This is a genomic window from Clostridium perfringens (assembly GCF_016027375.1).
GTDB lineage: Bacteria > Bacillota > Clostridia > Clostridiales > Clostridiaceae > Sarcina > Sarcina perfringens.
This window is the reverse complement of the sequence record NZ_CP065681.1, coordinates 1,700,933-1,758,603: the sequence shown is the minus strand read 5'-3', so window position 1 is coordinate 1,758,603 and position 57,671 is coordinate 1,700,933. Positions and strand designations below refer to the sequence as shown.

The window sequence follows — 57,671 nt, the reverse complement described above, 5'->3', positions numbered from 1 at the left end:
GTAAAATAAATGTTCCTACCTTACCACCATTACTCTTATTTATAGTTTCTATAAATTCTCCATTTACATAAAGACTTGTTTTATTTAATTCTCCAATGAAGGTTAACTCAACCCATTCATCTTCTGGTAATTTATAATTAAATGAATAGTCATATCCTTCTCTTGAGAAACCAACATTACCAGTTTCTTTTTGACAAGCCTTTAATACCCCTGTGTTAGATTCTGATAATATTTGCTCACTATAATCTCCATTTGCATCTTTCTTCACCCACATAGAAACTGTATAGTCTAAACCTTTGTTATCAATTGGAGTATCAATATAACTTTCTCCTCCACTTAATTTAATTCCTTTTCCTTCTTTACCTTCTACAGATTCTACATTTACTCCTGTAGCATTATATTCATTTCCAGAACTATCTTTAATATTTTCTGTAGCCTCGTCTTCAAAGTCATAATCAATTACAGTTTCAGTTTTAGATTCCACATCATAAGTTAAGTTAGAATCTGGAACATCACTTACTTTGTCTACTCTTTCTTTAAACTCTTCAAAGCTTGTTTCACTATCAGGTGCCGCCCACATTTTTTCTGATAAAACTTGAGCTGCCTGGAATGATCTATCATAAATATCTCTTTCAGATATTCCATTGGCTTTTTCATCTATCATATCATTCCATACAGCAAACATTCCTCCCTTTAATTGAGGATGTCCTGCTGGAAGTTTGTAATCTGAAGCAAATCTTCTTGGTTCCCACTCATTATATAAAAATCTTGTGTTAAGATAGTTATTATAGTAACCTGCTTCTGGAACTATATAAAGATCTGCATCCTGTGTATTTAAAATATCATATCCTTGATTTATCATATTTCTAGCATCAGCATATCCCCTATACCATATATTCATAAGGACTCCATCGCTAGTTACAGGAGTTTGTCCTGGGAAAACATCTAAACTTCCCCATAGTCTTGGATTTCTACCATAATCATCTCTTACTCTTTTAAGATATCTATCTGTAAATGCTCTAAATTCTTCTTTTTTCTCAGGTGCTCCCTTATACTCATCTGTTCCAATATGGAAATCTTGATCTCCAAAGACTGGATTTTCTCCTCCTAAATATTCATCAAATAATCCATCTACAAAATCATAAACCTTTGGATTACCTACATCTAAATAAGTTGCATCTCCTCCTGTACCTAAGGCTAAAGATTGATCATAGCGAGTAAATGCTAAGGAGTGAGCAGGAACATCTATTTCTGGAATAATTTCTACTCCATGATCCCCAGACTTTTCTATAAATTCTCTAAATTCTTCTTTAGTATAACTTCCATCTGTTGCTGTTAAACCTGGATATGTTTCAGATTCTAATCTAAAAGCAGCATAAGCAGTTTCCCAATTCTCATTATTAGTCCAAATATAGTTATCACTTAAATGAACTTGGAAGTTATTTAATTTGTACCAAGACATAGCTTCCATAAACTGCTCTAAATAATCCATTGTAAAGAATTTTCTTCCAACATCAAGCATAAATCCTCTATTTTCATATCTTGGGAAGTCTCTAACTATTCCTTTTTGAATAGTTTCTCCATTTTGCTTTAATATTTGAAGTATTGATCTAGTTGAGTAGAAAGCTCCTGTATTGTGAGTAGCTTCAACTTTCACGTACTCATCTACATACATATAATATCCTTCTTCTCCAATACTCGTATCTTCACAATTTAAAGTAAAATAAAAATCTCCTTCTACAGGTGAACTTGAGTAAACTATTTCAATTGGTTTACCAACTATCTCCTCATAATCAGATTTAAATTCACTTGCAGTTTTGCTTAGTTCATTTTCATAGGTAGGATCAATAACTATTCTTGAAGAATCTCTTATAGTAAAGTTTCCATCTTTTCCAACCCATTCTCTTAAACTTGGAACTACTTCTGGCTTAGTATTACTTCCTAAAGAACCAGAATATTTACCAGGTACAGTTATTTCAATACCAGTAGTTTCTCTTTTTAGACTGCCTTTTTTTATTTCAAAATCCACAACTACCTTTGTATCTACTAAAGGTTCATTTATGGTCATATCATCATTTATTATTTGATTATAATCTGCCCCAATAAATTTTATCTCAAACCCTTTTGGAACCTCTGGCATTTGAAGTTTAGAGTCCCCCTTATTTATAGTAGGAACTTCTAATGAGTTTAAAACTTCATCTAAATCACCAGATGAAGGAATCTCTCCATTATATATCTCTACTTCATATAAAGATACTGCATTCCATACTGATGGATTATTTTTTTCACAATAAACTCTTACATACCTTGCATTTTCTTTTTCACTTAATTCTATAACCTCAGTGCCACCTTTTCCAGCTTCGTTTCTATGAACTGTTTTCCAATTTTCATTATCATTAGAAGTTTGAATTTCATAGACCTTAGCGTTGGCAGCTTCCCAGAATAATCTAACCTTGTCAAAAGTGCTTTCCTTTTCTAGGTCAATAGTTATCCACTGTTTAGCACCATTAGAAAATCCTCCACTTGACCATCTTGAATTTCTTGAAGATGTATCTCCATCTACAACTTTATCTGGAGTAAGTGTATTAGTTTCTGATGCTGATGCCGTAGCAGTTTTATTTAAAGCAATATTAACTCCTATCTCTGTTTCTGGAGGAGTTACATTTTCCTCATTTTCGTTATCATAAACCTCAACTTCATATATTGATACATTTCCCCATTCATGAGTTGTATCTTCACAACTAACTCTTAAATAATTAGCAGTTATATCTTCTCCAAGATTTATAGACTCTTGATTTCCTTTCCCCTCACTAGTTGCGTAAACTTCTTCCCAAGTTTCCCCATCATTAGAAACCTCTAATTTATAATTTCTTGAATATGCACCATCCCAAAGTATATCAACTTGATCAAAGGTTGTTGCTTCTTCAAAATCAATGTATATCCATTGTGGTACACTTCTTGAACTAGCCCACCTAGAATTTCCTGGCTTAGCATTTGGATCACTTGGCTTATCCTTAATACCATCAGTTATTAATTCTGCACCCCATTTGTCATTAACTTCTCTTGAAGAGGCAACAGTTTTTTTGTTTAAAGCTAAATTAACTTTATCTGACTTATTTAACTCAGAAGCAAGAACAGATAATCCATTAACTGAAACTATACTTGCTGCTATTCCACAAGCTATTAACCTTTTCATCCTCTCTCTATTCTTTAACAAAATTCCACCCCCAAATTTTCACACTATTCTAAGTACCATATTTATTCAATACATTAAATATATATGAATAATTTTTAATATATATGTTGATTAAATTTTATTTTCTACTCTTATTTTTTACTAAAAACATCCTTTATAATTTACAAAGCCATTATCTAAGTGATAAAATCAATTTAGTGCAATATATTAATCCTATGGAGCGTGATATTATAATGGCTAAACGTACAAAAACGCCAAACTACATAAAAATAGCTATTGATATAGCTAATAGAGTTTTAAATAATGATTTTAAAGAAGGAAGTAAAATTACAGGTCGTACAACCCTAGTTAGCATATATAAAGTTTCACCAGAAACTATAAGACGCTCAGTGGCCTTACTTAAGGATATGAACGTAGTATCTGTTAATGAAAAAAGTGGAATAATCATAAATAGTAAAGAAAATGCCAAGGACTTTTTAAGCAAGTTTAAAGCTCAATCTGACTTTACAACCCTAAGTAATGATACTTATAAAATATTAAAAGCTAAGAACGAATTAGACAAGCAACTTGAAAAAAACATAGAAAATATAATTGAATTTGCTACGCAACTTAGGAATGTAGGGACTGTTATACCCTTTGAAAGCATTGTTGAAAGTGAAAGCTTTGCTGTTGGAAAAAGCATTGGAGATCTAGACTTTTGGCAAAATACAAAGGCAACTATAATAGGAGTTAAAAGAAAAGGAGAAATGTTCCTTTCTCCAGGACCTTATTTCAAAATAATGGCTGATGATATAATAATGTATGTTGGTGAAGATGAAGTTTTAAAAAATGTAAAAAACTACATATCAAATAATGAATAACTAAAAAAGAAGTATGATATGACCTTAAGAGGATATATCATACTTCTTTTTTTATAAATAACTACATTCTTTTTCCTTTAATGATCTTTTATCAAAAGGATTTGTAATTAAGGCTTTTAAGAATAATTGTGGATAATTAGCTTTTAATTGTTTCATGTACTGAATCCATTCAAAGGTTAAATACTTATAAGCAACATTTATATCTTTTGCTAAATGTTTTATTTCATACTCTTCTAATTCATGAGAACATCTACTACTTAGTTCTTCTCTTAGATGTAATATTGACATAAGCATGTCTGAAAACTCTTCATGCTCTATTAACATGGGATTAGTTATTAAGTTTATAACTAAATCCTTTTGAGCATTTAATTTCTTTTCTAAAGCTATTAAGTCCACCTTTTTAATATCTATATCATACTCATATTCATCTACTAATTTTTCTAAATTCTTAAATTCATTTTTGTTCCATTCCTTAGTTACTAAGGCCTCTTTAGCAATTATTTCTGTATTATCATCTGCATAAACAAATGTATTTAAAATATCTGTTCCTAATTCACTAAAAAATACTCCTATAAGCATACTTAGCTTATCCCTTAAATGCTCTTTCTCCCTCTTTTCAAGTAATTTATCAATTACTAAAGTAGTAAAGAATACTTCCATAGGTATAAAGGCTATATCTGCAAAAAGAAATATTAGTGTATGATGTAAATCTTGAAATATAAGATAATGCACGTAATGTAAAACTAGTGATAACCCTATTAATCCAATTCCAATCATAAGAAACTCTTTCTTTTGTTTGCTCATTCTTGTCCTCCTCATTTAGTCTTAAATATTCTCAATTAATAATGTCTAGATTTTTATACTATCATATTATATCCCTGATTTAAAAGACCTTTTACACTTTTTTTAAATTCAACTTACAAAAATAACTTGCTATAAAAGCTGTTATTGGCACTGTAAGTATAATTCCTATACTGCCTGCAAGGCCTTGTATAACTTCTATACAAAGCACATCTAAATTTAATATTTGATTTTTACTCATATTAGAAGCATATAACATTATTATTGTATTTAAGGACCCTCCAGCAAAAGCTAATATTAATGTATTAGCCATTGTTCCTATTATATCCTTTCCTATATTCATTCCACTTTTAAATAATCCCATTTTATTTAAAGTATCATTAATATCATTTATTTCAAAAATTGATGAGGAAATAGACATAGCAACATCCATAACTGCTCCTAAAGATGCTATTAATATAGCTGCAAACATTATTCCATGAATATTTAAGGAGGTATTTTCAGCTATATACATCATACTTTCAGCTTCTTCCATACTAATACCTGATAAATTTGCAAGTTTTCCAAAACTTATTGCTATTACCCCTGATATAATTATTCCACTTAAGGTTCCTAAAATAGCAGTAAAAGTTTTTTTATTTATTCCAGAAACTAAAACCAATGTAACAATAGTACTTATAAGCGCTGAAAAAATTGCTGCTAATATTGGATTTACCCCTCTTAACATTAGTGGAATCATTAAAAATATTATACAAACACAAGTAAAAAACAGTGAAACTAATGATTTTATTCCCTTTACTCCACCTACTCCAATTATAACTATTACAAATAATAGTACTAGCAAAAATATTATGTTACTTCTTTTATAACTATAAACAGCTATATCTTTTATTTCATCCTTCTCATAAAAGAAACCTAGAATTACTTTAGTATCTTCCTCAACTGGCATATTGTATATTCTGCTAATATTATTTACGATTTCATATTCCTTACCCTTTTCTGGTCCCTCTAAAATTTCTATGACTATATTTTGATATCCTAGCTCTATACCCTCTATGTATTTATCTCCTTCTAACATCTCTTTAGTTATTCTCTTTACTTTTCCTTCATAATATTGCACATTTTTATTTAGTCTATCCTTCATAAATCCATTATCAAATATAAATCTTGAAAATCCTATAATTAAAAAAGATATTAAAACTGTACTTATAATAAAAATAATACTCTTTTTACTATTTTTCATAATATTTCTCCTACTACCCTAACTTACTTATTATTGAGGCTGACCTAAAGAAGGCCAGCCCTAAAAACTTAATAAATTATTTATCTTACTTTTTTTCTTTTAGAAACCATATAAAATCCTAAAGCTAAGTATAAAGCTCCAAAGCCCATAAGCATGTTAGCATTCATTCTATTACCAGTGTTAGGTAATTCTTCTGGTTTCTCTGTATTAGGTTTATCTATGCCTGGTTTATTTTCTTCACCTGAATCATTTCCTAATCCATTATTTGAATCTCCACCATTATTGGCATCCCCATTATTATCAGAATCTCCACCATTAATTTCTTTTAAAACAACTAGTGAAAACTCTTTATTCTTACTTTTTATTTCATTTCCTTCAGAATCAAAAAGCCTTATTCCTATACTATATCTACCCTCTGATTCAAAAGCATGTTCAAAAGTTAATTCCTTAGATTCATTAACACCTAAAGAATCTATTTTTTCTTCTTTTAGTAAAACTTCATTTTCACCATTGTTAGCAAAGATTTTTAAAGTTACATTTTCTAAAGCTTCCTTATTGCTATTTTCTACTTTAGCTAATAAGCTTATTTTTTCATTTTCTTTTATTTCATTTTTATCACTTGTAATTTCAGTGTTTATAACTCCAAGATTTTCTTCTTCCTGAAGAACAATTTCTCCAGTATTTCTTACCCTTAATCTATTGCCCTCTGGGTCTTCTGAGCTAAGTCCTATTGCTGAAACAGTATCACCAACTTTTATTCTTGGATCCCATTTACCTTTCATATTTTCATTTATTCCATCCCATATATATCCTTCAACATATATTCTTGAAACTCCTGAACCATCATCTAAGTAAAGATTGCTATCATCCATGTTAACAACTTTGCCTGTTACCTTTGTTAACCATCCTTCATTTTCATGAAGCATACTATCCCCAGTGCTCATTTCTTTAGGACTCACTTCATTTATATTTTCATCAATTATCTCTAAATCTGCACTTTCATCACTTATTTGTATTTCAAATTCACCTTGGTATGCCTCTACTCTTCCCTTAACTCTTACTTTTTGTCCAACTTTTACAGGAGTATTAGAAACACCAAAAACATTTATTCCACCAGTTTCATCTTGAATGTATATAACTTCAAAGAAAGCATTTTTAGGTTCTACAGCCTCTGACTGAGCTGTTACTATTCCCTCTAAAACATACTCTTCTCCTAATCTATCTGGTTCTCCATCATTATTTTTATCTTCTCTAAATTCTTTAATAGTAAGCTTTTCTAATTCTTTTTCAGGCAACATCCAATTTATTATATTTTTTGTTACCTTACTATTACTTTTACTTTCAGCATTAGTTCCATCTATTTCAAAGTTTGAGAAGAAAGTACTTCCAGCTACGGCTACCTTTCCTCCATTAGATAATTCTTCTACTGCTAAAACATTAACTTGTCCTTTTTCTAATGGAACATTATCCCCTTGATTATCTGAATCATCTGTTCCTGTAGATTCATGACCACTTACTAAGAAGTCAACCTTTTCCCCCTTAGCTCCATCCTTTAATACTACTGATGATCCACTATAGAAGCTAAATTTATCCTCTTCACCTAATCCTTCAACAAGATTAAAGTTAGGAGAAGAATACTTATTTAACATAAGTCTAAATTGTTGTCCTTCATTAACTTCATAATCTGCAACTTGGTCATCATTTACTCTTAATTCTGAATTTATTTTCTCTAAAATAGGATTTAATTGAGCACCATTACTATACTCTCCAACTCCATCTTTATAATCTGCCCTTGATGTAATGATTATATTTCCACCCTTATCCATGTATTTTCCTATTGCGTCAATTTCTGAATCTGTAAAATTACTTTTGTAAACTTCATACTTAGGCTCATCAATTCCTTGAGGGTCAGTTATAACTAATAGGTCAACATTTTCTAAAGATTTCTCTGTTATTTCTTCTTTGTTTATTATAGGAATACAATCATTTTCTGTTAATAACTTTTCAAAAGCATCTATTTTTCCTGCATAGTTTCCTGTTACATATTGATTATCATGAGCCCCATCTATCATTACCTTATAAACATCACCTTCATTTACAACTTCTATCTTAGAACTCTTAGTAAATGTCTTGTCTGTTCCATTTATTGAAATTGTAGCTTTTGCATAAATAGTAAATTCTCCTGCTCTTTCAGGTTGCCATGTTATAGAACTTTCCTTTAAGCTATTTCCTTCTAAGCTTTCTATAATTTCTTCTCCAATTTTCTTCTCATCTGAAATTTCTCCATTGAAGAATTCAACCTTTATATTGTTTAATCTTTCAGAACTATTATTATAAACTTCTATTGAGAATTTAGCCTCGTCACCTACTAAAAGCATATCTTTATCAGTTTTTAATTCATTTAATCCTACATTTACATTTTCCCCAATCCATACTGGAGCTGTAACTGCAATATCTTGATCTCCTTGTACTACTTTCACATAATAGTAGCTATATTCAGGTTTAAGCTTAAAATTCCAAGAAACTTTATTGCTATTAAATTCCTTTGAAATGACCTCTACTCCACCATTAGCTATTATTGAAACTTTCTTTATAGTATCCTCTTTATCCTCATCATTTATTTCTATATTAAAATCTAAGTCTTCTACTTCACCTAAATTGCTTCCCATTATTTGATTATTAACAGTATAATCAATAGTCGTATTCTTATCCTCTGAAGAATACACTTGCTTTTTGTTCATAGCTTTATATAAAGCATCCCTTGAATTTTCTTCTGATAATATTATTGTTCTAGCATCATTTGCTGTAAGCCATTTTCCCTTATGATTATCTTGGTTATTAGTAGGAGCAACATGCCATCCCTTATCTAAAGCTCTTGTATAATATTCATAGCTTGGGAAATATCCACTACCTCTTACAGGTCCTTCTCCATTTCCAACCTCTATTAAATTAACTACCTTGTCTGCCCCTTCACTATAAAAACCAAAGTCTGCAAAATCGCCAAAAGTTTTTCCTGGATGATTTAATTGAGAAACTGACTCTGGTAATTGAGAAATAGTATTATAATAATTTTTTAAATTCATATCACTATTTTTTCTTGTTTCAAATCCTGGAGTATTAAATGTATTTATATGTCCCCAGCCTCCAGTAGATCCTGACCAAGTCATTTCATAACCATACATAGCAACAAAGTTACCATCATCATTATATTTATCAGATATATTTTGAGCATTAGTCCAAGCTTTACTCATTGATCCATCATTTATATTAGCTTCAGTATCATTATCAAACCAGTTTGAATGGTCTGTTACGGCAAAATAATCAGCCTTACCTTCATCTCTTGCCCATTTATAAGCATCCTCTAAGCTTCCAGTTCCATCTGAAATATTAGTATGTGAATGTAGTTGTCCATAATAATGATTTATCTTTCCTACTCTAAACTTCCATTCTTTCACCCTATTATTTCCTAAAGAATCACTTACACTAACTTCCACTCTATGTTCTCCATCCTCTAAGTCTTCCTTAATCTCATATGAAAAACCAGTTTCTGTTATTTCAGCTACTTTAGTTATGTCTTCATTATCTAATTTAATTTTTACACTTTCTACATTTACTCCAGAATTATCTATAAATTCTCCACTTATAATAGGTTTTCTGTTTTCTCCTACACTTGAGTTTTCCTTAGGTAAAACATTCTTAACCTCTGGTCCACTTAAGTCTTCGTCTACTACCTGAAAAGCATATACTCCACTTTCTGGTACTCTTGAAATATTTTTACCATCACTAGCTTTAATATAATATTCCATTCCAGAAGCTTTTAAATCTTCCTTAGGTATTAAAGTTTTAAATATTCCATCTTCCTCTTTTAATACTACTTTTTTAAATTCAGTATCCTCTTTTCCCTTAAAGCTAATAGATACCTCTTCTAATTTATTATTATCACTTACTTTAGCTTCAATGTTTAAATCTTCGTTTATATTGGCCTTTTCAATTTTTTTATGAGTTATTACAGGACTTTCATTATCTTCAACTATTTTTGTAAACTCTGCTGAAGAACCATAAAGTTGAACTTTATCATTGAATCTTCCAATAACGCCTTTTACATCTACTAAATCTCCTGTTTTAACCTCTAAACCTGAAGGTATAAAGTAAATATCTAAAACATCCTCTCCTTGTGTTAATGTTTTAGCTTCTAAATCAACTACTGTATTTTTCAACTCAATATAATGAGAATCAAAATTTGACTCTTTTAATTCCTTAATAGTAACTAACTTAGGATCAGGCATTCCTAAATCTCCTAAGACTTTTATATCAGTAGCTTGTACTTGAAGTAATCCATTAAAATTATCTAATGTGCCACTTATTTCAATCTTATTCCCCTTAGTTATTGCTCCAAAATCCACTCCTGATTTAAAGTTTGAAATTGCAATAGCTCCTGTTTCATCCTGTATATGAAGAGTTTTATTTCTATCATTAAAAGTTACAACACCTCTTGTAGTAACTTCCTCTCCTAAGTTTTTATTTCTTGCTTCCTTTACCTTAAGAACTTTTCCTGAAGGATTTTCTCCTTCACTCCATGAAATATCATGCTTTCCTAAATCATCATATAAATTTTCTGTATCTACATCCCATTGAATAGAAACATCAAATGGTGTTTTATCTATGTTATTTTCACCATCTTTTATTTCAGATTTTCTTCTAGCACTTATGAATTTACTATCATAAAACTTTTTATCTTTTTCTGTCTTAGCTCCAAAGGAGTCTATTATTTCGTATCCATTTCCAGTATTTTTTCTAAGTAATATAACATCATCACCATTGAAACCTACTGTTTGGCTTCCTACCCCTAATTTATTTTCTAAATCATTTATAACCTCAGTAAATTTTTCATCTTTTCCTTGGTTATTGTAAATTACATAAGTCTCTCCACTTTCTATAATCTTATCTTCTAAACTTTGAGAAACTGGACTCCCCTCATATTTTCCATTTGAATATACAGCCAAATCATAATTAGAAAGATTTATTCCTTCCCCTGTTCCATTAAATATTTCAATAGCCTTTGAATTAGATGGTCCATGTAAATATTCAGATATTATTAAGTCTCCCTCTTGTGCTTTAAATTCCTTAGCAAAAGTAGGATAAGATGTAAATAAACTTCCTACCATGCTTAAGGATAATGCTTTAGTTATTAAAATCTTATAATCCTTTTTCATATGAATCCCCCTTGAAACAAATTTTTAAATGCTAATTTTCCCTCCCCTCTTTTCAACATATATAGAGTAATAACTACATTTTTTAATCTTTTACCCTATTTTTTTCATAGCATTCATTATATGTTTATTCATAAAAAAAACTCATTATTCTCACTTTACATAACCTTAATGCAAATTTAACAATAAAAAAACCAATTCATAGTCTATTTAAAACTATAAATTGGTTCATATCATAATCACATTATTGATTTTTCAAGACATAAGAAAGGTTCTACTATATCTCTCATAGACATCATTTCTCCTACATGTACATATCCTAAGTTTTTATATAAATTAACTGCATTTTCATTTTTATGATAAGCACTAATTCTTATGGAATTGCACTTTTTTTCCTTTGCCATTTCTTCTACAAAATCTATCATTTTTCTTCCATATCCTTTTCCCCTGTGAGATGGTGAAACAGCTATTCTATGAAATGACAAAAATGGTCCATCAACTTGCCATGCAATATCATTATAAACATCATAAGCATAATCATTAATAGTTGCAACAGCTACTATTTCTCCAGAAGCTTCTATTCCATAAAGATGTTTATTAGAGATATCCTTAAAAATTATTTCAGTATTGGGATAACTTTCGTTCCAATTATAAAGTCCTCTTAAATTCATTTCTTTTACAACATTATCATAAATACTTTTAACCTTGTTTAATTCATGTTCTTCTATTAATCTTATTTTCATTCCTCTTTTTACCTCTTCTAATAAATTAATTTAAAATAATGTTTTATTCAAAAAATCAAATCAAAATTTTACCCCATGTTCATATCTCCTTTAAATATTAATAATAAAATAACTTTAATTAGATAAAGTTTCCTTTGTAAACTATCTGCTTTAAATATGGTTCATTACTTATCGTGGAATAATTTTATTTTATTCAAAAGAAAAAGTCAAAGAATTTTCTGTTAACATTTTTCTGTTTAAAATTTATTAATATTTATCTTTTATTTGCTTTTTTGATATACTCTATTTGAGGAGAGGAAGTGGAATTTATGTTAAAAAAAATTAATTTTCATACCCATACTAAAAGATGTAAACATGCTAAGGGAGAGGATAAGGATTATATTGATGCAGCTATAAAAAACAACTTAGATATTTTAGGATTTAGTGATCATGGTCCTTATCCAGATAATAGATTTAATCTTAGAATGAACTTTAACGAACTTGAGGAATATAAGTCTACTTTAGAAAAACTTAAAATAAAATTTAAAAATTTTATTCAGATTAAAATTGGTTTGGAAATAGAATATTTGCCTTCAGATGATTTTTATTATAATTACCTAAAAAATGAGCTGAAATTTGATTACTTAGCTCTAGGTCAACACTTATTTTTAACTGAAAATGGCGAATTGAAAAATACATATTCCTTAAAAAGTACTAAAGAGTATATAGAATATGCAAAAAGTATTTGTCTTGGTATAAAAAGTGGATACTTTGACTTTGTAGCTCACCCTGATTTAATCTTTATAAATGATTTTCCTTGGGATGAAAATTGTGATAAAGCCTGTAATTTAATTATTGATACAGCAAAAAAATATGATTTCATATTAGAATTTAATGCAAACGGTATTAGAAGAGGAAAGAAAAAATATTCTGATGGAGAAAGATTCCCTTATCCCTATGAAAAGTTTTGGAATAAGGTTTCCTTAGCAGGAGTTAAGACCTTAATTAACTCTGATTGTCACACTCCTTGTGATCTTTGGGATAACACTATGGATTATGCCTATACTCTTGCCAATAACCTTAATTTAAACATTATTGATAATATTTAGCAATTTAAACCTTGCATTTTAATATTTTTAGGTATATAATCAATGTAAATTTGTTTTTAGGAGAATTTTTTATGATAAATAGTACAAACTTAATAAAAGCAAAACTTAATAATTCTTATTATTGCTATTATAGATAGTTTGTATTTATGATTGAATATATGCAGTCATAGATACAAACTCCAAAGAAATTTTGGATTGTATCTATGATGGCTTAATTTTCGTTATAAAGATAGGTCACATAGGTAATACTATATGGCCTTAATAAAGAGTTTTAATACCCTATAGGTCGTATAGTTTAACTATATGACCTATTTTTTTATATTTATATAAAAATCTAGGAGGTATTTTAAATGAAAGAACGAGAAAATTTTACTGGAAAGTTTGGATTTGTAATATCCTGTGTTGGCGCTGCTTTAGGCCTTGGTAACATATGGTTATTTTCCTACAGACTTGGTCAATATGGAGGTGCTGCTTTCTTAATACCCTACTTTTTATTTGTTTTTATACTTGGAACTACAGGTCTTATAACTGAATTTTCCTTTGGTAGAAAGTTTAAAGCAGGTTCATATACTGGTATAGTTGAATCTTTTAAAAGTAAATCATTAAAGGGAGGAAAATTCTTTGGTATGCTCCCTCCTATAGGATTAACAGGAGTTTTTATATTCTACTCTATAGTAATAGGTTGGATTCTTAAATACTTTTTCTTAAGTTTAACTGGATCTATTAATACTATTGACACCACTACTTACTTTAGTAATTTTGCTGGCACACCTAATACAATCTTTTGGTTTGCCCTAGCAATAATATTAACTTTAATAATAGTTTCTTTAGGAATAGACCGTGGTATAGAAAAATTAAACAAAATAGTGATGCCACTACTTCTTTTAATTTTTATAATTTTAATCATAAGATCTCTAACTTTACCAGGATCTTTTGAAGGAGTCAAATATCTATTAGTTCCAAGATGGGAAAACTTATTTAAAATAGATACTTGGGTAATGGCTCTTGGCCAAGCATTTTTCACAGTTTCCCTTAATGGATGCGGTATGGTTGTTTATGGTAGTTATATAAATGATAAATTTGATATTCCATCATCTGCAATACAAACTGCCATATTTGATACTTTAGCTGCCCTTTTAGCATCTTTTATGATTATGCCAGCAGTTTTTGCATATGGATTAAATCCTTCATCTGGGCCATCTTTATTATTTATAACTTTACCAAAAATATTTCAAGGTATGAATTTTGGTGCCTTACTAAGTACATTATTTTTTCTTAGTGTAATATTTGCTGCTATTTCATCCTCTGTAAATATGTTAGAGGGGCCTGTTGAAGCTTTCATGGCTCACTTTAAGTCAAATAGAATAAAAACTTCAATTATAATATCAGTCCTTTGTTTTTTATGTGGAATACCTTTATCATTAAATATGGGAATCTTTGATAACTTCTCAAATCTTATTACAATAATAATTTCTCCACTTTGTGCTTTATTGGTAGCTGTTGTATTCTACTATATTATTGGTGGCGAAAATGTATTAATAGAAGTAAATAAGGGAGCTCATAAAAAACTTGGAAAATGGTTTATTCCTTTAGGGAAATACATTTTTATCTTAGTTACTATACTAGTAATAATTCTTGGAATAATATATGGTGGTATAGGTTAAATTTAAACATTGTAAGTTTTGATAAAAATTTTTATTTAATAATTAATATTACTTGACCTAATTGTCATTTGCATATAAAATATACTTAGAATTATTTCATGTGCTAGGGGTGCCTTTAGGCTGAGAGATGATTATTTTATCATTAACCCTCAACACCTGATCTGGTTAATTCCAGCGTAGGGAAGCGTTTAGGGCTGTATTTAAACCGGATCTATATTTAGATTCGGTTTTTTATTTACATTCTTTAGACTCTCTAAGCACACTTAAAGTTTAAGGAGGGGGTAAAAACTATGATGTCATTTTCACAAATAATAAATGATTTTATTCAAAGTTTTTCATCAATTAATTTAGGAGGAAATTTTAAGGAGATTGTAACTAATCCACTAACAATTCTCACTTTAATAGGAGTCCTAATAATATTAGTTTTACTTATAAAGGCTAAAGACATCAAATTTGATGCAAAAATGCTTACAACAATAGGAATTGCTTTAGCACTTACTGCTGTATTAAACATGCTAAAGATATATAAATTTCCTCAAGGTGGAGGAATAACTTTAGGCAGTATGATTCCTATAATACTTATTGCTTATGCTTATGGTCCATTAGTTGGAATGCTTACTGGATTTTTATTTGGTATAATTTCCTTATTTATAGATCCATATATCCTTCATCCTGTACAAGTATTATTTGATTATCCTATACCATATATGGCATTAGGGGTAGCAGGATTCTTTAAAAATCATAGAATTTCAGGAGCTGTAGTAGCAATATTTTTAAAATTTTTGGCTCACTTTATTTCAGGAGTTGTTTTCTTCGGATCCTTTGCTCCTGAAGGAATGTCTCCAATTCTATATTCATTTTTAGTAAATGGTTCTTTAATAGGTGCTGATGGCTTAATATGTGTAGTACTTTTAGGTATTTTACCTGTTAATAGACTTATTAAAGCTATAAGTTCTAAAAGCGTAACAAGCAAATACGCATCTTAAAATAAAGTAAGGTCTAGATTTCATTAAAATCTAGACCTTTTTATTTTTTAATTAAAGAATTATACTATAGATAAGAGATAAAAAGTTATATAAACTTAGGAGGTACTTATGAGTATTAATCATGGTGCTAATTTATTTGATTTATCAAATGAATTAGGTATAAATAAAAAAGATATTAAAGATTTTAGTTCAAATATAAATCCCTTTGGAGCATCTAAAAAAGCTAAAGATGCAATTTTAAATAATATTGATATGGTTTCTATATACCCAGATCCTAAATATAAAGATTTAAAGGAGTCAATCTCTCAATATTGTCATTGCAAAAAAGAAAATATTATAGTTGGTAGCGGAGCTACAGAATTAATATCCTCTTTTATAAGTGTTATAAACCCTAAAAAAGCTTTATTACTTTCTCCATCTTATTCAGAATATGAAAGTGAACTTGAAAAGATAAATTGTGAAATAACTAAGTTTTTTTCCAAAGAAGAAGATAACTTTAAAATAGATGTTAACAAATTAATAGATAGCATAAACTCTTCAAAGTTTGATTTAGTTATAATTTGTAATCCTAATAATCCTACTGGATTCGCCTTTTCAAAGGATGAAATTTCTTTATTACTAAAAAATACTTCATCAATATTCATGGTTGATGAAACTTATGTTGAGTTTACAGAGCCTGAAATTTACTCCTCTACTCCACTAGTAGATATATTTAATAATCTATTTGTAATTAGAGGAACTTCTAAATTTTTCTCAACTCCAGGTATAAGATTAGGTTATGGACTTATTTCTAATAAAGAAATTAAAAAGTCAATGGTTGAAAAACTTGATTTGTGGAATATAAATATCTTTGCTACAACAATGGGAGAAATTATGTTTAAGGATAAAGAGTATATTCTTTCAAATACCTCTAAGTTAAAAGAAGAAAGAGATTATTTATTTAGAGAATTAAGTTCAATAAAGGACTTAAAGGTATATGAAAGTTACAGTAACTTTATACTTTGTAAAATTAGATCTAAAAAATTCACTGCTACTGAACTTTATAATAAACTTTTAGAAAAAGGATTGATAATAAGAAACTGTTCTTCTTTTGAAGGTTTAAATGAATATTTCTTTAGGGTTTGTGTCTTAAAACCTGAAGATAATAAACTTCTTATAGAAAATCTTAAAAATTTATTTTTATAATTTAAAAAATTAATAGGTTGCATATACATAATTTTTATTATTAATTATATATGCAACCTCTTAATTTTTGAAATTATATCTTATATTATAAGTACTTTTTAAAATTCACCTGTTTTATTTAATTAATCTTTTAATTTAAACGATCATAAACATAGCTGCTATTATTATGTAAACAGCTAAAAGTTGTACCCCTTCAAGCCAATTTGATTCTCCATCATTAACAATTCTATTAGCTATAAGTACTGAAACTATTAAAGCTACTAATTCAAAAGCATTAAATATTATACTCATAGGCTTAAATATAAGACTTAAAAATATTAATACTGGAGCCACAAATAAAATAACTTGAAGACTTGATCCTATAGCTATTTCCACTGAAACATCCATTTTATTTTTCATTGCCATTATTATTGCTGTGCTGTGTTCTGCAGCATTACCTATTATAGGAATTAATATTATACCTACAAAAAGCTTACTTAACCCAAGAGTCTCTGTCATTGGTTCTACTGCCCCAACTAAAAATTCACTCTCTATGGCAATTATTACTGTAGCTACAACAAGCACTGTTATGGCCTTTTTCAATGACCATTTAGCTTCTCCATCTTCCTCATCTTGTTCCACTGCATATATATCCTTATGAGTGAAAAATGAGAATATTAAACTTAATATGTATATAGCAAACATTACTACAGCAACTATTACACTTAAACTTTCATATTTTGTGTTTAAAAATTCTGGCTTTATTGTATGCATAAATATAGCAGGAATTGTTAATCCAATAACAGCAAATAACAACATACTTGAACTAGTTTCCATCACTTTTTTATTGAAACTTTGTGTTTTATATTTTAATCCTCCTGCTAACATACTAGCACCTAGCACTAATAATATATTCCCTATTACTGAACCTGCAATAGAAGCTTTAACTACATCAAACAAACCATCTTTTAATGCAAAAAATGAAATTATAAGTTCTGTAGCATTCCCAAAAGTAGCATTTAAAAAACCACCTAATTTTGGCCCAGTATAAAATGATATTTCCTCTGTTGCCTCTCCCATAAGACCTGCTAAAGGAACTATTGCCAAAGCAGATAATATAAACATAAGAGTTGGAGAAAAATGCATAAATTCACCTATAATACTTATAGGAATAAATATTAAAAGCCATTTTAGTATTTTCATCTTTAGTCCTCCATATATAAAATAAATTTTACTAAAGATAATTATATCACTTTTGTTAATTATTTTAACAAATTATTCTTAATTTACCTATTTAAAATATTAACATTAATCTATATTTTAACTAATTTTTATTTTATCAATATATTAAAAACTAAATACATCTTAGCTATATCTATAAAAAGATAACTATTATCTTTTTATAAAACTTAAATTATATATTTAGTATGCTCAGAATCAACTTTTATTATAGAGCTTTTTTCTAGAATTATTATTAAAAGCAAAAAAACGCTATTTTAAGCGTTCTTTTAATTAATTACATATCTACATTATGAAATAATTTTTGGCAATATTTTTTCTACTATTTTAAAATATCATAATTTTGCGACAATTTCAACAATTTTATTCAATTAATTATTTTATTCAAAATCATAGAAAATTATTATATATTCAATATCCTCTCTTCAACTATTCCATCTGCATTTTGAAAATTAAAACCTAATATTCTTCCTAAGGTTGGTCCATGATTTATAAGCTTACCTTCCTCTAAAACAACACCTGATTTTATTCCTCTTCCAAAAGCTAAAAAGAATGTTCCATAATCTTTTTTTCTAGGTGAATATCCATGAACTGCTTTGTAAGTATGTTTATTTTTTATATCTTTAGTTTCCTCAATAACTTTTCCTTCATATTCATTTGAAAAATAATATCCTCTAGTAGCTTCTACCATAAAATCACATTGATCATTAGCTCCAGCTTTTATGGCCTCTTCCTTATTTAATATGTATTCTAAAGCTCCTTCTTCCTTAAGCTTTTCTAAAACTTCTAAACATTTCTTCTCATCTTCTTTATTTTTATTATCTAAATAAATATAACATGAGCCTCCACATTCCCTAGCTATTGCTTTAAAGCTTTTAAGCTTTCCATCCTTTAATTCTATTAATCCTTCTTCCCTAAAGGCACTATTAAGCCTTATTACCTTATTAGTGTCTATTGCACTATGATCTCCTAGTAAAATCAATGTCGTGTTTTCATATATTCCTGACTCTTTTAAACACTGTATTATCTCTCCTACTCTAATGTCATGTCTTTTTAAAGCTTCTAAGGCTTCTAAACTTTCATATCCATAATCATGTCTATGAGAATCTACATCTATTAGATGAACCATAGTTAAATTAGGCTTATATTTTTTTATTGTCTCTTTAGCACATGCTGTAACAAAGTTATCTAAATAAGGCTCCTTTGTACCTTTTCTAAGAGACCCAAACTTTTTATTCATACTAAATTGATAAACTTTACTTCCAGCTAAAGCAGACATGATTATTTGATTATGCCAAGGTTTTGTCTCAAATATTTCTGGCATATTATAATCTATTTTCATTTTTCCTGTAACTGGCCAAACCACTGAAGCCGTTGTAAGACCATTTTTCTTAGCTAGTCCAAAAAGAGTTTCTCCCTTTATTTTATTTCCGTACCAGTTCCAATTTGGATTTTCATCCTTAAAATTTAATACTATATTATTTGTTATTCCATGATTAACTGGATATTTCCCAGTAATAATGGATACATGAGCTGGATATGTCAAAGAAGGATATATTGTTTCTACATTTTTTATAAGTGACCCTTCTTTCATTAGCTTAGATATATTAGGTAACTCCTTCATTATTTCAATATCTTTTGAAGATACTGCATCTAAAGAAATTACCACCATGTATTTATTATTCATTTTAATTATCATCTCCTGTTCCTATTAAATTATTTTAATTCTTTTATCCTCTATGTCAATGATAATTTTTATATTTTTAATAACTCTTTAAGTTCTTTATAAATAGGATCCTCTATATCCCCTTGTAATTTACTTAAAATCTTTTTTCCTTCATCGACTCTTCCATTTCTCACCTTTTCTAAAAAAGTACTTACCCTCCATGATACTTTCATTTTCTTACTTAAAAACATTAATAAGCTTAATAAAAAAGTAGGTAATAAAACTCTAGGCTCTACTAATGCAATTACAACTACAATCCAAGCTATATTTGAAGCTATTTTATAAGGTTTACAAATTTTACTTATATCATCACTATATTTTAAATCATAAACTCTATTTTTTCTCTCAAAAACTTTACTTCCCATATATTCTCCCCCTATTAATAACTTTATAATTCAATTATAACCCCATTATACATATTTTTCCATATAATTAAATAAAAAAGGCTTATACCAAAATAATTTTTATTCTTATATTTTGATACAGCCGATTCTATTTTTTTTATTATCCTATTATATCTTTTGCCATTTCCTCTAATTTTTCTTCTCCATCTTTTTCTGAGAAGTTATAGAAACAATTAGCTACTTGTATTTTTTTAGCTCTTGATATATTTAAATCTTTGCTTATTTTTTCTAAGAAATCAACTTCTTCTATATCACAATCCTCATCAACAAGTCCTATTCTGACAAGTTCAAAATAAACAATATTTTTAACCTTTTCTGATGAATTTTTTATAGTTTCTACTGATTCTTCATATGAAAGATTTCCTAATTTCTCTTCTTCTAAATCTAATTCCTTAAGATATATACGAATTAAATCTTCTTCTTCTTTTTTTATATTCTCATCAGCTAAAGCAAATTCAGTTACTAAATTTATAAATGCTAATCCTTGTTCTTTATTTAACTCTTTTAAAAACATTGCTTATCCCTCCGTATAAATAAATTTTTAGCTTATTAATAATATACTATAAAAAATTTAGTATAACAAAGGCTTTAAGGTTAATTTTTAATTAAGAAATGACTACAATCCTCTATTTCTCTTATTATATTCTAAAAATCTACAATATTAAAGAAAAAGCTGTCATTACTTCTACGTAATGACAGCTACTATATATTTTTTATATATTAGAAACTTTTTCTTTCTTCTCAAGGTATCCTTTTAACTGTTGCAATCCTAAAATTAAAGCTCCTCCTATAATAAAGAATAGGAAATTAAAGCTACTTAAATTCATAGCAGCCTTTGGAATCTCTAATGTAGTTGGTCCCATAAAAACTGCATATATAGATCCAATCATTAATCCTATTATAAAATAAATCATTTGAGACCTATAATTTGAAAGTAAGAATTTTATTAATCTTATTGTAGTTATTATTCCTACAACTACCCCTAGTCCAAAAACTATAAGCATAGGTAAATAACTAAAATTAAATGTTAAAACTTCTTTCACTCCATTTACAACAGGTGCATAAAGACCAAATATTAAAAGTAATGTTGATCCTGATATCCCTGGTAAAACCATTGCTGATATAGCAATCATTCCAGCAAAGAAAACATATAGTGCAAGTGGTAATGAAAACTCATTTAATACTAAACTTGTTCCTTTTGCACTTCCTGTAGCTGGGTTAAAATATGTTATTGCAGCAACAATAGCTATTCCTAAAATAGCATATATTATGTATCCATAGTTTTTCTTTAATGATTCTTTGTCTTCACTAATTATTATTGGTATAGAAAATATTATAAATCCAGTAAATAAAGAACTGATTTTATATATTTCTTTATCAAATATTGATGCTATAAATAATATTGATAAAACCATACCAGTTATCCAACCTATTCCTAATTTTAATAAGAATATTATAGCATCTTTTTTGCTTACATCAGTTTTTTTTGTAGATGTTAAAGCATTTAATGAACTTATAAACTTATTATAAAATCCCATTATAAATGCTATAGTACCACCAGAAACCCCTGGAACACTATCTGCTAAAGCCATTAAAAACCCTCTTATAAAGTTAATCACATACATAGCCTATCTGCTACTCAAAATATGGTCAAATGTATCCATATCGAGATCATTCCTTCTTCATAAAGCCTCGCCTTGCCTAAGCTACTACGATTTTGTATGGCTCTCCAAAGGCTTAAATTCCGAAGTTAGCCCTCCGTACATATATAAGTGCTTTTGATTTTAAGCTATCTTATATTCTTTTGCATTTTTAAGATTAATACTTGCGTTTAAATCTCTATCAATAGTAAATCCGCAATCGCATTTATAAATTCTATCTGATAGTTTTAAATCCTTCTTAATCTTTCCACAATTACTACAAGTCTTTGATGATGGATAAAATCTATCAACTATTCTAAGTTCTATATTATTTTGTTTGCATTTAGACATTAGTTTAGTTTTAAATTCAAAAAACTTCTGACTTGAAATAGCTTTAGATAAATGCTTATTCTTCATCATATTGGATACTGCTAAATCTTCAATTGTTATATAGCTTGGTTTTTGCTTAACTATTGAAAATACTGTTTTATTTATATAATCAGTTCGTATATTAGCTAATCTCTGATGAAGTCTTTGTACTTTGACTACTTGTTTTTGAATATTTTGACGAGTAGCTCTCCCTTCTTTTATATTTTTATTTCTTATTTTTAAACTTTCATATTTCCTTGAAAGTTTTCTTTGCTCTCTTTTTAACTTCTTTTCGATTTTCTTAACCGTTGAAGTTTTATTTATATTTTTAAATTTATTACCATTTGAACATATTGCAAATTCCTTAATACCTAGGTCAATTCCTAAACCTTCATTATTGGGATTAGATATTTTTATATATGTTTCTTCAACCAATATAGATACATAATATCTATCAGCTTTTTGACTTACTGTACCACTTTTAACTACTGAATTTTTAGGAATATATCCAAACTCTTTTAATCTTACCCATCCTAAAGTTGGTATTTTGACTCTATGTCTTTCTAAAGTCCAATCTGTCTTATTATTCTTAGGAAAATAAGCTTTTACATCTTGATTTTTCTTTTTCTTAAATCTTGGAAAACCCTTAGCTTTTTTAAAGAAATCTTTAAATGCTTTATCTCCATTCATAATAGCTTGTTTAGTAGCTTTAGAAGATACTTCTTTAATCCATTTTTTATCTTGATTATTTGGGATATATTCGTTATTTAACCACTTTGAAAAGTCCATACCACTAACAAACTTTCCTTCTTTCTCGTAAATCTCTTTATTATGAGCAATGTAGAAATTATATATAAATCTTGATACACCAATAGTTTGGTGTATTTTAGATTTTTGATCATCAGTAGGATTAATTTCTATCTTGTATGCTCTTTTCAACTTCTTCATCCCCTCTAATTTTTTTCTTATATTTTCTTAATCCATATATGCGACAACTAAAAATATGAAGTATTGATATTATATCTTGGAATAATTCTTCTTGTGGTGAAAGAAAGACTTTCATTATTTACAACTATAATCTCTACATTGAATTTATCTGAAAAAATTTCAAACCAATCATATCCAAAACTCATAAATCTATCTTTATCAGTTATAATAATTGTACTTATCTCATTTGTCATACAACTATCAATAAGTCTATTCTATTTTTACGATTATACTTTAGTCCACTTCCATAATCCTCTATAACTTCATCTACTATTATTCCTTTAGTATTAGCATATTGTCTAAGAAATTCAACTTGATTTTTTAAATCATTTTTCTGGTTAGAAGTTGAAACTCGTGTATAAATAACTATTTTTCTACTATTTGTTTCTTTATGTATTCCTGTATCTCAAGATACTGTTCATAAGTATAGCATCTTCTATTTGTAGGAGTTCTAAATACTTTTAATTTTCTGTCATTATCCCACCTTTTCAGCTCAATAACTGATACATTTAATAATTCTGCAAATTCTTTAGGTTTATAATATTTTCTCATATAATCACTTCATCTTGTGATTATATTATATCCTATTAGACCATATTTGATTATATTTTTATAAACAAAATAATATCTCCTTTAAAATCTTATATTTATATATTATTTTGTTATATCCAATTCATCATATAATTCCTCTAATGTAAGATTATTATCATAACAATATTTGCTTACTTCTAAATCTCCAACATATCTATAGTGCCAAGGTTCATAACTATACCCAGTTATATCTTCCTTTCCTTTTAAATATCTTAGAATGAAACCATATTTATGAGAGTTTTCTAAAAGCCACTGTCCTTCTTTTGTATCCTCAAAAGACTCTTCTAATTGAAACCCTATAGATCTAGTAGTAAGGTCTACAGCTAATCCTAATTGATGCTCACTTGTTCCTGGTAAAGCCACAAGATTGCTTGAATCACTCTTCTCTTTTTCTAAAGCTCTGCCATATAAATATTCCTGCTCTTCATAAGACCTATAAGCACAAGAAAGGTATAAGTCTAACCCAGCTTTTTTTGCATCACTAAAAAGATTTTCTAAATCTTTCTTTAATACATTGCTAACTCTGTTTCTAGGTTCATTTTCTAAACCTACAAAATTAACCTTTGGAATAATTAATTCTTCTGGCTTATAACTTTTATCTATTGAGTTTTCCTTATTTACAACCTTAAACAATCCATCCTTATCATTTAAAATTATTTTTTTAATACGAAGCTGCTCTTCACTAAGCTCTTCTTTATTTGATTCTTTATTCTCATTATCTATCTCTTCATTAGAACTTACATTACTCACCTCTAAAGCTTTCAATTTGTAAGACTCATAGCTTCTTCCTATAAAAAAACTAGTTATTGTTAATGTAATAATAACTCCTGTTAATATGTAACTTTTAAGTTTCACCTAAACATACCTCCAATTATTTATTAAACAGACTAATCTTTTAAATTATTACCAAATTAACATTATATAAACGTAATATTTCAAAAATTTAAACTGTAAAATAATAAATTGAAGTTTTCTATTGGGAATTAATACAAAGTTTATTATATTATAAACTTTATTCCATATTCAATATTATAAATTAAAATCATATATTTTGATTAAAATTTAGCAAAGTTTAAAGTAATTTAAAAAAGTACTAAAAGATTTTAACTTTTAGTACTTTTAATTTATTTTGCTGCTTTTAATTTGCTTCTTCTGTGTCTATCTGTTTTAAAGGTAAGATTAACTGTAAATAGTATTATAACTCCTACGTAACAAATTAAGTATAATCCTACTGAAATACTATTAATTAGAATCAAATAAATAGCTGTAATTATAACCCCTAAATTTCCAATCCACTTAAAGGTATTTCCTAAGACACTACTTACATACTCCAAATCATCTTTTTCCTTATCAAAACCTGATAAAAGATGAGCTAGATTTTTATCCTTTACTTTTTTTCCTATGAATATGTTAAAAATACTTAGTAATAATAATAAAATAGCAATAAGCATATATCCTCCTAAGACCCTTTTATTATATAATACTATAATTTTACATATATATTCTCAGTTTCCACTTAACTTTATTAAATATTTTTTAATTTTACTTTTTAAAACTTCTATTTTGTATTATAAGCTTTTCATACCAATCCTTTAATACTAAAGATTATATTTATCTTATTAATAAAAAAAACACCTGATAATATTCAGGTGTTTGGTGCCGAAGACGGGACTCGAACCCGTACGAGTATTAGCCCGGCGGATTTTGAGTCCGCTGCGTCTGCCAATTCCGCCACTTCGGCTTGAACATTTTTATTATATATTAACTGTTCATTTCTGTCAATACATATTTTTCCATATAAATTCTTGTAAATTTTCATTCTAAAAATACTTTTAAAATTTTTAAGTTTATTTTATTTTTATATTTAATATTCATAGCAAAGTAATATTCATAATATAAATTATAATATGATCAAGTTAGTTTAGGAGAATAATAATGAATGATCTTTTAAATCTTTTTATATACATAGATGAATATTTAATAAAAAGTCTATCTTCTGTATATCTAAATGGATATATAGATATACGTACTTCTAAAAGAATTTGTGACAACACCTTATCTGGAAGAATTCACTTAGATGAAAATAATAAAACCTTTTGTAGTGATGGAAAAAGTCGAATGTATAATAAGGGTTTTAAAACTAGTAATAGATCAAATGACTTTAATGAAACAAATTGTTATGGAAATGATAGAAGCATAGAAAATAGACTATTTGGAAGAACTGAAGAAGAAATAAAAAGAATTTATACTTCTTTTGAAATACACAATACTATGCTTAAGAGGATGACTACATCAAAAGTTATTAAGGATCTTGAAAATTCTCATTTAGTTGATTCTCATATTTCTGAAGGAGATTTTATAAGAACAAAGGGATGCATAACAGAAACTTCACTCTCTTCTTACTTAGATTCAATAATAAGCTTAATAGAATGCTTTCCCTTAGACATATTAGACTCCCTTTTAAAAGATAAAAACTTAGGCAATTTAAACTTTTCTATAATATTAAATTTACTAAAAACAATTAAAGATAAACTCTCTTTAAATTCAACTGAAGATATAATTATGAATTGTTCTGGCTATACTGCAATACTTAATACCAATTCAAAATACTTTTTAAATGGAGATTGTTATGTATTTGATAAATGTAATTGTAATTGCAATGTTTTAGGAAAAGTTATTAAAGTTTGTACAAATAATAATGATTGTATAAATTTATTAAGAAAGCTTACACAGGAAAATTATTATATTGATTTATTAAAGTCAATTGAGCCTTATTTAGATTTATTGAAAAATCTTAATATACCAATTCCTAAATGTCCAGAACCTAAAGTTAAATCACCAGCTGTACTAATAGCACCAATAAGCATGTATTTTTAAAGCCTTCTAAAATTAATTAGAAGGCTTTAATTTTTTATTATTTAGCTATTATTTCAATTCCATCCTCTGTAACTAGTATTGTGTGCTCCCATTGAGCTGAAAGTGATCCATCCATAGTTAAGGCAGTCCAATCATTTTCTGCATCTACAAAGACATCGTATTTTCCTTCATTTATCATAGGCTCTATTGTAAATATCATACCTGGTACTAATACCATACCCTCTCCAGCATCTCCATAATGATATACAAATGGATCCTCATGAAATTTTAATCCTACTCCATGACCTCCAAAATCTCTTACCACTGAATATCCATTCTTTTCTGCATGCTCTTGAATTGCTGCCCCTATATCTCCTAAGAATCCCCAAGGTTTAACTGCTTCAATACCTTTTTCTAAGCATTCTTTAGCTACTTTAACTAATCTTTTTGCATTTTCACTAGCTTCTCCAATAATAAACATTCTTGAGGCATCTGAATAATATCCATTATATATAGTAGATACATCAACGTTTATTATATCTCCTTCTTTAAGAATTATATTTTCATCAGGAATTCCATGACAAACCTCATCATTTATAGAAGTACAAACACTTTTAGGGAATCCACCATAGTTAAGTGGGGCTGGAATAGCTCCTCTACTTACAGTATAATCGTGTACTATTTTATTTATATCTTCAGTACTCATACCTGCTTTTATTTTCTCTGCAACTAAATCTAAAACAGCATTGTTTATTTCTGCACTTTTTCTTATACCTTCTATTTGTTCTTCATTTTTTATTATATCTCTAGTAGGAACTTCAAATCCTTCTCTAGCTAAATTTTCTATTCTCTCATCAAATTCCATATGACATTTTTTATATTTCTTACCACTGTTACACCAGCATAAATCATTTCTATTTATTCTCATTTTCCTGTCTCCTTATAAAAACTTTAAATACACCTTAAAGTATATATCTATACTTTTAAGTATATACTAAGTTATACTTTTTTCAAGTTTACACCTTATTAATAAGATTATAAAAAAAGATATAGGATTTATGTACTCTATACTATCCCATATCTATAATTCTAAAAACAATATAAGTTTTACTCCCTTTTATCTATAAAAAGAGCTATATTTTCTCTTATTATACTCATTATAATTCATTAAATTATATATAACTCCCTTTATATTAATCCTCTTTGCAAATATTATCATATTAAGTTCCTCCCATTTATCCTTTTTATAATAATATGTAATATTTGCTTCAATTATTAAAAAGCAATGTGTTTTTCTTTTGAAAGATTTATTTTATCATTTTCTTCTATGGATTCTAAAACATATCTAACAACTGAATTATTTAAATACATTGCAAAAAATAGATCATTTCTATGTCCATATACATCTCTATATTTCTTTAAAGCATTTTTAAAAAAGACATCATAATCTGAGTTTCCTAGTATTTTATAACTATCTTTTATTATTATATCTTTACTAAAAACCTTATGTAACTTTTTCTCATATAACACATGCTTTAAGGTTACACTCTCCTTAAAACCCCATTCCTCATCATGAGGCAAAGAAAAAAAGTCACATAGAAAATGACATATTACTCCTAACTCTATACTAAATTTTTCTTTTCCTAAATGATTTATTATTTCATCACTACTTAACCTACTTAGCTCTTTTACCTTTTCATCAATAATCTCTTCAAACTGTTTTCTGCCATGTTTTTTCAACCTATATTTAGGTGAAATATCTGGAAGAACATTTCCTTTTAAAAAACTTTTTTTATCAATTAAATTTCTTCCTCTTCCTTCAATAGTATTAAATGTATTTTCTCCTATTTCAAGATGAGTTTTATAAAGCATATTAATCACCACCCTTAGTATATTTTGTTCAAAGTGCAAAAAAAAATTACAATAATAATAAAAAATAGATTATATGCATATAATCTATTTGAGGTGATTTTATGACTTTAAAAAACAAAAATAATTTAATAAAACATCTTAGTTTTATTACTATTATTTTAATTTCCTTTACTTTAATATTTACCTTTAAAGATAATTCTACTAAATCTGTTATTAATGAAAATACTATTAAAGAAACTATAAAGTCAGATTTAAATGGTGATGGGAAAGAAGATTGTTTATATATAGAATTAGGAAGTGAAAATAATTATATAATAAATGCAACTATTAATGAAAAAAGTTATGAATTAACTCCAAATAAAACAATTAATTCTCTAGGTAACTTTTCGCCTAATCGTCCTATAACTTTAAACTTATTAGATTTAGACAGAAATAATATTAAAGAGATAATTGTTCAATCTTCTGAAGAAGATAGCTCTATACAGCATTTATTTAAGTGGACTGGAAATGGCTTTGAAGATATATTTTACTCTACAAACAATATATTAGGAATTGTAGATTCAAATAATGGGAAAACCCCTAAAATACTTTCTTTTTCCTTAGGTGATAGTAAAGAAAATATTCAAAAATATATGCTTTTAAATAAAAAATTTAAAAATATATCCTATGATACAGTTGAACCTACTGGACTATATTCTATAATTTCTTTTATAGACATAATATCTTTAAATTATGAAATATCTGAACTTCCAAATATATTTGCAACTTATATTTCTAAAGAAGATCTATCTCAAATATGGAGATTAGAAAAAGAGTCTTATTATTATGACTTTCAAGAGGCTTTCTTTATGGATATAGCTTGGAATAATACTGGAGAAGCCACTAATTGCTCTTGGACCTTAAACTTTAATAAAATCCCAAAAGAAAACCCTAATAATAAATCACAAGTTAAATTCATAATTCAATTAGAAAAAATTAATGATACATTTTTAATAAGTTCCATAAATTTAAATATTAATAAATAATAAAAAGAGATTTATCAAAATAACTTATAAATAAAAATTATAAATAAAATTTGATCAAAGTTAAGAATTTCTCATAATATATTTATAAATTTCATATACAAGTTTTGATAAATCTCTTTTTTAAATTAAGTATATAAATCTAATAAGTTATTTTTCCTTCCTTATACATCTTTAAAACCTTATCTAAAAATCTAGCTCTTTGAGGATCAACAAAATTTCTAAGGGAAAGTATCATAGTAACTATTGGATCCATACTTGTATCACCACTTACATTATTTGGTGCTCCTAAATTTCCACCTCCCATATTTCCACCCATCATATTAGCAATAGCTCCTAAGTTCCCCATATTACCCATTGGATTCATTCCTTGTGCTCCGCCACCTAGTAATCCCATAAGTGAGCTTAAATCCCCCATAGGGTTTCCATCTCCCATAATAGCTGATAAAGGATTATTATTATTCATATTTCCTTTCTTACTACTTTTATTCTTAGAAGAATTATTCTTTCCTCCATCCTTGTTATTTAAAATAGAATTTATAGAATTCATATCGAATCCATCACTGCCCATAGAAGATAGAACTTCTGATACTTTGTTTACATCAACATCTCCAAGTCCTAACATATCTAACATCTGAGGATTTAATCCCCCCATAAAATTTCCTTGATTTGAATTTTCACTAACTTTATTTTTGCGTCTACGCTTTGACATCTCCTATCCTCCTTAATAAATTTATGTATATGTACTATAATTTTTTATTTTTTTAGGAGGGTTAAAAAACCCTCCAAAAATTATTCTAACAACATTCATAGCCGCAGCTATTTGCGTTTACACCACCACATAGCCAGAATAATAAGAATAAGATATATGCTCTATCATTGCATAATAAACCTGATTGACAAAGTATTAGCAATGTTGGTAATGTTGTGCAAGCATTAAATCCTGAACAACCAGTATTTCTACTTTGTTGACTGCAGCAATCATGTTTTTTGCCTTTGCATTTGCATTCGCATTTACATCTGCATCTACATTTGCAGCATTTCTTTCTACTCATAAAAATTCACTCCTTTTTCTATTAGCAACATCTATTATTGTTGCATCCACAAGCATTAAATCCACCGCATAGTAATGATAATAAAATTAAGATATATGCTCTATCGTTACATAATAAACCTGAACATTGTAAAACTAAAAGAGTTGGTAGTACTGTACAAGCATCCATTCCTGTACATCCGCCATGTCTACTATAGTTTTCATGACTATTACAGCAACATTTTTTCTTTCTACTCATTTCTCTTTACTCCTTTTCTATTTTCTAAGCCTTTGTTAACATCCACAATTACCTAATAATCCATTGCAGTTATTGTTTCCGCCATTATTTCCGAAGCCACCACATAAAGTTGCTAAAATAATTATCCATATTATAGCGTTACATCCAAATCCACCATTTCCGCCTCCACAGCAGCATTCATCTTCACAGCAGCAACAGCATCTGTTACTATTTCCACCGAATCCGCCATTTCCGCCGAATCCGCCACCACATAATAAGAATAACCAAATTAATGTCCATATTCCGCCACCGAAGCCAAAACCACAGTTATTTCCGAATCCTCCGCAGTTATTTCCAAAGCCACCACAATTGTTTCCAAATCCACCACAAGAGTTATTTTCAAATCCGTTAAAATTATTAACTCCTCCTACAGATTGTCCACAATTATCAAAAGAATTTCCACATCCTGAAGTATTACAGCATCCTGAGTTACCACAATTGTCATTTGACATTCCTTCTAAGATTTCATTTAAGTCCATAAATGTTACCTCCATATATTTTCTTTATACTATATAGTATTCTCTTCACAAATTTTTGACACATATTTATGGAATATTTTCTACTTTTTGTAATAAATATTGATAAAAGGGCATATACTTCAAAAAAAGAAGCTGCGAAGATAAAATCTTCACAGCTTCTTTAATACTATATTCTAGAAACATCTAAAAAGTTAATTTTATATTTAATTTATGAAATTAAACTTCTTCAACTAAATCATCAAAAAGGTAATCTACAAGTTCATCTTTTCCTTTTTTATTTAATGAAGAGAAGAACTTAAGTTTGTGATCTTTAGGTAATCCTAGAGTTTCTTTTATAAGCTTTTCGCTTTTTCCTATTTGATTATTAGATATCTTATCACTCTTTGTTGCAATAACTACAACTTCATATCCATAATGCTTTATCCATTCATACATTTGAACATCATCAGCAGTAGGCTTATGTCTACAATCTACTAATAAAACAACCTTCTTTAAAGGTCCTCTATTTAATAAATATCTTTCTATTGTAGCACCCCAAGATGCCTTCTCTTTTTTAGATACTTTTGCATATCCATAACCAGGTAAATCTACTAAATAAAAATCTTTATTTAATAAGAAGAAATTTATTAATCTAGTTTTTCCTGGAGTTTGACTTACCTTTGCTAAGCCTCTTCTATTAGTTAATGAATTAATTATAGAAGATTTACCAACATTTGATCTACCAACAAAAGCTATTTCTGGTAGGTTATCATCAGGATACTGTTCTCTCTTAACCGCTGATATTATAAATTCCGAACTTTTTATTTTCATTATTTTTCAACTCCAACCAATGCATTTTCTAATACATCATCAATTTTATCTGCAAGTATTATATTTAAACTATCCTTAACTATTTTAGGAAGTTTAATTACGTCTTTTTCATTTTCCTTAGGAACTATAACCGTATCAATTCCTACTCTTCTTGCTGCTAAGCATTTTTCTTTTAAACCACCAATAGCTAAAACTTTTCCAGTTAAAGTTATTTCTCCAGTCATAGCAACATTGTGTTTAACTTTTTTACCAGTTAATGCTGATACTAAGGCAGTAGTCATAGTAACCCCTGCAGAAGGACCATCCTTTGGTACTGCACCCTCTGGAGCATGTATATGAATATCTTTCTTAGAATAAAACTCATCCTTTATTCCTAATTCCTTCATATGAGCTCTCACATAAGAGTAAGCAGCTTTTGCAGATTCTTTCATTACATCTCCAAGTTGTCCAGTAAGCTCTAATCTGCCCTTACCATCCATAACCATTACTTCTACTGGTAAAGTATCTCCACCATAAGCAGTCCAAGCCATTCCTGTAACTACTCCAACCTTATCTTCCTTATCAATTTCTTCATAGCTAAAGATTTTTGGCCCTAAGTATTTTTCAACTAACTTAGTAGATATATTTAAATTTTTCTTATCTTTTTCTATTATATCCTTTATTCCTTTTCTTATAACATTAGCTATTTGTCTTTGAAGATTTCTTACTCCAGACTCTCTTGTATAACTATCTATAATAAGTTTTAAAGCAGAATCAGATATAGTTATTATTTTATTATCAACACCATGTTCTTTTAATACCTTTGGTACTAAATATTTCTTAGCTATTCTGAATTTTTCTTCATAAGTATATCCTGATACCTCTATTAATTCCATTCTATCTAAAAGAGGTCTTGGAATTCCATCTAAAGAGTTTGCTGTTGTTATAAACATAACCTCTGATAAATCAACATCCACCTCTAGATAATGGTCTCTAAAAGTTTTATTTTGCTCATTATCAAAAACCTCTAGTAAGGCATCAGCTGGATTTCCTTTGAAATCCATTCCTAACTTATCAATTTCATCTAGTAAAAATACTGGATTCATACTTTTAGCTTCCTTTAATCCAGTAACTATTCTTCCTGGAATTGCTCCAACGTAAGTTCTTCTATGTCCTCTTATATCAGCTTCATCTCTAACTCCACCTAAAGACATTCTTACAAACTTTCTATTTAGTGAAGTTGCAACACTTTTAGCTATAGAAGTTTTACCTACCCCTGGAGGTCCAACTAGGCAAAGAATAGGGCCTCTTAATGAATTACTTATTTGCTTTACAGCTAAATATTCAAGAATTCTATCCTTTACGTCCTTTAATCCATAATGATCTTTATCTAATACTTTTCTCGCATCTTTTATATTTAAAGTATCCTCAGTAAATTCTCCCCAAGGCATGTCTAATAAATTTTCTAAGTAAGTTCTTGTAACTCCTCCATCTTGAGAATATGGAGATGATGCCTTAAGCTTTGAAATTTCATATTGAGCTTTTTCCTTAACCTGATTAGGTAATTTTTTCTCATTTATAACTTTTTCAAACTCAATTATAGCTTTCTTATTATCATCATCTTCTCCAAGTTCCTCTTGGATTACCTTCATTTGCTCTCTTAAATAATATTCTCTTTGGCCTTTATCTAATTTCTTCTTAACTTTAGTTCCAATTCTTTTTTCTATTTTAGCTACTTCAATTTCTTCTTTCACATAAAATATTAATTTTTCTATTCTTTTCTTTAAATCTAAAGTTTGAAGAATATCCTGCTTGTCCTCTTGTTTTATAAGAGCATATGAAGAAATTAAATCTGTGACCTTATTTAAATCTTTTTCTTCTTCTAGATTATCAAATAAATCAACACCATTTATTCCACTACTTGCTGTAATATCTAAAAACTCAAAAAAATCATCCTTTAACTTTCTTGATAAAGCTTCAAGTTCATGGTCAATTTCATTATCAATATCTATTTTCTCTATTGATGCTTCAAGTAATTCCTCTTTATCAAAGAATTCATCCATCTTTGCTCTTTCAATACCTTCTACTAAAACTCTTATAGTGTTTTTTGGCATTTTTACAATTTGCTTTATTTCACAGATTGTACCTATATTAAAGATGTCATCTTCACTCGGATTGTCAATCTCTATATCTTTTTGAGCTGCTAAAAATATTTTTTGATCTCCTGCCATAGCCTTTTCAACAGCTTCTATTGACTTTTCCCTACCAACGTCAAAGTATATAACCATATTAGGAAATACAGTTAGACCTCTTAGAGGAATTAAAGGAAGAATTAATTTATCTTCTTTCATAAATATCCCCTCCAAAAAAATTAATAACTACATATTATATAAATATATAGTCTTTAACAAGTATACACATATTACAAGTTTTTTTCAAGCTTATTTAATTCCATAAAAGAAAACTAACACTTTAAGTGTTAGCTTTCTTTATAGATTCTGCATTTAAGGCACCAGCACCAAAAAATGCCCTATTATCTTTAATTATTAAGCTCTCTTTTTCTATACATTCTTCTTCATAAAGTGCAAGATCTAATACCTCTTCAATTTTCTTAACACCAACTATCTTTATTCCATCAATATCCCTAGTTATACTACTTAAATTTTCCTTTGGAACAATTACCAATTCTACTCCCGCTCTCTTTGCTGCTAATATCTTTGCATTTACTCCCCCTATTGGTTTTACCTTTCCCTTTATTGATATCTCACCAGTCATAGCCACTCTATTATTTACAGGCACTCCTTTTATGGCACTATATATGGCTGTAGCTATACTTATTCCAGCAGATGGACCGTCTACTGGTATTCCGCCTGGAAAGTTAACATGTATATCATATGCCTTTGAATTTAAATTAAATATATTATCTAATACTGTCAATACATTCTGTACAGAACAATATGCTGTGCTTTTTCTCTTTATTTTCTTCTCTCCACCGCCTAGTTCCTCATCATCAACTATTCCAGTAATTTTTATACTACCTATACTATTACTTGATAGCTTTGCAGTAGCTTCTATTTCCATTAAAGCTCCATTGTTAGCTCCATACACAGCTAAGCCATTTACATACCCAATTTCAGGTTTATCATTTATCATTCTTTCCATTCTAGGATTATATTGACCATTTTCAATAACCCAATAAATATCACTCTCTTTTATGTAATCTCTATTTTCATTTATTGCAAGACCAGAACATAATTGCACTAAGTTTATAACTTCTCTTCCATTAGTACAATATCTAGATACTATGTCTAATCCCTCATCACTTATTCTATAGCCAACCTTATTTGTAGCATTTAAAGCAATTTTTCTAATCTCTTCAACAGTTAGTCCTCTAAAAAATATTTCTACGCACCTTGACCTTATAGCTGGCACTATTTCCTCTGGACTTCTTGTAGTTGCACCAATTAATCTAAAATCTGCTGGTAATCCATTATCAAATATTTCTTTTATATATCTAGGAGTATTGGGATCTTCTGAACTATAATAGGCTGAATCTAAAAAAACTTTTCTATCCTCTAAAACTTTAAGAAGCTTATTTAATTCAATAGGATGGAGTTCTCCTATTTCATCTATAAAAAGTATTCCTCCATGAGCCTTTGTTACAGCTCCTGGCTTAGGTTGAGGAACCCCTGCAATCCCTAAGGAACCTGCTCCTTGATATATTGGATCATGAACGGAACCTATTAGTGGATCTGCTATCCCCCTCTCATCAAATCTTAAAGTTGTGGCATCTATTTCAACAAATTTAGAGTCCTTATTAAAAGGAGATGCTGCCATTTTCTTAGCCTCTTCTAAAATTATTCTAGCAGCTGCAGTTTTTCCTACCCCTGGCGGACCATATATTATTACATGCTGTGGATTTGGCCCACAAAGTGCTGCTTTAAGAGCTTTTATTCCCTTTTCCTGTCCTATTATTTCTTCTAAATTACTTGGTCTACTTTTTTCAGTTAAAGGTTCTGTCAGTTTTATCATTCTTAATTTATTTAATTTTTCCATTTCTTTTTCATTTTCTTTTTCTAAAACACTATTATCTTTCTTCTTACTCGCAAAGGACTTGCTCATATATATATAGAATAAAATTGATATAAGTAATTGTAGAAACATTATAAATGTATAAGTATTCATCTCTAATACCTCCCGTTCTATACGGTTAGTATTTACCTATTTTTGTGATGATATTCCAAAAACTCCATAAAAAATAAAAAAGATGCATAAATAGTATGCATCTTTTTCTATTAAGCAGTTTCTATATCTTTTCTAGCTTTATTTTTCTTCTCAGTTTTTAAAGTTGGTCTAACTTCTCCTTCTGGAAGCTTTTCAAGCTCTGGATCTTTTCTATCTTTGATTGTTTCTTCAGTTATAGTAGCTTTTACAATATTCTCTTCTGATGGTATATCAAACATTATATCCATCATAGTTTCTTCTACTATAGCTCTTAATCCTCTAGCACCAGTTTTTCTATTTATAGCTTCATCTGCAATAGCTTTTAAAGCTTCCTCTGTAAAATCTAGTTTTACATTATCAAGCTCAAATAACTTTTTGTATTGTTTTACTAGAGCATTCTTTGGCTTAGTTAAAATACTTACTAAAGCCTCGTTATCTAAAGCTTCTAAAGTTACTAAAACTGGTAATCTACCAACAAACTCTGGTATTAAACCGAATTTTAATAAATCTCCAGGCATTATATCCTTTAAAAGTTCTCCAACGTTCTTTTCGCTTTTTCCTTTAACCTCAGCGCCAAAACCTATAGAACTCTTAGTTCCTCTTTTTTCTATTATTTTATCTATTCCATCAAAAGCTCCACCACAAATAAATAAAATATTTGAAGTGTTAATTTGTATAAACTCTTGATGTGGATGCTTTCTTCCACCTTGTGGTGGAACTGAAGCTGTTGTTCCCTCTAATATTTTTAATAAAGCTTGTTGAACACCCTCTCCAGAAACATCTCTTGTAATAGATGGATTTTCTGATTTTCTAGCAATCTTATCTATCTCATCTATATATATTATACCTTTTTCAGCTCTTTCAACATCATAATCTGCATTTTGAATTAGTTTTAAAAGTATATTTTCAACATCTTCACCAACATATCCTGCCTCTGTTAATGTTGTAGCATCTGCTATAGCAAATGGAACATTTAACATTTTAGCAAGAGTTTGTGCAAGTAATGTCTTACCTGAACCTGTAGGTCCTAATAAAAGTATGTTACTTTTTTGTAGTTCAACATCATCTTCTGCCTTATTAGCATTTATTCTCTTGTAATGATTATAAACAGCTACTGCTAAAGATTTCTTAGCTCTATCTTGACCAACAACATATTGATCTAAATAGTCTTTGATTTCTTGTGGCTTTGGAAGATTACTAGCTTCTAATGGTGATGATTCTGTATTTCCTTCAAATTCATCTTCTATTATTTCTGAACAAAGCTCTATACATTCATCACATATATATACACCAGGACCTGCGATTAATCTCTTAACCTGTTCCTGATTTTTACCACAAAAAGAACATCTTAATTGCTTTTTGTCTTCAAATTTTCCCATCTTATCCACCTCAACTTTCAATAAGATTTAAGTTGTAGATTATTTTCTTTCTATAACTTTATCTATTAATCCGTATTCTACTGCTTCTGATGCTTCCATGAAATAATCTCTTTCAACATCTACTTTTATCTTTTCAAGAGGTTGATTTGTATTTTCACTTAAGATTTGGTTTAATTTATCTTTTATCTTTAATATTCTCTTAGCATGAATATCTATATCAGTTGCTTGCCCTTGGAATCCACCTAAAGGTTGGTGTATCATTATTTCAGCATTTGGTAATGCAAATCTCTTTCCTTTTGCTCCTGAAGATAATAAGAATGCTCCCATAGAAGCAGCCATACCGATACAGATTGTAGATACGTCAGGCTTTATATATTGCATAGTATCATAAATTGCCATTCCAGAAGTTATAGAACCTCCTGGGGAATTTATGTAAAGATGTATATCTTTATCTGGATCTTCACTTTCTAAGAATAATAATTGCGCAACAACAAGGTTAGCCGTTACATCATTAACCTCTCCACTTAACATTATTATTCTATCTTTTAATAATCTTGAGAATATATCGTAACTTCTTTCGCCTTTGCTTGTTTGTTCAACTACCATAGGTACTAAATTGCTCATTAAATTCCCTCCTTTTAAAAAAAACTCTAATTATAATATTGCCATATATATCATAAAAACATACATTATCATAATTATTATATAAAAAAAATAGACATTTGTTAATTAGTCTTTTTCTAAACAAACTTTTAATTTTAAAATAATTGCCAAGAAATACTTCCTGGCAATTATCTGAAAGTTTATTTATTTATTATTTTAAAGATTCAAATAACATTTTTAAAGTTTTTTCTCTCTTAACATCTAACTCTAAAGCAGCTCTTTGAGCATTTAATAATAGATCAACCATTTTCTCAGTTTCTGCTCCGTTTGAGTACATTTTAGCAACTTCTTCTGCTTTTGCTTTTAATTCTTCTTCAGTAGCTTCTATAGCTTCTGCTTCAGTTACAGCACTCATAACTAAATCAGTTTTTACTTTTCTTTCAGCATTTTCTTTCATGTAAGATTTCATCTTATCTTCAGTGCTTCCAGTGAACTCATAGTATTGCTCTAAGCTTAGTCCTTGTTGTCCTAATCTCATTTCTAAGTCTCTTACCATGTTTTCAACTTCTCTGTTTATCATAGCTTCTGGAATTTCTACTTTTGCGTTATCAACTACAGCGTTTATAACTTTTTCTTCCATTTCTCTTTTAGCTCTTAATTCGTTAGCTTTTACAGCTTTTTCTTTTAAGTCAGCTTTTAATTCTTCTAAAGTATCAAATTCTGAAACTTCTTTAGCAAACTCATCATCTAAAGCTGGTAATTCTTTAACTTTTATTTCTTTTACAGTTACTTCGAATTTAGCTGGTTTTCCGTTTAAGTCTTCTTTTCCATAAGCTTCTGGGAATGTTACGTTAACATCTTTGCTTTCTCCAACTTTTAATCCAACTAATTGCTCTTCAAAGTTATCTATGAAGCTTCCTGAACCTATTTCTAATGGATAATCTTTTCCTTCTCCACCTTCGAATGCTACGTCATCTATGAATCCTTTGAAGTCTATAACAGCTATGTTTCCATTTTCAACTGTTCCTTCTTCTTTAGTTTCAACTCTAGCATTTCTTGCTTGCATATCAGCTAATTGTTTTTCTATGTCTTCTTCTTTTACTTCGTAAGATACTTCTTCAACTTCTAATCCTTTGTAATCTCCTAAAGTAACTTCTGGGTAAGTAGTAACTTTAGCTTTGTAAACTAAGTCTTTTCCTTCTCCAACTTCTACTACTTCGATTTGTGGATAATCAACTGGTCTTACGTTGTTTTCTTCTAAAGCAACTCCGTAAGTTTTATCTATACAAGCGTTTATTGCATCATCAAATAAAACTTCAACTCCGTAGAATTTTTTAACCATGTTCATTGGAACTTTTCCTTTTCTGAATCCTGGTATGTTAAACTTCTTTGAGTTTTTATTATAAGACTTTTTTAACGCCTCGTTAAAGTCCTTAGCATCAACTTTAATTTCTAATTCTACAACATTTGTGTCTATTTTGTTCATTTTAGCTTCCATTGTATATTCCTCCTGTAAATAGCCTTTTAAATTCATGTTTTATGAATTAACCTAGGCAATTATAACATATAATTTCTTTTTTTATCAAATATTTCTTTTATTTTATTCTTACATTTATACATTTTATCATACTAGTAGTTTTTTTTCTATAAAATCTTTAACATCTTTTAATTCTTCGTAAGTTTTAAAATTATCCCTATAAACTTCTATTATTAATGGTCCTTTATAATCTAAAGTTTTTAGTTTTTCAATGATAGGTTTATAATTTACTCTCCCCTTACCTGGAAGTAAACAAATACTTTTTTCATCTCTATCGTTTATATGAAAATTAACTAAATCCTTCCCCATGATATCAATATAATGGAGAGGATTTTCATTACTTTTATATGCTTGTTTTATATCACAGGTAAATTTAATATCATATTTTATGTTATTTTTTAAATACTTTAAAAATTCTATATCTGAAGACATACACCAGGAAACATTTTCTTGAGATAAATATATATTATTTTCTCTTGCTATATAAGCTAATTCATTATATATATCTAAAATTTCCTTCTTATTAATAGTATTAAACTCTTGTTTTCTCATACCATGAAAGGTATATGAAAAAGCTCCTAATTTATTAGTAGCTTTGCATATATTCTTAAAAACCTCTAAAGAATCTTTTCTTCTTCTCTCATATTGATCAAATAAATAAGGTTCATACATAGATGAAAAAAAATGTACTGATTTTATATTAAAGTTATTTTTCTCTTTTTCCTCAATTAATTTCTTTACAAAATCATCACTATACTCATAATAAGTATTTAAAAATAATTCTCCTGTATTAAAATCCAATTCTTTCATTATTTTAAATGATTTTTCCAATTCAAAATCTGGATAAAAACATGCTGAAGAAATTCCAACTTCCAAATTAATTTCTCTCCTTCCTTTTTAATCCTTATTATTATAACTTATAGTAAACATTTAAATAAACTTTTTTAATTTTTATTTTAAATAATATCATTTGCTTATATGGAGATACTATGTTATGATAAGCTTTGTTTGATTGTGAGAATTTTAAAAATAAAATAAATTTTAAAAACTAAAAATATACAAGAAGAAAGAGGATAAAGAATGAACAATATAAAATTTGATGACTTAGGTCTTAAGGAAAGCTTACTTAAAGCTATAAAAGATATGGGATTTGAAGAGCCATCTCAAATACAAGCTGAAAGTATTCCTGTAGCCCTAGAAGGACACGATATAATCGGTCAAGCTCAAACTGGTACTGGTAAAACAGCTGCTTTTGGATGCGCTATAATAAATAATGCTGATTTTTCAGGAAAGAAGAAATCTCCAAAAGCACTTATTTTAGCACCAACTAGAGAGCTTGCTATACAAGTTAATGAAGAACTTGTAAGACTTGGAAAACATGAAAAACTTTCTGTTTTACCAATATACGGTGGTCAACCAATAGATAGACAAATTAGAGCTTTAAAAAATGGTGTTGATATAGTTGTTGGAACACCTGGTAGAGTATTAGATTTAATAAGAAGAAAGAGTTTACCTCTTAACGATATAGGATTCCTAGTGTTAGATGAAGCTGACGAAATGTTAAACATGGGATTCATTGATGATTTAGAAGAAATTGTTAAATCATTAAAAACTGATAGACAAACACTTTTATTCTCTGCTACTATGCCTCCGCAAATAAAGAAATTAGCTAGAAATTACATGAAAGAAGATACTAAGCACATCGCAATAAAGAAAAGTTCTTTAACAGTTTCAAAAATAGAACAATTTTATTTTGAAATAAAACATAGAGATAGATTTGAAACACTTTGTAGAGTTTTAGATTTTGATGAACCAAATGCTGCAATAATTTTCTGCAAAACAAAAAAAGGTGTTGACGAAGTTGTAGAAAAAATGCAAGCTAGAGGATATATGGTTGAAGGTATGCACGGAGATATGAGCCAAAACCATAGACTTCAAACTTTAAGAAAATTCAAAGAAGGAAGCTTAGACTTCTTAGTTGCTACTGATGTTGCAGCTAGAGGAATAGACGTTGAAAGCGTAACTCACGTTATAAACTACGATCTACCACAAGACAATGAAAGTTATGTACATAGAATCGGAAGAACAGGTAGAGCTAACAGAGAGGGAGTTGCTTATTCTTTAGTTACTCCAAAAGAATATATGATGCTTAAACAAATACAAAAGCATACTAAGAGTAAAATAATAAGAAAAGCTGTACCTACAGTTGATGAAATATTCCAAAATAAACATAATAACATAATAAATAATGTAAAATCTACTATAGAAGAAGCTTCAGAAGATTTCCAAAAGTTTATTCCAATAGCTACTCAATTAGATGAAGATTATAGCTTAGTAGATGTTGCAGCTGCTCTTTTAAAAATAGTATTTGATAAAGAATCTTCTTTTGATTACACTTCAAATTCTATAGAAGCTCCTGTAATGGACGAAACTAGATTATTTATGTCTGTTGGAAGAAGAGATGGTATAACTCCTAAATCTCTTGTTAACTTCTTAAAAGAGACTGCTAGAATAAGCCCTAAGCAAGTTGGAGATATAGACATAAAAGAAAACTTCTGCTTTGCTAACGTTGATGCTGATGCAGTAAATAATATAATGAAAAAATCAATGGGTAAAAAACTTAACAAAAGAACTGTTAATATAGAAGTTGCTAAAAAAAGAAAATAATATAAAAAAATACATACTCATATGAGTATGTATTTTTTTTATTTATTCTTACAACAACCAGATCCATTTGAACATCCACATCCATTTTTAGAACACCCTCCTTGGCATCCTCCCTTTGAAGAACATCCTCCACAGGTTCCATTTGCTTTTTTAGGACATCCTCCTCTACTTCCACAGCAACTTTTTTTAAAGCCTAACTCTTCTAACTCTTCTTCACTTAAGTATTTCAGTGGAAATTCATTTTCACCAAAGCTTTCATACTCTGGAGTATCCTTAATTTCATTTCTATCTATATTTAACAAAATTATCACCTCATTATTTTTATAAATACAAATTTAATAAATTATTATTTTGTATTATTACCTATTAATATAACATACTAAATAAGCTTTAACTACTTAAATTAAAATTTTAATTTTTTATAATTTTTAGCATTTTTTCATTATTTATGATAAAATTTATTTATAAAACATTTACATTATGAGGAGGTACATTATGAGTATTCATATAGGTGCAAAAGAAGGTCAAATAGCCGAAACAATTTTATTACCAGGAGATCCTTTAAGAGCTAAATTTATAGCTGAAACTTTTTTAGAAAATCCAGTTTGTTACAATGAAGTTAGAGGAATGTTAGGATATACAGGAACATATAAAGGAAAAAAAATATCAGTTCAAGGTACTGGTATGGGGGTTCCTTCAATTTCTATTTACGTTAATGAACTTATAAGAGATTATGGAGTTAAAAATTTAATAAGAGTAGGTACTGCTGGCGGTATGCAAGAAGATATAAAAGTTAGAGATTTAGTTTTAGCAATGTCATCTCATACTGATTCTGCAATAAATAAAGTTAGATTTAACGGTTTAGATTTTGCTCCAACAGCATCATTTAAACTTTTAAAGGCCGCTTACGATACTGCCGTTGAAAAAGGATATTCTCCTAAGGTTGGTAGCGTATTCACAGCTGATAGCTTCTATAATGATAATCCTGAAGCATGGAAACAATGGGCTAAATTTGGTACTTTAGCTGTTGAAATGGAAACTGCAGCTTTATATACCTTAGCAGCTAAGTATGGTGTTAATGCCTTAACAATACTTACTATAAGTGATCATTTAATTACTGCTGAGGAAACTACTAGTGAGGAGCGTCAAACTACCTTCACAAAGATGATGGAAGTTGCTCTTGATGCTGCTATAACTTTATAAAATAAAAGAGCTTTATCAAAATAACTTTTGATAAAGCTCCTTTTTATTTATTAATTACTCTTCTTCTAATCCTGGTAATGAAAAGTCTTGTACATTATAAACTATCCATTTTCCATTTTCATACTTCATATTTGTGAAAAAGTTTTTTTCCATTGATTCACTTTTAACATCTATTCCTAATATTTTCTTTTTTATCTTATAAGAAACATTAACTACAATACTAGCTTCATAAACACCATGATTTCGTTCTATTGAACTATTTTCCATCTTAATTTTAAGATCGCTTATATCATAGTCATTCTTTAAAAGAAAATATTTTTGACTTAATGTATTATATATATTATCCTTAACTTCATCCTTAGCATTTCTTATATCATTTTTATCCTCTGAATTTAAAGCCTGAAATACGCTACTATAAAATTCCTTTACAACTTTTTCAACATCTTCTTTTATGATTGTATCTTTTAAATCTAATTCTATATTTATTTCTGGATGATCTTCTATATAAAACTTTTGGCTATCTATCTCTCCCCAAGGAGTGTTGCATTTTATAGTTAAGTAAGTTGAACCATCCTTTGGGAAAGGACCAACATCCTTAAAATCTTTTACCTTTATACCCGAGTCCTCTCCATTTATATATACATTACTATCATCAAAACTACTCTTAACTGTGACTAAGGTTCCATTTAAAGGTATGTCTATCTTATTATTATCCATGAAAACAATATTTTTTTCTTCTACTAAATTAGAATTATATGCTTTCTTTTCAATCTTAAGATCATAGACTCCTGGTATTAAGTTAGGTATTTCTAAAGTTCTACTAGTATTAGTTGTACCTATAAAATTACCATTTAAATACACACTAGCTTCCGGGAAATTAGATGCCACAATAAGTTTCTTTTTTTGTATTACAACATACCATTTTTCTCCCCAAAAACTTTTTTTAGACTCCAATTTTGTAGAGTATATCTCATCCCCATTTTCTAAAGAAGAAACTAACTTATTAATTCTACTTTTATCCGCTTTAAAAAAATCAATATATGGTATTAACTCCTCTTTTGTTATTCCAGAATTTTTATTTCCATCTTCTATTAAGTTCATTAAAGCTCTTTCATTTCCTTTGCTTAAGGAATTAGATAATTGTTCAATTACATCTCTCTTTTTACTACTAACATTACCATATAGAAATACTATAATTAAGGCTAAAGCAATAACACAAATTATTATTACCTTAGGATCCTTTTCTTTTATAATTTTATCCTTTACTCTTTTATAAAAGCTATAAATGTTATGACCTACCCCTGTAATACTCTCTCTCAATTTATCCATATGTTAAAACTTACTCCTCTAGTAAATTTATAATCCATTTATTACATTCTGTACATTTATAAACTTGTATTCCAAAAGGATATAGCATTTCATCTTTAAATCTATTATAATCACTTCTTAACTCTTTTAATGAATAAAATTCATCATCTTCAGTTAAAGCCCCAACTAATTCACATATATAATTTTCTTTAGTTTTAAAACAGCAATCATTCTCATCTGTACACTCTATTTTCTCTAATTTTAATTCTTCTTGAAAATCTTGTAATATAGGTATTATATCTTGAAATTCACTTATATCATCTTGAAAATCCCCTGCCAAAAAATCTACTCCACTTATAGTAAATAATTTATCCATTTAATCACCTCTAATTTCCTAATTAAAATTTGCTAACTAATTCTAGTATTACATAAATTAATTAATTTTACTAACTTATTTTAGCATAATAAATATTATTGTAAATAACTTATTGTTAACAATAGTAAAAATAGCCCCTAAATGAGCTATTTATTAATATTTAGATCTAAAATTAAAGTTTATTTATTCTATTATAGATAAAAATTCCTCTTCATTTATTATCTTAATATCGAAATTTTCTTTTATTAAATTTTCTGCTTTTTTTAATTTAATACTCTTTTCATTTTCTTTTAATTTATTTAAATCTCTAATTCCTGTAATTAAGTAATTTGTCTTTTTACTTACAGAACTTGAGACAAAACCACCACACCTTATTACATTTCCTATGGCTTCTCCTCTAGACATAGAACTTAAAGGCCCTGTAAAAACTACATTTTTACATTTTAAAGATATTTCTCCCTCTTTCTTCTTTTCTTTAAGTCTTAAATTACTTGAATATTTGCATTCTCCCTTTCTTCCAGAAGACTTATATCCATTTTCATAAACAGCACCTATTCTTATGGCAAGCTTATCTGAAAGCTCTTCAACTGATTCTATATCTAAATCTTTGCATATATTAAGTAATATGTTAGCACAAGCCCTTGCATCTTCCCCTGCATGGTGATGAGAAAATTCAAATCCTAAAGCTTCACTTACAGTTCCTAATTTATGATTTGGTAATGATTTATAATAATTCTTTGCCATAACTACTGTACAGGCATATTCAAAGTCTGGATAAGGTATATCATAAAAATCTAAAGTTTTTCTAAGAACGCTAATATCAAAAGCTGCATTATGAGCTATTACTAAATTTCCATCTATGTAATCCTTTATTTCTTCCCATATTTCATTAAAAGTTCTCTCATTTTCAACATCCTCTGGTCTAATTCCATGTATCCATATATTCATGGGCTGAAATCTCATTTCACAAGGCTTTATTAAAAAATATTTTTCTTCAACAATTTTATTATCCTTAACAACAGTCAATCCAATAGAACACGCACTATTTCTTTTCTCATTAGCAGTTTCAAAGTCTATTGCAACAAAATCCATTTATGTCTTTCTCCCTTTCTATGTAACAATAAACAATATTATATCACATTTTATTTTATTATTTTAATTTATTTAAATGTAATTCAAAATAAAAAGACCTTACTGTAGAAATAAAATATTTCAAATACAATAAGGTCTAAAATTATTTTTTAAGTTGTATTTATAGATTAAAATTCATATTTACAATTAAATCTCTAAAAATAAACTTACTTTTTAATAAAAGAATTTTAAAATCAAATTTAAAATCTATTTAATTACACTTTTAATATTATTAAATAGGTCTTTATTTTCTTTTATCTTTTCTTCATTGCCTAGTACACAGATGTAGTCTTCCTTCATTAAATCTTTAATCATAGGTGCAAAACTCTTAATTTTTTCTACATCTGCATTTATGATTTCTTCTCTTTCCTTTTGAAGATCTTCATAAGTAAAGTTACTTAAGTAGTATGAAACTGCTATATCACCTTTTATTCCATTGCTTATAGGTTGATCATATTTTCTTATTGTACCTATGATGTATTTAGTCATTTCTCTTTCGTCAGCTTCAAAATCATTTAAATACTTAGGTATATTATCATAAGCTTCTAAAGTGCTTTTTATATTAGGATCTCTATATGAAACTATATATGCTCCGCCATCTCTTCTAAAGTTAGAGAACACTCCATAAGCTCCACCTTTAACCCTTACGGCATTCCATAAGTAGTCAAATCCTAGAATACTTTCTAATAAAGATAGTGCACCAGAATACTTATATCCATGAGTTTTATAATTTCCACCCTTAGCTACATATTGTACATTTCCTTGAGTTAAAAGCCCTTCATTTTTCTTTCCTAACTCAAAATTATATTCTTCTTTTTCAAAATCATTATTATTTGTTTTGCTTATTAAATATTTTACTTTTTCCTTAAAGTTTTCATATTCCTCTTCTTTTCCTGAATAACTTATAAGCATATTTCCCTTATTAAAGATTAAGTCTCTCACCTTTTTTAAGCTATCTGATATCTTTGATTTTTTATCTTCCTTCTCTATATTTACTAGAAAATCATAATAATCTAATCCACTTATTTTTTCATCATAAGCTCCTCTATTTGTAGAGTATGATAAAACTTTTTTCATAGCTATTCTATGACCACTATCGAATATAGCACCTTCTAATCTAGCTCTCTTTTCTCTAATTATTTGCATAATTCTGTCCATATCATCTAAGTCAGTGTGATTTACAATCTCATCAACTAATTCTATAGCTTTATTAGTCTTGCTGCTTAATGCTTTATATGAAATTTCTAAATATGGTCTAAACTCATTATTTTTCTTTAGATTAGCAAAAGTTATAGCTCCAAAACTTATTCCACCTGTACTTATATTTATGGCATTTGATAACTTAGAATAATCATAATTTTCTGTTCCACACTTACCTAATATATCGCATAGTAATCCAACATAAGGTATTAAATCTTCAGGAACACTATTTGTATTAAAGAAGAAATTAACATAGTCTATTTTATTAGTATGGAAATCATGGTGTAATGTTGTAATTCCATCTATCTCTTTCTCTTCTGTAGGAATTTTAGTTGCTTCTTTATCTATATCCTCTAAAGATAACATAGGAATACTTTCTAAATCTTCTTTTTTATCAGGTGTACTTTGTCTTTCTTTTAACTTTTTACAATTATCAATTATTTCATTTAAAGTCTTTTCATCAAAACTATTTTTAATCTCTTCTAACTTTTTCTTTAATTCAGCTGACTTTTTCTCATTTATTCCTTTTTCAGGATGAAGAGAAACAAGTGAAGAGTGAGTATTATTTATCATATATTTTTCTATTAAATCTTCAAAGTAATTGCTTGTTAAAGCAGATTTTATTTTTTCAAGATTTTTTTCATATTCTAAATGAACATATGGATCCCCATCATAAAGCCAACTATCCATAACTTTTAAATAATAAATTAATCCATTAGGATAAGAACCATAATCTCCTTCTCTTAATTCAAATTCAACTCTATTTATGGAAGCTTCTATAAGTTCTTTATCTATTCCATTTTCAACTAAATCCTTTAAAGTATCCATTACTACTTTTTTAAATTCTTCTTCTTTGTTTAGCTCTGCATTCTTAACTAAAACAGTAAAGGCTGATTGTTTAGTTGAGTTATCAAAGTCTCCTGATACAGCTTTCCCTATACCTGCATCTATTAATGCTTTCTTTAATGGTGCTGCTGTGCTTCTTGTTAGAAGATATGCTAAAACATCAAAAGCTAAGCCTTTTTCTCCGTCTGTGGCATCTCCAATTACAAAGTTTAAACTATAATAACTTTTATGATTTAAATCTTCACTTTCAGCTATTCCATAAGTAAAACTTTCTTCTTTCATACTTTCAAAGGATTTTTGTTCTTTTATTTCTGAATCTATCTCTTTATATTCAAAATTCTTTAAATACTCTTCATTTATAAATTCTAATTCTTTTTCAGTATCTCCATTACCATATAAGAAAATATATGAGTTCGATGGATGATAATATTTCTTATGAAATTCCACAAACTCTTCATAAGTTAAATTTGGTATTTCATCAGGATCTCCTCCTGAAGATAAGGCATAACAAGTATCTGGGTATATTGTTTGAGGAATCTTTCTATAAAGTATAGAATCTGGAGATGAGTATGCCCCTTTCATCTCATTATAAACAACACCATTATACTTTAATTCATCTTCCTTATTTTCTATATAATAATGCCATCCCTCTTGCATGAATATTTCCTTATGCTTATATATATTTGGATATAATACAGCATCTAAGTAAACATCCATAAGATTCATAAAGTCTTTTTCATTTCTTGATGCTACTGGATATATTGTTTTATCTGGATATGTCATAGCATTTAAGAATGTATTTAAAGACCCTTTTAAAAGCTCTACAAAGGGTTCCTTAGTATTAAATTTTCTAGAACCACATAAAACTGAATGCTCTAAAATATGAGGAACTCCTGTACTATTTTCAGGTGGTGTTCTAAATCCTATTGCAAAGCACTTATTGTCATCTTCACTTAGGATTTTTATAAGTTTAGCCTTAGTTTTTTCATGCTCAAACCTTAAACCTACTCCACCTATTTCATTTAAATTTTCTATGTTTAAAAGTTTAAATCCACTATAAATATTATTCTCTTTAAAATTCATTTTTCACACTCCTATGGAAAGGTATTTTGTTAATATGTTTATTTTAATAATTGTACCATAATTACCCTATATTAAAAAGTTTGCTGTTATAGATTAAAATTTATCCCTTTAGATAAATTTAGTTTTTTAAATAATATATTCTAAAAATAAAGATTATCCTAGTTTATTTATTTCCAAATAGCTTTTAATTTATTTAAATTTCTTCCTATATTTTGTTTAAGAGAATGTTAATTTCTAAATAAAAAAGAAATGATATAACTAAATCTATATCATTTCTCTTTTAGCTTAAGATTATTCCTTATGGTTAATTAATTTTATTAAATTTACTAATATTTCTTTTTAAAATATTAAACTAAAAATTATGTATATAATTTTTATAGTATTCCAAAATATCTAGCAATAACATATAAAATTATTGCTCCACCACCTAAAAAACTAACCTTTGCATTTCTTTGATTATTAGCCATAACTTTTTCAAATATTCCTCTAGCTATAAGCAAAGCTCCAGCTGCCACACCAACCCATTGATTTGTTGTAAACCATTCCGGATTAAGGTATGTATAAAAGTATCCGATTACAAGTGGGAAAATAAAACATCCAAAAATACTTCTTATAAATGGAATTTTTCCTTTTACTAATTTCATCTTATGTAATTCTCCTTTACTCTCTTATTACATATTAATTTTATCAACATTTTTAAAAATTTAAAAGCATATATCTCTTATTAAGTTAATATTTACTTTTATTTATTATTTTTTTTAGTTATTCATCATATACATTATTGAATTATGTATTAAAAATAGGAGGAGCTTAATGAAAAGAAAACCAAAAATATTATTAGTGACTTCTTTATCCCTAATAGTATTATTAACCTTATCCATATATGTATCCTTAAACAAAAAGAAAACTTCAGCATTTTCAGAAGCCATAAATTTATTAAAAGAACCTGACAAAAAAGAAGATGATGAATTAAAGGGAAAATTTGAAGAAGTACTTCAAGACTTATTTAAAAATAGAAATATAGCCATATTAAACAATGATTTAGAGGAATTAAAGAAATTTTATGATTTAGAAAAAAAGCCTAGTCTTTGGGCCTATGAAAGTGAAAGTAAAAAAGTTAAGTATTTAAACAACTGGTCTCAAAAACAAGGAGTTGTATTTAATGAAATAAAATCAAAAACTGAAATAAGAAAGGCTAGAGAAAGAGAAAAGGACTTATACGGAATAATATGTGTTGTTTCAAGTGAATTTACATATTATTATCTTAATGATCCTCTTAAAACTAATACCTTTAGATTAGGTACTTATCACTATTTAAATTTAAAAGATGAGGGAGATAGGTATATTATCACTAAGGAATGGTACACTGATCCTTTTGCTGATTCTCTAGATTTAAATAATATAAAATCTGATGAAATTAAATCCTATATTTTAAATAGTTCTAGTCCATCTTATTCACCTGATGAAAGAACACAGAAAGCTATAGATTATGCACATACCTATTGTGGAGCAGCTGCAGATGATGAACTTGGTTTTAACTATAATAAAAAATACACAGACTTTAACCCTCAAGGAGGAGACTGTGCAAACTTCGCCTCTCAAATTCTTTTTGAAGGTGGTGGATTTAAGAAAAATTCAACATGGAACTATTCTGATGGTGAAGGTTCTAAGGCTTGGGTAAATGCTCAAGCATTTAAAAATTACATGGTTAATAGTGGACGTGCTTCCTATATTGCTAAGGGTAAATATTCCGAAATATATAAAGCGGCCTATAACTTAAGACCTGGTGATTTTGTAGCTTATGAAAAAAATGGACGAATAACTCACATTTCAACAGTTACAGGATTAGATAGTAAAGGTTATCCCCTAGTAACTTGTCACAACACAGATAGACTTCTTGTTCCTTTTGATTTAGGTTGGAGCAATGACAATATACGCTTTCATCTAGTAGATGTTTATTATTGATTTAAATATAAAAATGATATGTATTAAAGTTTTAATACATATCATTTTTAACTATAGTTCTACTCTATATTTTTCTAAGGACTTAACTATTAAATCAGCTATTTTCTGTTGATATAACTTATCTCCTAATAAAGCGTCATCTTCCCAATTGCTCATAAATCCCATCTCTAAAATTATTACAGGTCTTTGTGACCAGTTAAATCCAGTCATATCTTTTCTTTCAAAAACGCCGTTAACTTTTACTCCACCCTCTTTTAAAGTTTCACTTAAAATTTCTCCATATTTCTTACTTTCTTCATATATACCTTTTAACTCCTTTGTTTCAGAGGAAGGAATTAAAATTGAGGCTCCTCTTTTTCCTGAATTATTTGACCCATCACAGTGAAGTTTTATTGAAATATCTGCCTTTGATGTATTTCCTATTTCTGCCCTTTCTCTATTGCTTAAGGTAACCTGGTTTTTCTCCCTTGTCATAACTACTTTATAGCCCTCTCTATTTAAAAGCTCTTTTAAGATCATAGCTACTTCTAAGTTTATTTCATACTCCTTATTTTTTGTACCAACTCCCGCTGTCCCTGAAGATACTCTAGGCTTTTTTTCATTAGACCAAGGTGCTATAGGTTCAAGCTTCTTATCTCCTTTTTCTTGATGCCCTGCATCAATACATATAGTAACCTCTTCTTTTTCTTTTCCTAAAACTTTCTCTCCCAGTAAAGTAGTACTAACTAAATTTACTAAAAGAAAAATTCCTAATAAAAATATAAATCTCTTTTTCATAATAAAAATCCTTTCTAGTATTTAAATAATAAATAGTATTTCTCTAAATACTAAAAAATATTATTCACTAGTTTTACATATAAATTTTTCATGTTATAATTTTAAAGTCTTAAATTATGTCTAATAAAGAATTTAATATAAATTAAAGGAGATACATATGAAAAAAGTTAATTTTAAGGGAAGTGTAATGTTAAATCCTACTCCAGTAGTTCTTGTTACTTCTAAAAATAAAGAAGATAAAGTAAATGCTTTTACTGTTGGTTGGGTTAGCACAGTTTGCACTAAACCTCCAATGATCGCCATGGGAATAAGACCGGAAAGATTATCCCATGAATATATAAAAGAAAGCAAGGAATGTGTTATAAACTTACCATGTAGAGATATGGTTAAATTTGTTGATTTTTGCGGTGTTAAATCTGGAAGAAAAGTTGATAAAATTAAACACTTTGGATATGCCCTTGATAAAGGAATAGCTGTAAGTACTCCTTCTATTGAAAAAGCACCTGTAGCTTTAGAATGTAAGCTTAAATCCATAACACCTTTAGGTACACACGACATGTTTTTATTTGAGGTTCTTAATGTAAAAGTTGATGAAAGTCTTATAGATGAAAAAGGAAAGATTCATTTTAATAAGGCTAATTTATTAGCATATAGTCATGGAGAATATTTTGGTCTTAATTCTAAACCACTAGGTTCTTTTGGTTATTCAATTAAGAAAAAGAAAAAATCAAGATAATATTCCTAACTAAATATAAAAAAGACACTAAGAAAATTTATTTTTACAAATTCTCCTCGTGTCTTTTTTTAATTCTTATATAATAAAATCTTTATAAAGTTTATTATTATATTTTCATATGTATAATTAAATTTCTTCTTTAGCAGAGGTTAAGAATTGAATTTCTTCTAAGACAGAGCTTGCTCTGCTCTCATCTACCATAACCACTAAATAATCTCCACTTTGTATTTCAATAGATCCCTTAGGAATTATTTCGTTATTTCCTCTTTTTATTGCAACTAAAAGAGCTGTTTCTGGCCAATTAACATCCTTTATTTCTTTTCCTTCTGCTTCACTACCAAGTTCTACTCCAACCTCTAGTAGAGTTTTATTATTAGAAGGTTCTTCTACTTCTGAACCAACCTTTTCTATCCATCTTTCTAATAAAGATTCATATATTGGTTCACTTTTTAGTAAGTCAGATGTTACATAGGAAATTATTACAACTACAGATAAAGCTAGCATATGTTCAAAAGAACCAGTCATCTCTGTAATAAGTATTATACCTGTAATAGGTGCCTTTACTATTGAAGCAAAGTTACCTGCCATAGCTAATATTATAAAATCTATTATATATTGATTTGGAACTCCAAATGCATTACAACTTACTATTCCAACTATATTTCCTACTACTGCACCTAAAAGTAATAGTGGGAAGAATATACCACCTGGTGTACCTGCACCAAAACTTATAATAGTTAATAAAAATTTAACTAAAAGCACAGCTAAAAGAAGCTTTATTGGAAAGCTCTTAGTTGCTAAATCCATTATAAGTTCATGTCCACCACCTAGTATTATTGGTGCGAAAATACCTAATATACCTGTTAATAAGAAAGGAATCATTACCTTAACTTCTACAGGAACATTTTTAAACTTTCCATATAAACTTTGTACTTTTAAAATTCCCTTTGAGAATATTGCACCACCTATACCTAAAATTACTCCTAATATTATTAATACCCAGTAATACTTTAAAGGTAATACAGGAACATTTTCTATTCCTAAACTAGGATTCATTCCTAAAAATTGTTTTGAAACAAAATCAGATACTAAGGATGCTGCCATTGCAGAAACTAAAACTAAAGGTGAGAAACTCTTATGTACCTCTTCTAGGGCAAATATTACCCCTGATAAAGGTGCATTAAATGCTGCTGCTAAACCAGCTGAAGCACCTGAGGTTATTAAATATTTTTTCTCTATATTTATTCTTTTTAAACCATTACTAAATCCTTCTCCTACAGCGGCTCCCATTTGTACTGATGGACCTTCTCTACCTAAAGACAATCCAGCTCCTAAGGAAATTACTCCTCCTAAGAACTTATAAATTAAAATCTTTAGCCAATTCATTTTAAGTTTACCAATTAATTCTCCTTCAACTTGAGGAATACCACTTCCTGAAATCATAGGTTCTCTTCTAACCATAAATCCAACAAGTGCTCCTAAAATAGCTAATATAACTAAAACTATAATCATATTAGTTATACTTAATGCTGCCCATGCATAAAGCTTTTTAAAAAGTGGAAATAAGTAATTAACAATAATTCTATTTAGCACTAAAACTAAAGAACATAAAAGTCCTATGGCAGCACCTTCTAGAACTAATTTAAATCTTAAATCCTTTCTATGTGACAGTACTTTTTTCGTACTCTCATTACTCAAAGATTTCCCCTCCTTACACTTAACATTTTATTAACATATTTATTATACCCTTATGTTTTTACAGATTCAAATTTAATTAAACTTCAATTTCAAATTATTTTTTCAAAAAATCTCATTGTAAACCTTACACTCTTCTTATAGCAATAGTTTTACATAATTTTATTTTCTTAATATAAAATCTTATTAATTAAAAATATGTAATTTCTTAAAAATTTTATACATAGTATTAAAATATGAAGATTATATGAAAGGGTGTGTATCCATGAGTCTTTTTACCTTTAAAAAAGGACTTCATTTACCTTATAATAAAGAACTTACTAAGGATAAAAGCATAGAGATTTTTAAACCTAAAAAAGAGTTGATTTTCCCACTTTCTCAACATATAGGAGCACCCTGTGAGCCTATAGTAGAGGTTGGTCAAAAAGTTTTAGTAAATGAAAAAATAGCTGATTCTTCAGCCTTTATTTCTGCTCCTGTTCACTCTAGTGTATCTGGAACTATAAAAGATATTAGAGAGATTCAATCTATAAATGGATCTACTACACAGGCAATAATCATAGAAAATGATTCTAAATATGAAAAATCTCCAAGGGAAAATCTTAAGTATTCTAGTGAACTTTCTCTAAAGGATGTGGTTAAGTTAGTAAAGGACTATGGCATAGTTGGCCTTGGTGGTGCTACCTTTCCTTGCCATGTAAAGCTTAATGTTAAAGAGGATAAAGAAATTAAATATATAATTATAAATGCAGCTGAATGTGAACCCTATTTAACCTGTGATCATAGGGTTATGCTAGAATATACGGAAGAAATAATTGGTGGCTTAAGAATCCTTTTAGAACTTTTCCCTAAGGCATTAATCTACATAGGTATAGAAGACAATAAATTAAACGCCATAGATAAATTTAAAAGAATTTTAGGAGAAGATAATAAAATTAAGGTAATGCCATTAAAAAGTAAATATCCTCAAGGCTCTGAAAAACACTTAATTTATACTTTAACTAAACTTCAAGTTCCCTCTGGAAAGCTTCCTTTAGATATAGGATGTATTGTTTTTAATGTATCTACTATATATCAATTATATGCTAGTTTAATAAATGGGTTACCTTTAACAGAAAGAATTATAACAGTAACTGGAGATTCCATAAGATTTCCTAAAAATTTAAGGGTTAAAATTGGAACACCAGTAAAGGATATAATTGAATTTTGTGGTGGATTTGTAAATAAACCAAATAAAATCATATTAGGTGGGCCAATGATGGGAACTTCTATAAATTCTTTAGATCTCCCTATTACAAAAGGTACCTCTGGAATTTTATGCTTATCTAAAGTTGATGATTTTCCTAATAGTCATTGCATAAGATGTGGAAAATGTTTAAATTCATGTCCAATGAATTTAATTCCTCAAAAATTAAATGAACTTGCTTTAAAAGATAAATTAGATGAATTTGAATTCCTTGGTGGAATGGATTGTTTAGAATGTGGTTGCTGTACATTTTCCTGTCCTGCAAAAATTTCTATAGTAAATAATATTAGAAATGCTAAGAAATCTCTTAGAAATAAATCTAAAAATTAAAGGGGTGAAAAAAATGGTTGATACAAAACAAGAATCTATGGAATCCTTAATATTAAACCACATAAATGACGAGAATCTTTTAGTTGATTCATCTCCTCACATAAAAGATAAATTATCAACACAGAGCATAATGAGAGATGTTTTAATAGCTCTCATTCCAACCTCTTTAGTTGGTGTATTAGTATTTGGATTAAGAGCAATTTTTATAATTGCAACCTGTGCAATCTCAGCTGTAATTTCTGAATACGCCTTTCAAAAAATAGCAAAAAAAGAAATCACCATAAAGGATTTAAGTGCTATTGTTACAGGAGTTTTACTTGCTTTAAATCTCCCTATTAATACCCCTCTCTGGGTGGCATGTATTGGCTCAATTGTTGCCATAGTATTAGTAAAGCAAATTTTTGGTGGTATAGGATGTAATTTTATGAATCCAGCCTTAGCAGCTAGGGCTTTTCTACTAGCAGCTTGGCCTGAAAGCATTAGTATATTTACATTAGATGGAGTTACTACAGCTACCCCATTAGCTTTACTAAAAAATGGACAAGGAAATCTTCCTCCTTTAAGCAATGCTTTTCTTGGAAACATTGCAGGATGCATAGGAGAGGTTTCTTCTCTAGCTATACTAATTGGTGCTTTATACTTGCTTTATAGAAAAGTAATAACATGGCATATTCCCCTTGTTTATATTGGTACAGTTTTAATATTAACTACTGTTATAGGTAGAAATGGCTTTTTAAGTGGAAATGGAATTTATGAAATCTTTACAGGTGGATTATTTTTAGGAGCCTTTTTCATGGCAACTGATTATGTAACTTCTCCACTAACAAAGAAAGGACAAATTATATTTGCCTTTGGCTGTGGACTTATAACTACTTTAATAAGAATATTTGGTGGTTATCCTGAAGGGGTGTCATATTCAATTCTTCTTATGAATTTACTTGTACCTGTTATTGATTATTATATTAAACCTAAAGCCTTTGGTAATGAAAAATAATTTTTAAATTTGTATATAACTTAATATATTTGACAATAATACTAACTGTAGGGTTATTTAATCTATACAGCTGTTCCTATATAATATTTCTCTACTTTAGAGAGTTACTTT

47 protein-coding genes, 1 tRNA gene, 1 pseudogene and 1 riboswitch (1 of these 50 cut by a window edge) are annotated in these 57,671 nt (G+C 28.3%); of the genes and pseudogenes, 13 read left to right on the top strand and 36 right to left on the bottom strand.

Annotated features, from left to right (window positions below; all coding sequences use genetic code 11):
• Positions 1 to 3,217: the 5' portion of a discoidin domain-containing protein gene (locus I6G60_RS08525; RefSeq protein WP_111744234.1), read on the bottom strand. The gene continues 1,220 nt to the left of window position 1, outside the view; only the first 3,217 of its 4,437 coding nucleotides appear in the window; it begins with the start codon at positions 3,215 to 3,217; its stop codon lies beyond the left edge, outside the window.
• Positions 3,218 to 3,429: 212 nt separating this feature from the next.
• Between I6G60_RS08525 and I6G60_RS08520 the strand changes: the two genes are divergently transcribed.
• On the top strand, positions 3,430 to 4,056 hold the full coding sequence (locus tag I6G60_RS08520) for a TrkA C-terminal domain-containing protein (RefSeq protein WP_003449118.1): 627 nt from the start codon (positions 3,430 to 3,432) through the stop codon (positions 4,054 to 4,056).
• 51 nt (positions 4,057 to 4,107) lie between these two features.
• On the opposite strand, the gene I6G60_RS08515 is transcribed toward I6G60_RS08520, so the two are convergent.
• The 4 genes from I6G60_RS08515 to I6G60_RS08500 all read right to left on the bottom strand — a co-directional run bounded on the left by I6G60_RS08515 (position 4,108) and on the right by I6G60_RS08500 (position 12,053).
• Positions 4,108 to 4,860, bottom strand: coding sequence for a hypothetical protein (locus I6G60_RS08515; RefSeq protein WP_003460038.1), 753 nt, complete (start codon positions 4,858 to 4,860; stop codon positions 4,108 to 4,110).
• 91 nt (positions 4,861 to 4,951) lie between these two features.
• Complete coding sequence (locus I6G60_RS08510) at positions 4,952 to 6,100, bottom strand: YibE/F family protein (RefSeq protein ID WP_110016212.1); 1,149 nt, start codon at positions 6,098 to 6,100, stop codon at positions 4,952 to 4,954.
• 80 nt (positions 6,101 to 6,180) lie between these two features.
• Positions 6,181 to 11,313, bottom strand: coding sequence for a CehA/McbA family metallohydrolase (locus I6G60_RS08505; RefSeq protein WP_003460047.1), 5,133 nt, complete (start codon positions 11,311 to 11,313; stop codon positions 6,181 to 6,183).
• A 236-nt stretch (positions 11,314 to 11,549) separates the two neighbouring features.
• On the bottom strand, positions 11,550 to 12,053 hold the full coding sequence (locus I6G60_RS08500) for a GNAT family N-acetyltransferase (RefSeq protein WP_003449110.1): 504 nt from the start codon (positions 12,051 to 12,053) through the stop codon (positions 11,550 to 11,552).
• A gap of 299 nt (positions 12,054 to 12,352) precedes the next feature.
• On the opposite strand from I6G60_RS08500, the gene I6G60_RS08495 reads away from it, so the two are divergent.
• The 4 genes from I6G60_RS08495 (at position 12,353) to I6G60_RS08480 (ending at position 16,976) form a co-directional block, all read left to right on the top strand.
• Complete coding sequence (locus tag I6G60_RS08495) at positions 12,353 to 13,141, top strand: histidinol-phosphatase (RefSeq protein ID WP_197925241.1); 789 nt, start codon at positions 12,353 to 12,355, stop codon at positions 13,139 to 13,141.
• 350 nt (positions 13,142 to 13,491) lie between these two features.
• Positions 13,492 to 14,805, top strand: coding sequence for a sodium-dependent transporter (locus I6G60_RS08490; RefSeq protein WP_003476302.1), 1,314 nt, complete (start codon positions 13,492 to 13,494; stop codon positions 14,803 to 14,805).
• A gap of 95 nt (positions 14,806 to 14,900) precedes the next feature.
• Positions 14,901 to 15,005, top strand: a riboswitch (TPP riboswitch).
• A gap of 90 nt (positions 15,006 to 15,095) precedes the next feature.
• Positions 15,096 to 15,791, top strand: a complete 696-nt coding sequence (thiT, locus tag I6G60_RS08485; RefSeq protein ID WP_003449164.1) for an energy-coupled thiamine transporter ThiT — start codon at positions 15,096 to 15,098, stop codon at positions 15,789 to 15,791.
• 108 nt (positions 15,792 to 15,899) lie between these two features.
• Positions 15,900 to 16,976, top strand: coding sequence for a pyridoxal phosphate-dependent aminotransferase (locus tag I6G60_RS08480; RefSeq protein WP_003460055.1), 1,077 nt, complete (start codon positions 15,900 to 15,902; stop codon positions 16,974 to 16,976).
• Positions 16,977 to 17,111: 135 nt separating this feature from the next.
• On the opposite strand, the gene cax is transcribed toward I6G60_RS08480, so the two are convergent.
• The 10 genes and pseudogenes from cax to I6G60_RS08430 form a co-directional block, all read right to left on the bottom strand.
• On the bottom strand, positions 17,112 to 18,158 hold the full coding sequence (gene cax / locus I6G60_RS08475) for a calcium/proton exchanger (RefSeq protein ID WP_003460068.1): 1,047 nt from the start codon (positions 18,156 to 18,158) through the stop codon (positions 17,112 to 17,114).
• A 439-nt stretch (positions 18,159 to 18,597) separates the two neighbouring features.
• On the bottom strand, positions 18,598 to 19,881 hold the full coding sequence (locus I6G60_RS08470; protein WP_003460067.1) for an alkaline phosphatase family protein: 1,284 nt from the start codon (positions 19,879 to 19,881) through the stop codon (positions 18,598 to 18,600).
• A gap of 68 nt (positions 19,882 to 19,949) precedes the next feature.
• Positions 19,950 to 20,285: a hypothetical protein gene (locus I6G60_RS08465; RefSeq protein WP_003460059.1), complete on the bottom strand. Its 336-nt coding sequence runs from the start codon at positions 20,283 to 20,285 to the stop codon at positions 19,950 to 19,952.
• A 139-nt stretch (positions 20,286 to 20,424) separates the two neighbouring features.
• Entirely contained in the window at positions 20,425 to 20,838 is a 414-nt protein-coding gene (locus I6G60_RS08460) for a hypothetical protein (protein ID WP_003460053.1), read from the bottom strand.
• Between the two features lie 199 nt (positions 20,839 to 21,037).
• On the bottom strand, positions 21,038 to 21,949 hold the full coding sequence (locus I6G60_RS08455; protein ID WP_003460063.1) for a DUF368 domain-containing protein: 912 nt from the start codon (positions 21,947 to 21,949) through the stop codon (positions 21,038 to 21,040).
• A gap of 159 nt (positions 21,950 to 22,108) precedes the next feature.
• Positions 22,109 to 23,272: an RNA-guided endonuclease InsQ/TnpB family protein gene (locus tag I6G60_RS08450; protein ID WP_003460029.1), complete on the bottom strand. Its 1,164-nt coding sequence runs from the start codon at positions 23,270 to 23,272 to the stop codon at positions 22,109 to 22,111.
• A pseudogene (locus tag I6G60_RS08445) lies at positions 23,244 to 23,872 on the bottom strand (IS607 family transposase). The gene I6G60_RS08450 and the pseudogene I6G60_RS08445 overlap by 29 nt, the downstream one beginning before the upstream one ends.
• 102 nt (positions 23,873 to 23,974) lie before the next feature.
• Positions 23,975 to 24,766 (bottom strand): M15 family metallopeptidase, encoded by a 792-nt coding sequence (locus I6G60_RS08440; protein ID WP_003460040.1) that lies wholly within the window; start codon positions 24,764 to 24,766, stop codon positions 23,975 to 23,977.
• A gap of 269 nt (positions 24,767 to 25,035) precedes the next feature.
• Positions 25,036 to 25,362 carry a hypothetical protein gene (locus I6G60_RS08435; protein ID WP_003460036.1) on the bottom strand — a complete coding sequence of 109 codons (327 nt, stop codon included), beginning with the start codon at positions 25,360 to 25,362 and terminating at the stop codon, positions 25,036 to 25,038.
• A gap of 203 nt (positions 25,363 to 25,565) precedes the next feature.
• A tRNA-Leu gene (locus I6G60_RS08430) sits at positions 25,566 to 25,652 on the bottom strand.
• A gap of 194 nt (positions 25,653 to 25,846) precedes the next feature.
• Between I6G60_RS08430 and I6G60_RS08425 the strand changes: the two genes are divergently transcribed.
• Positions 25,847 to 26,788, top strand: a complete 942-nt coding sequence (locus I6G60_RS08425) for a DUF6414 family protein (protein ID WP_003460046.1) — start codon at positions 25,847 to 25,849, stop codon at positions 26,786 to 26,788.
• Between the two features lie 37 nt (positions 26,789 to 26,825).
• Here I6G60_RS08425 and I6G60_RS08420 read toward each other — a convergent pair whose 3' ends face one another.
• Positions 26,826 to 27,695 (bottom strand): methionyl aminopeptidase, encoded by an 870-nt coding sequence (locus tag I6G60_RS08420; RefSeq protein WP_003466212.1) that lies wholly within the window; start codon positions 27,693 to 27,695, stop codon positions 26,826 to 26,828.
• A gap of 347 nt (positions 27,696 to 28,042) precedes the next feature.
• Complete coding sequence (locus I6G60_RS08415) at positions 28,043 to 28,639, bottom strand: zinc dependent phospholipase C family protein (RefSeq protein ID WP_003460916.1); 597 nt, start codon at positions 28,637 to 28,639, stop codon at positions 28,043 to 28,045.
• Between the two features lie 101 nt (positions 28,640 to 28,740).
• Between I6G60_RS08415 and I6G60_RS08410 the strand changes: the two genes are divergently transcribed.
• Entirely contained in the window at positions 28,741 to 29,664 is a 924-nt protein-coding gene (locus I6G60_RS08410) for a hypothetical protein (protein ID WP_011590823.1), read from the top strand.
• Positions 29,665 to 29,803: 139 nt separating this feature from the next.
• Here the strand turns inward: I6G60_RS08410 and I6G60_RS08405 are convergent, their stop codons facing one another.
• The 11 genes from I6G60_RS08405 to I6G60_RS08355 all read right to left on the bottom strand — a co-directional run bounded on the left by I6G60_RS08405 (position 29,804) and on the right by I6G60_RS08355 (position 40,879).
• Positions 29,804 to 30,373, bottom strand: coding sequence for a hypothetical protein (locus I6G60_RS08405; RefSeq protein WP_011010422.1), 570 nt, complete (start codon positions 30,371 to 30,373; stop codon positions 29,804 to 29,806).
• Positions 30,374 to 30,458: 85 nt separating this feature from the next.
• Entirely contained in the window at positions 30,459 to 30,716 is a 258-nt protein-coding gene (locus I6G60_RS08400; protein ID WP_003477994.1) for a hypothetical protein, read from the bottom strand.
• Between the two features lie 21 nt (positions 30,717 to 30,737).
• Positions 30,738 to 30,953 carry a hypothetical protein gene (locus tag I6G60_RS08395; RefSeq protein ID WP_003460758.1) on the bottom strand — a complete coding sequence of 72 codons (216 nt, stop codon included), beginning with the start codon at positions 30,951 to 30,953 and terminating at the stop codon, positions 30,738 to 30,740.
• A 35-nt stretch (positions 30,954 to 30,988) separates the two neighbouring features.
• On the bottom strand, positions 30,989 to 31,471 hold the full coding sequence (locus I6G60_RS08390; protein ID WP_111744235.1) for a hypothetical protein: 483 nt from the start codon (positions 31,469 to 31,471) through the stop codon (positions 30,989 to 30,991).
• A 216-nt stretch (positions 31,472 to 31,687) separates the two neighbouring features.
• Positions 31,688 to 32,281, bottom strand: coding sequence for a ribosome biogenesis GTP-binding protein YihA/YsxC (yihA, locus tag I6G60_RS08385; protein WP_003448636.1), 594 nt, complete (start codon positions 32,279 to 32,281; stop codon positions 31,688 to 31,690).
• A complete protein-coding gene (gene lon, locus I6G60_RS08380; protein ID WP_003460768.1) occupies positions 32,281 to 34,611 on the bottom strand; it encodes an endopeptidase La in 2,331 nt (776 codons plus the stop codon). The genes yihA and lon overlap by 1 nt, the downstream gene beginning before the upstream one ends.
• 121 nt (positions 34,612 to 34,732) lie before the next feature.
• A complete protein-coding gene (lonB, locus tag I6G60_RS08375) occupies positions 34,733 to 36,445 on the bottom strand; it encodes an ATP-dependent protease LonB (RefSeq protein WP_096071503.1) in 1,713 nt (570 codons plus the stop codon).
• 110 nt (positions 36,446 to 36,555) lie between these two features.
• The gene (gene clpX, locus I6G60_RS08370) at positions 36,556 to 37,863 is read right to left on the bottom strand and encodes an ATP-dependent Clp protease ATP-binding subunit ClpX (protein ID WP_003448621.1); all 1,308 of its coding nucleotides are present in this window, start codon (positions 37,861 to 37,863) and stop codon (positions 36,556 to 36,558) included.
• Positions 37,864 to 37,902: 39 nt separating this feature from the next.
• A complete protein-coding gene (clpP, locus tag I6G60_RS08365; RefSeq protein WP_003448628.1) occupies positions 37,903 to 38,487 on the bottom strand; it encodes an ATP-dependent Clp endopeptidase proteolytic subunit ClpP in 585 nt (194 codons plus the stop codon).
• Positions 38,488 to 38,677: 190 nt separating this feature from the next.
• A complete protein-coding gene (tig, locus tag I6G60_RS08360; protein ID WP_003460760.1) occupies positions 38,678 to 39,964 on the bottom strand; it encodes a trigger factor in 1,287 nt (428 codons plus the stop codon).
• 126 nt (positions 39,965 to 40,090) lie between these two features.
• Positions 40,091 to 40,879: a sugar phosphate isomerase/epimerase family protein gene (locus tag I6G60_RS08355; protein ID WP_003470445.1), complete on the bottom strand. Its 789-nt coding sequence runs from the start codon at positions 40,877 to 40,879 to the stop codon at positions 40,091 to 40,093.
• Between the two features lie 204 nt (positions 40,880 to 41,083).
• On the opposite strand from I6G60_RS08355, the gene I6G60_RS08350 reads away from it, so the two are divergent.
• Positions 41,084 to 42,670: a DEAD/DEAH box helicase gene (locus I6G60_RS08350; protein WP_003481525.1), complete on the top strand. Its 1,587-nt coding sequence runs from the start codon at positions 41,084 to 41,086 to the stop codon at positions 42,668 to 42,670.
• Between the two features lie 38 nt (positions 42,671 to 42,708).
• Here the strand turns inward: I6G60_RS08350 and I6G60_RS08345 are convergent, their stop codons facing one another.
• Complete coding sequence (locus I6G60_RS08345) at positions 42,709 to 42,981, bottom strand: hypothetical protein (RefSeq protein WP_011590828.1); 273 nt, start codon at positions 42,979 to 42,981, stop codon at positions 42,709 to 42,711.
• Between the two features lie 184 nt (positions 42,982 to 43,165).
• Here I6G60_RS08345 and deoD point away from each other — a divergent pair, with 184 nt between their 5' ends.
• A complete protein-coding gene (gene deoD, locus I6G60_RS08340) occupies positions 43,166 to 43,873 on the top strand; it encodes a purine-nucleoside phosphorylase (RefSeq protein ID WP_003470332.1) in 708 nt (235 codons plus the stop codon).
• A gap of 54 nt (positions 43,874 to 43,927) precedes the next feature.
• Here the strand turns inward: deoD and I6G60_RS08335 are convergent, their stop codons facing one another.
• The 5 genes from I6G60_RS08335 to I6G60_RS08315 all read right to left on the bottom strand — a co-directional run bounded on the left by I6G60_RS08335 (position 43,928) and on the right by I6G60_RS08315 (position 50,461).
• A complete protein-coding gene (locus tag I6G60_RS08335) occupies positions 43,928 to 45,202 on the bottom strand; it encodes a zinc ribbon domain-containing protein (RefSeq protein WP_003457229.1) in 1,275 nt (424 codons plus the stop codon).
• A gap of 10 nt (positions 45,203 to 45,212) precedes the next feature.
• The gene (locus tag I6G60_RS08330) at positions 45,213 to 45,557 is read right to left on the bottom strand and encodes a hypothetical protein (protein WP_003457196.1); all 345 of its coding nucleotides are present in this window, start codon (positions 45,555 to 45,557) and stop codon (positions 45,213 to 45,215) included.
• 183 nt (positions 45,558 to 45,740) lie between these two features.
• Complete coding sequence (locus I6G60_RS08325) at positions 45,741 to 46,649, bottom strand: exonuclease domain-containing protein (protein WP_003457170.1); 909 nt, start codon at positions 46,647 to 46,649, stop codon at positions 45,741 to 45,743.
• A gap of 246 nt (positions 46,650 to 46,895) precedes the next feature.
• The gene (locus I6G60_RS08320; protein ID WP_011590829.1) at positions 46,896 to 49,817 is read right to left on the bottom strand and encodes an insulinase family protein; all 2,922 of its coding nucleotides are present in this window, start codon (positions 49,815 to 49,817) and stop codon (positions 46,896 to 46,898) included.
• Positions 49,818 to 50,191: 374 nt separating this feature from the next.
• Positions 50,192 to 50,461 carry a hypothetical protein gene (locus I6G60_RS08315; RefSeq protein ID WP_003454555.1) on the bottom strand — a complete coding sequence of 90 codons (270 nt, stop codon included), beginning with the start codon at positions 50,459 to 50,461 and terminating at the stop codon, positions 50,192 to 50,194.
• 169 nt (positions 50,462 to 50,630) lie between these two features.
• Here I6G60_RS08315 and I6G60_RS08310 point away from each other — a divergent pair, with 169 nt between their 5' ends.
• Complete coding sequence (locus I6G60_RS08310; RefSeq protein WP_003457302.1) at positions 50,631 to 51,782, top strand: amidase domain-containing protein; 1,152 nt, start codon at positions 50,631 to 50,633, stop codon at positions 51,780 to 51,782.
• Between the two features lie 51 nt (positions 51,783 to 51,833).
• Here I6G60_RS08310 and I6G60_RS08305 read toward each other — a convergent pair whose 3' ends face one another.
• Positions 51,834 to 52,559 (bottom strand): N-acetylmuramoyl-L-alanine amidase, encoded by a 726-nt coding sequence (locus I6G60_RS08305; protein ID WP_003457250.1) that lies wholly within the window; start codon positions 52,557 to 52,559, stop codon positions 51,834 to 51,836.
• Between the two features lie 157 nt (positions 52,560 to 52,716).
• Between I6G60_RS08305 and I6G60_RS08300 the strand changes: the two genes are divergently transcribed.
• On the top strand, positions 52,717 to 53,295 hold the full coding sequence (locus I6G60_RS08300) for a flavin reductase family protein (protein WP_003457263.1): 579 nt from the start codon (positions 52,717 to 52,719) through the stop codon (positions 53,293 to 53,295).
• A 126-nt stretch (positions 53,296 to 53,421) separates the two neighbouring features.
• Here I6G60_RS08300 and I6G60_RS08295 read toward each other — a convergent pair whose 3' ends face one another.
• The gene (locus I6G60_RS08295; RefSeq protein ID WP_003475779.1) at positions 53,422 to 54,993 is read right to left on the bottom strand and encodes a ClC family H(+)/Cl(-) exchange transporter; all 1,572 of its coding nucleotides are present in this window, start codon (positions 54,991 to 54,993) and stop codon (positions 53,422 to 53,424) included.
• Between the two features lie 262 nt (positions 54,994 to 55,255).
• On the opposite strand from I6G60_RS08295, the gene rsxC reads away from it, so the two are divergent.
• Complete coding sequence (gene rsxC, locus I6G60_RS08290; protein WP_096071500.1) at positions 55,256 to 56,566, top strand: electron transport complex subunit RsxC; 1,311 nt, start codon at positions 55,256 to 55,258, stop codon at positions 56,564 to 56,566.
• A 13-nt stretch (positions 56,567 to 56,579) separates the two neighbouring features.
• Positions 56,580 to 57,560, top strand: coding sequence for an RnfABCDGE type electron transport complex subunit D (locus tag I6G60_RS08285; RefSeq protein ID WP_025648555.1), 981 nt, complete (start codon positions 56,580 to 56,582; stop codon positions 57,558 to 57,560).
• Positions 57,561 to 57,671: the final 111 nt, after the last annotated feature.

Bases quoted from the DNA above. Each gene is read 5' to 3' on its own strand.
- I6G60_RS08520 (WP_003449118.1), top strand. From the start codon at position 3,430: ATGGCTAAACGTACAAAAACGCCAAACTACATAAAAATAGCTATTGAT.
- I6G60_RS08515 (WP_003460038.1), bottom strand. From the start codon at position 4,860: ATGAGCAAACAAAAGAAAGAGTTTCTTATGATTGGAATTGGATTAATA.
- I6G60_RS08510 (WP_110016212.1), bottom strand. From the start codon at position 6,100: ATGAAAAATAGTAAAAAGAGTATTATTTTTATTATAAGTACAGTTTTA.
- I6G60_RS08505 (WP_003460047.1), bottom strand. From the start codon at position 11,313: ATGAAAAAGGATTATAAGATTTTAATAACTAAAGCATTATCCTTAAGC.
- I6G60_RS08500 (WP_003449110.1), bottom strand. From the start codon at position 12,053: ATGAAAATAAGATTAATAGAAGAACATGAATTAAACAAGGTTAAAAGT.
- I6G60_RS08490 (WP_003476302.1), top strand. From the start codon at position 13,492: ATGAAAGAACGAGAAAATTTTACTGGAAAGTTTGGATTTGTAATATCC.
- thiT (WP_003449164.1), top strand. From the start codon at position 15,096: ATGATGTCATTTTCACAAATAATAAATGATTTTATTCAAAGTTTTTCA.
- I6G60_RS08480 (WP_003460055.1), top strand. From the start codon at position 15,900: ATGAGTATTAATCATGGTGCTAATTTATTTGATTTATCAAATGAATTA.
- cax (WP_003460068.1), bottom strand. From the start codon at position 18,158: ATGAAAATACTAAAATGGCTTTTAATATTTATTCCTATAAGTATTATA.
- I6G60_RS08470 (WP_003460067.1), bottom strand. From the start codon at position 19,881: ATGAATAATAAATACATGGTGGTAATTTCTTTAGATGCAGTATCTTCA.
- I6G60_RS08465 (WP_003460059.1), bottom strand. From the start codon at position 20,285: ATGGGAAGTAAAGTTTTTGAGAGAAAAAATAGAGTTTATGATTTAAAA.
- I6G60_RS08460 (WP_003460053.1), bottom strand. From the start codon at position 20,838: ATGTTTTTAAAAGAGTTAAATAAAGAACAAGGATTAGCATTTATAAAT.
- I6G60_RS08455 (WP_003460063.1), bottom strand. From the start codon at position 21,949: ATGTATGTGATTAACTTTATAAGAGGGTTTTTAATGGCTTTAGCAGAT.
- I6G60_RS08435 (WP_003460036.1), bottom strand. From the start codon at position 25,362: ATGCTTATTGCTATTTTATTATTATTACTAAGTATTTTTAACATATTC.
- I6G60_RS08425 (WP_003460046.1), top strand. From the start codon at position 25,847: ATGAATGATCTTTTAAATCTTTTTATATACATAGATGAATATTTAATA.
- I6G60_RS08420 (WP_003466212.1), bottom strand. From the start codon at position 27,695: ATGAGAATAAATAGAAATGATTTATGCTGGTGTAACAGTGGTAAGAAA.
- I6G60_RS08415 (WP_003460916.1), bottom strand. From the start codon at position 28,639: ATGCTTTATAAAACTCATCTTGAAATAGGAGAAAATACATTTAATACT.
- I6G60_RS08410 (WP_011590823.1), top strand. From the start codon at position 28,741: ATGACTTTAAAAAACAAAAATAATTTAATAAAACATCTTAGTTTTATT.
- I6G60_RS08405 (WP_011010422.1), bottom strand. From the start codon at position 30,373: ATGTCAAAGCGTAGACGCAAAAATAAAGTTAGTGAAAATTCAAATCAA.
- I6G60_RS08400 (WP_003477994.1), bottom strand. From the start codon at position 30,716: ATGAGTAGAAAGAAATGCTGCAAATGTAGATGCAGATGTAAATGCGAA.
- I6G60_RS08395 (WP_003460758.1), bottom strand. From the start codon at position 30,953: ATGAGTAGAAAGAAAAAATGTTGCTGTAATAGTCATGAAAACTATAGT.
- I6G60_RS08390 (WP_111744235.1), bottom strand. From the start codon at position 31,471: ATGGACTTAAATGAAATCTTAGAAGGAATGTCAAATGACAATTGTGGT.
- yihA (WP_003448636.1), bottom strand. From the start codon at position 32,281: ATGAAAATAAAAAGTTCGGAATTTATAATATCAGCGGTTAAGAGAGAA.
- lon (WP_003460768.1), bottom strand. From the start codon at position 34,611: ATGAAAGAAGATAAATTAATTCTTCCTTTAATTCCTCTAAGAGGTCTA.
- lonB (WP_096071503.1), bottom strand. From the start codon at position 36,445: ATGAATACTTATACATTTATAATGTTTCTACAATTACTTATATCAATT.
- clpX (WP_003448621.1), bottom strand. From the start codon at position 37,863: ATGGGAAAATTTGAAGACAAAAAGCAATTAAGATGTTCTTTTTGTGGT.
- clpP (WP_003448628.1), bottom strand. From the start codon at position 38,487: ATGAGCAATTTAGTACCTATGGTAGTTGAACAAACAAGCAAAGGCGAA.
- tig (WP_003460760.1), bottom strand. From the start codon at position 39,964: ATGGAAGCTAAAATGAACAAAATAGACACAAATGTTGTAGAATTAGAA.
- I6G60_RS08350 (WP_003481525.1), top strand. From the start codon at position 41,084: ATGAACAATATAAAATTTGATGACTTAGGTCTTAAGGAAAGCTTACTT.
- deoD (WP_003470332.1), top strand. From the start codon at position 43,166: ATGAGTATTCATATAGGTGCAAAAGAAGGTCAAATAGCCGAAACAATT.
- I6G60_RS08335 (WP_003457229.1), bottom strand. From the start codon at position 45,202: ATGGATAAATTGAGAGAGAGTATTACAGGGGTAGGTCATAACATTTAT.
- I6G60_RS08330 (WP_003457196.1), bottom strand. From the start codon at position 45,557: ATGGATAAATTATTTACTATAAGTGGAGTAGATTTTTTGGCAGGGGAT.
- I6G60_RS08325 (WP_003457170.1), bottom strand. From the start codon at position 46,649: ATGGATTTTGTTGCAATAGACTTTGAAACTGCTAATGAGAAAAGAAAT.
- I6G60_RS08320 (WP_011590829.1), bottom strand. From the start codon at position 49,817: ATGAATTTTAAAGAGAATAATATTTATAGTGGATTTAAACTTTTAAAC.
- I6G60_RS08315 (WP_003454555.1), bottom strand. From the start codon at position 50,461: ATGAAATTAGTAAAAGGAAAAATTCCATTTATAAGAAGTATTTTTGGA.
- I6G60_RS08310 (WP_003457302.1), top strand. From the start codon at position 50,631: ATGAAAAGAAAACCAAAAATATTATTAGTGACTTCTTTATCCCTAATA.
- I6G60_RS08305 (WP_003457250.1), bottom strand. From the start codon at position 52,559: ATGAAAAAGAGATTTATATTTTTATTAGGAATTTTTCTTTTAGTAAAT.
- I6G60_RS08300 (WP_003457263.1), top strand. From the start codon at position 52,717: ATGAAAAAAGTTAATTTTAAGGGAAGTGTAATGTTAAATCCTACTCCA.
- rsxC (WP_096071500.1), top strand. From the start codon at position 55,256: ATGAGTCTTTTTACCTTTAAAAAAGGACTTCATTTACCTTATAATAAA.
- I6G60_RS08285 (WP_025648555.1), top strand. From the start codon at position 56,580: ATGGTTGATACAAAACAAGAATCTATGGAATCCTTAATATTAAACCAC.